This window comes from Mycolicibacterium agri (assembly GCF_002553505.1).
Classification (GTDB): domain Bacteria; phylum Actinomycetota; class Actinomycetes; order Mycobacteriales; family Mycobacteriaceae; genus Mycobacterium; species Mycobacterium agri.
The window spans coordinates 1-50,467 of sequence record NZ_PDCP01000044.1; the positions used below are offsets into that span (position 1 = coordinate 1).

Genomic DNA, 50,467 nt, shown 5'->3' on the forward strand with positions numbered 1-50,467 from the left:
GGAAAAAAGACGTGGCCAAAAAAACAACAAACAAAAACCACCAAACACACTATTGAGTTCTCAAACAACACACCCGTTCCGACCGCGCAACCAGCCCGCGGCTTATGCCGCGTACTAGCAGTGCGGACGGTCAGGAACCCACCGAAGTGGGGCTTCCCTCTGGGACGCCGTCGCGCTCTGCGGCGGACCGCGTCGCGACGACCTGAGACAAGTTACGTCAGGGAAAAGTCGGAGTCAAATGGCCTGATGGGCGGCGTGTTTCGAGTGGCTGCCCGTCGTGCGCGCGGCGGACATCACCGACGTGCGTCAACTCCGACGGATCATCCAACGCGCTGCACCCCGGCGATATTCCGTTTGCCGCGGCGCAGCACCAGCCACCGGCCGTGCAGGAAGTCCGACGGTCGCGGGGTCCAGTCGTCGCTCGCGACCCGGACGTTGTTGACGTAGGCCCCGCCCTCGGCGACCGTGCGCCGCGCGGCCCCCTTGCTCTCCACCAATCCGCTGGCGACCAACAGGTCGACGATGGCAATCGGGCCGTCGGGTGTGACTTCGGCCACCTGGTCGCCGCTGGCCTCCCGCAGCGCGGCCGCCAGCGTCTGCTCGTCCAACTCCGCGAGCTCGCCGCGCCCGAACAACGCCCGGCTGGCGTGCTCGACGGCCGAGCACTGCGCCTCTCCGTGGACGAGCGTGGTCAGCTCCTGCGCGAGGCGCCGCTGAGCAGCGCGTTCGTGTGCCCGCTCGGCCGTCGCCTGCTCGAGTTCGGCGACCTCGTCGGGCGAGAGGAACGTGAACCACTTGAGGTACCGCACCACGTCGGCGTCGGCGGTGTTGATGAAGTACTGGTACCAGGCATACGGGCTGGTCATCTCGGGGTCGAGCCACAGGTTTCCACCGCCCGTCGACTTCCCGAATTTGTTGCCCTCGGAGTCGGTGACCAGCGGCGTGGTGAGCGCGTGCACCGTCGCGCCGTGCTTCTGGCGCACCAACCGCACACCGGCGATGATGTTGCCCCACTGGTCGGAGCCGCCGATCTGCAGCGTGCAGCCATAGCGCTTGTGCAGCTCCGCGTAGTCGTTGGCCTGCAGCAGCATGTAGCTGAATTCGGTGTAGGAGATGCCTTCGCCCTCCAGCCGCCGCCGCACCGTGTCCCGGTCGAGCATGACGTTGACCGAGAAATGCTTGCCGATGTCGCGGAGGAACTCGATCGCCCGCATCTCCCCGGTCCAGGTCAAGTTGTTCTCGACCACAGCGCCGGTCGGCGAGTCGTCGAAGTCGACGAACCGCTCGAGTTGACCGCGGATCCGGTCGGTCCATTCGATGACCGTGGCGGTGTCGTTCAGCGTGCGTTCGCCGACGTCGCGGGGATCGCCGATCATTCCGGTCGCGCCGCCTGCCAGCACGATCGGCCGGTGACCGAATTGCTGGAAGCGGCGCAGCGTGAGCAGCGGGATGAGGTGGCCGGCATGCAGGCTCGGAGCCGTCGGGTCGAAACCGGAATAGACGGTGACGGGCCCGGCGGCGAGATGCTCGCTCAGGCTGTCGCGGTCGGTGGACTGCGCTACCAGCCCTCGCCACTCCAACTCGTCGAGGATGTTCGACGTTCCCATGACGTCGATCTTCCCGTACTAGTCGCTGAGACCGGGCGCCGGTGCCCGCGGACTACGGCGATACAGCGAGACTTCGGGGCGCCCCGCCAGCCAAAACCGCCACCGGCGGTCGGCCGCCTGGCTCACGCCGACACGGGGGCCATCTTCCGCCGGATGCTCCTCCCCCAACATGAGCTGCACCGGGCTGTTCGGGTCGAACAGATCAATCCCGTTGTCGTCCATGGTGATTCCCAGCGCCGAGCAGAGGTTGCCCGGGCCACGCGCCAGCGCGGCCGGTCGCACGCCCTCACCCCTGCGCGCCTGGGCCGCCTCGTGGCCCGCTTCGACGGCCGCTGCCCTCAGCAGAACGGCGGCGGCGACCCCGTCGGAGGCGCACACCACGTTCGCGCACACGTGAATGCCGTGGCTGCGGTAGGTGTAGAGCCGCCCCGGCGGGCCGAACATCACGGTGTTGCGGCCGCCCCGGCCCCGGTAGGAATGGGCCGCGGCGTCGGGCCACGGTCCGTCCGGCGGCCCTCCGTAGGCCTCGACCTCGACGATCATCGCGCTTACCCCGCGCCCGGTCAGCGCGGCGCCGAGCAGTCGCCGCGCCGCGGTCAGCGGGTCGACCGCGAGCAGGTCGACAGACGAATTCGGCGAGCGCGTTTCTCGGGCCACCGCCGCATCCTATGAAGCCTCTTGACTGGGCCATCGCAGCGGAGGATTATTCATCATATGATGACTTCATCGAGCGATGAATTAATGCGGCGCGGGGTCGAGCCGGTCATCGTCATCGAACATCTGCGAGTGGTCCGGGGTGGTCGACCGGCGATCCATGACCTGTCGGTCCAGATCGCCCGCGGCACGATCACCGGCTTGCTCGGGCCATCGGGGTGCGGCAAGACGACGCTGATGCGCAGCATCGTGGGCACCCAGATCCTCACCGGGGGCACCGTCACAGTGTTCGGCCACCCGGCCGGCAGTGCTCCCCTACGGCGGCGAGTCGGATACATGCCGCAGGACCCGACCATCTACGACGATCTGCACATCATCGACAATGTCCGCTACTTCGCCTCCCTTTACGGGATGGACGCCACCGCGGCCGATGAGGCGATATCAACCGTCGGCCTGGAGGATCATCGAACGGCGCTGTGCGGCAACCTGTCCGGCGGCCAACGCACCCGCGCGTCGTTGGCGTGCGCACTGGTGTCGGCGCCGGACCTCTTGGTGCTCGACGAACCCACGGTTGGGCTGGATCCCGTTCTGCGCGTGGATCTCTGGGATCGATTTCACCAATTAGCCAGGCGCGGAACGACATTGCTGGTGTCAAGCCACGTCATGGACGAGGCCGACCACTGCGCAGATCTGCTCTTGATGCGCGAGGGACACCTGCTCGCACACACCACTCCCCAAAAACTACGAGAGGACACCGGATGTCAGTCACTGGAGGAAGCATTTCTGTCCGTCATCCGGCACAGCACCGCAGCCGCAGCAAGCTGAGCCCGCAGGGCTATCTGGCCACCACCGGCCGGATCCTGCGCCAACTTGCCGGCGATCACCGCAGCGTGGCGATGATTCTTGTGGTACCGAGCCTCATCATCACGCTGATGTACTTCATGTTCCAGAACGCGCCGTACCCGCCGGGAGGCCAGCCCCCGTTCAACATGGCCTGTCTGATCATGCTCGGCGTGTTCCCACTGATCGTCATGTTCCTGATCACCTCGATAACCATGCAGCGCGAACGTGTTTCGGGAACGCTGGAACGGATCCTGACCACGCCGTTGCGCCGGCTTGACCTGCTGGCGGCCTACGGCACGGCGTTCTCCATTGCGGCGGCGGCGCAGGCCACGCTCGCCTGCATCGTGTCGTTCTGGTTGCTGGGTTTCGACACCGCGGGTAGCCCGGGTCTGGTCTTCGCCATCGCGATCATCAACGCGGTCCTCGGCGTCGGCCTTGGCCTGCTGTGTAGCGCATTCGCGCGGACCGAGTTTCAAGCGGTGCAGTTCATGCCGCTTGTCATCGCGCCGCAGCTGCTGCTGTGCGGCATCATCGTTCCCCGCCACGTGATGCCCGAATGGCTGCAATGGATCAGCAACGTGCTGCCGGCCAGCTACGCTCTAGAAGCGCTGCAACAGGTGGGCGCCCACCCGGACCTTACGGCGACCGCGGTGCGGGACATCATCGTGGTGATCGGCTTCGCGCTCGTCGCCCTGGGCCTGGCCGCCGCGACGCTACGACGGAGGACACCGTAACCGCTGTGACGACCAATACCGAGCGCAAACGGCCCGGCCGACCACCGGGACAGTCGGATACCCGCGACCGCATCCTTGCCAGTGCGCGAGAGCTGTTCGCCCGCAACGGGATCGACAAGACCTCGATCCGCGCCATCGCCGCCGACGCGGGCGTCGACCCAGCACTGGTGCACCATTACTTCGGCACCAAGACACAGCTGTTCGCCGCGGCGATCCACATCCCGATCGATCCGATGGACGTGATCGGGCCGCTGCGGGAAGTCCCCATCGAACAACTCGGCCACACGCTGCCGTCGATTCTGTTGTCGCTGTGGGATTCCGAGATGGGTAAGGGTCTCATCGCCACCATCAGGTCGATCCTGGCTGGCAACGACGTCTCGCTGCTGCGGTCGTTCCTGCAGGAGATCATCGCCGTCGAGGTCGGCTCGCGGGTCGACGATCCGCCGGGCAGCGGCCGCATCCGGATCCAGTTCGTGGCGTCGCAACTGGTCGGTGTCGTGATGGCCCGCTACATCCTGGAGTTGGATCCGTTCAAATCACTGCCAATCGAACACATTGCGGAAACGATCGCACCGAACCTGCAGCGCTATCTGACGGGGGATCTGCCGTTCGACATCGCCTAGGCGACAGGCGTCATCCTGTCGTTCTCGTGGGACGACGGTTGTCGACCGCGAACCCGTGGCCGCCTGGCCGGCAGCGCGATCATGTTGCCGGAGCGGACGACGCCAAGCGGTCCGGAACGCACGAAGCGAGCCACGCCCAGCGGCTGCAGCGTCGCGGCGGCTTTGGCCTGCCGGTAACCGATCCTGGTGCCGACGGCACCGAACAGCAGGAGTCCGAGGCTACCGGGCAACGCTATGGCGGCGAGCGCGAGCAGGGATGCCGCGACGAACACGGCGCCGACAGCGTGCTTCAACGTCGACGCACCGTCGGACTTGCCCGCGGCGACGGGGGTCGTGGGTACCGGTCCTGACACCGACAGCTCGTCGCTCGAGCCCGTGAAGAGCCCCCCACCCGGGGTCGGAGATGCGAGCAGGCCACCGCGCGACGCGGCCCCGCCGATCATCTGCGGAGACCGCGCGGGCGACTTCGGCAGAGTCGGAACCGTCAGGGTCTTCGCGGCTTTCGATGCGGCGACGCTATCGAGGCCGCGTCCAACCCCACCCGACCCGGATGTGCCCGTCAGTCCGGGACCGCGCCCGGGGACGCCGAGCATCGCGGTGAGCTCGGCAGGCATTCGCGCGAGCGTCGCAGTGACCGCGCTGACCGCACTGAGCAGATGCTGCAGCGCCGCGACGAAATCGTCGACGGGTGTCGGAGACGCCGGAAGCCTCGCGATCACGGCCGCGAACGACTGCGCCGCTTTTGCGGCGTCGGCGAGCGCCTTGGAGGCCGGGGCAACAGCCTCCGCCACGTCTGCGGCCGGAGCGGCGGCCGGCGCGCTTTGCGGCGGCGGTGCCTGCGAGACGGCCGAAGCGGGCGCACTGTCCTGTGAACTGGCAGCCGCAGCGCTCTGTTGCGGCTTGGCCTGCACGGGATCGGCTGCGGTTACCCCGGACACGTCGTTGTTTTTGACCTCCGCGGCGGTCGCGGGAGCCTTCGCACTCGTGGTCGTCGTTGTGGCGGCAACCGCCATCGGCCCCGATGGTGCGGCGGTGTCCACCTTGTTGGTCGGCGCCGGGCTGGCTGCCTCCGCCGTGGGTGGCACGGTCTCGCTCGTGGATCCGGTCGAAGCGCTGGAGGACTCGGTCGACGGTTTGGTTGGCGCCTCGGTCACTTGGCTGGTCGCCGCCTGCGTCGTCGCGATCTGGCCGGTCGCCGTCGCGCCGACCGCGGTCTGGGTATCGGCGGTGTCGGTCGATGTGGGCGCGTCGGTGTCAGAGTCGGCCGCGGCGACCGCTCCTCCAGCGCTGCTGACGAACAGCGCTGCCGATAGTAAGCAGCCACCGAATGTGGTACGCCAGTTCGTCATCCCCCCTGATCTCCTGCGCCAACCGAGCCGGTTCGATGTGGGTATCGTGCCACTCCGCGCTCCGCAACGATGTGAATTGGACGGACGCAAATCAGGAATTCGGGTCCTCGCTCTGGATTGACTTCGCGCGGCGGAGTAACCGTTCGTGTTCGGCATCATCGGAGACCGTGGTGGCCTCGTCGACCAGCAGGACCGGGATGCCGTCTTCGATTCGGTAGACGCGCCGCAACCTCGGATTGTAAAGGCACTCATCGTCGCCGATCAGCAGTAGCGGACCGCGGTCTTGCGGACATACCAGGATCCTGAGCAGTTTTTCGTCGAGCACAGCGACCGATCAACCGACCGGCATGGTCACCGACGAGCCACCGGGCCCGCCGATAATCACGCCGCCCGGGTCGAACGGCGCGGGCGACCCGCCGATGGCGAAGCCGGGTTGTGCCCCCTGCTGTTGCTGAGCCACCGCCTGCGCTTGAATTTTGCGCTGGTAGGCGATGGTGTTCTTGAGCGCCTCCACCAACGGTCCTTGGTTAGGCCGCTTGTCCAGCGCCGCCACAATGGCCTTCTTGTTCGCATTCGACGGTCGGAAGCCGAGATTGCGGAGAACCAGCACCTCGTGGACCAACTTCGACACCTGACCGCCGCCGGCGCCCGTGTCGTAGTCACGTTGAATGATGGCGAGCGCTTCCTCGCCGGTCATCTCCGGAGCCGAGGGAGCTTCGGTGTCAGTCGTGCCGTCGTCCCCCGGTGCGGCCAGCGCGGTGGGCGTGCCCACGACCAGGGCGCCGGCGATCGCGCCGCCGGCCACAGCGCCGACTACGCGACGCCACCCGTTCTGCGATGTCATCGATCCTCCGTTGCGATGGCTCCAGCCGGATCTATCCAGCGGGAGCCTAACAGTGTGTCCGGCCCCGGGCACGGCCTCAACGCTGCCCGCCGACCATTTCGGCGCGCACCGCGGCCGTCAGCCGCTTGTACCTATTCGTATCCACATCCAGGTGCCAGGCGTTACGGGAGGCCTTCGGTACGCCGGCCTCGCGCAAGGGAGTGACCATGGGCCGGTAGGAGGCGCTGAGCGTCATCTCCCCCACGACGTGCACGATGTCGGGTGGCGCCCCCACCGGGAGGTCGCTGAGTGCCTCCGACAGATCGCCGGCCGCGATGCTGCCGCCGGGCCGCAACGCGACGGCCGTCACGGCAATACGCCGCCCGCCCGCTTCGACCGCGTATGTGAGAGCGATGTCGACCGCGTCCACCCCGCCGAGTGCATCGCCGACGGTCTCTGCGTACACCGGGCCGCGCTCGGTGCGGATGACCAGGCTGCGGTTGTCGACCAACCAGTAGTCGCCGTCCTGGTCCCTGCGGAACAGGTACTCGGTGGACACCCAGGTGTCGGCCGGGGCGAACACGCCACGCTTGATCGACGCGGTCGGGTCGATCGGGCCGCGGGGGTGAGCCAGCAGGACGCCGACTTCGTTGGCGTCGGCCTTGCGCACGAATCCGCGCTCGTCTTCCAGGATGAGGTCGTCGTCGGGGTCGTAGGCGGCCAATTCGACCTGGCCGCCGCCGGGCAGCGGTCTGCCCTTGCTGCCGATCTTGGCGCCGGACACGTTGGCCAGCACAGCTTGTCCGTCGGTGGTGGCGAAGAACTCGACGACGTGCGCCGGCGCGAACACCTCGGTCACGCGTTTCCACAGCCCGGTCGGCATGCCGGAGCCGATGAACAACCGCACCGGGTGGGACCCGACCAGGACGAACGACGGATCGTCGATCACCTCGCGCAGCATCGCCCAGGTGTAGGACACCACCGTCACGCCGTACTGACGGAGCTCCTGGACGAACCGGTCCGGGCGCAGCCCTCTCGACAGCGCGATGCGTGACCCGCCCACGACCGCGCCGCCCAGACTCACCAGCAGCCCGGACTGGTGATGCAGCGGGGTCAGGCAGTACACCGTGTCGCCGCGGCCCAAATTGGCCGCCGATGCGGTGCCGAACGCGGACAACGCCCACCGGAAGTTGGTGATCTGCCGGGCCACCAACTGCCCGCCGACCGTGCTGAACGCGATGAACGCCAGGTCGCGGGCCAGCCCCGGGTTGGGGCGGTACCAGCCGGGCAGGTCGACCTCGTCGGGGTCGATCTTTTCCATGTCGATGACGTCGGCGTCGTCGGGCACGTGCAAGTCGCGCGCCTCGCCGCCGCCGAGCACCAGCACCCGCATCGACAGCTTGCGGGCCGCCTCCAGGTGGCTGGGGTCGGCGATGACCTCGCTGACCGCACCCAGCCGCGCCGCGGTCGGCAGGTCGACGTCCGGCGGCATCAGCACCGCGACCGCGCCGAGACGTGACAGCGCCGCGATCGCCACCAGCGCGCTGGGCCTGGTGTCCATCAGCACGCCGACGTGCGCCCCCTGCCGCACGCCCACCTCGATCAGCCCACGAACGACGTTGTTGATCCGCCGGTCGACCGCCTCGAAGGTGTGCACGCGACCGTCGAACAGCAGGCAGTCGCCTCCCGGCGCGTGGCGTGCCTGCTCGGACATGATGCGGCCCAACGAGATTCGGGTGTGATCGTTGATCTGGCCGAGGCGCGCCAGTCGCGGCAGCGTGCGGGCCGTCTCCACGGCCAGCGCCCGCGCGGACTTGTTGGCGGCGACGACGGCGTCGGCCGCCGAGCGCGCCAGGCTGAACGCCATCTCCCCGGCAGCGGTGGCTCCGTGCGCGACGCGTGAGGACAGCGCCACGCCGCTCTCGGTGGGCTCGGGGGGTTGCATCGCCATCGGCACGACACCCTCCGGCAGGTCGCCGTCGCCCTCGATCGAGCGCACCCACTTCGCGACCGTCGGCCAGGTCTGGCTGGCCGCCTTCGACCCGACGACGAGTCCGAAATGCCCTGCCCTGATCAGGTATTCGTACACGTCGGCTTGCGGGGCGGCACGCTTTATGCCGCGCACCGACGCGGGCTGGCCGATGTCGTCGACCTCGCCGACCACGGCCAGCACCGGGCATTTGATGTCGCTCAGTGTCACCAATTCGCCGTGAATGGAGAAGCCGCCGGTCATCATCCGGTTGTGCGCGATGAACTGCTTGAGCAGTTCCGAGATGGCCGGGCCGGACCAGGCGATCCAGCCTTCCGACGCGAGGAACCGGCGTTGCTGCTCGCGCGGGAGCAGCGCCTCACGGTCGTGCAGTTGCCGGAGGAATTCCAACCGGGACTGCGCGGATTTGATCGGGTCGAGCATCTGAAAACCGGTGCGCGCCAACCAACCCGGGATGTCGATGCGGCTGAACACGTGATCTGCCATGAAATCGGCGGCGGCGGCGCCCACCCCTGCGGGCAGGTTCAGCGGCAGGGCGGCGAGCGTGTCGACCGGTGCACCGAACGCGATGATGCTGGCCACGTCCTTGGACCGGCGGTACGCCGCGGTCTGGTAGCAGAACATGCCGCCCTGCGAGTAGCCGGCGAGGTGCACGTCGCGCCCCGTGGTCTCCTTGACGGTGTCGATCGCTTCGCTCAACGCGACGACGTGGTCGGCGAGATTGCGCTGCATGCCGCCCTCGACCTTGTCGGGCGAACCGAAGTCGATGACCCATGGATCGATGCCCGCCCTGTGCAGGATGCCGACCGCACCGTTCTCGCGGGTGACGTCCCACATGTCGGCCGACATCATCATCGGGTGCACCATCAGCACGGGCGGTCCCGGCGGCGGTGCCCCGGGACGGGTGTCGGGCGGGAAGTAGCGGCGCAGCCGATACATCGGCACGCTCTCCACGATCTGGAACGGCGACGGCACCGTGCCGGTCTCGAGGCCGCCGTAGCGCAGCACCTCCAAGCCGTTCTGCGCGGTGGCCACGAGGCGGCCGACCGGCCGCGTAATAGCCGAAAGGTCCACCACCAGCGGTTCCCCTTCCGTCACTCCTGCCACCCGATTGTCGAGGTCATCATGGCACAGAGCCGAAGGCGGCCTCGGTCAGATGTCCTACCTATCATCGGCGGCTGATGGCAAACCTGATCAACGTCGAACGCGTGACGGTCGGCTACGGCACCCGCACGCTGCTGGACGGCGTCAGCCTCGGCATGGACGAAGGCGATGCGATCGGCGTTGTCGGCCGCAACGGGGACGGCAAATCCACCCTGCTGCAGGTGCTCACCCGCACCCGCGAGCCCGACTCCGGCCGCGTCACTCACACCTCGGGTCTGTCGGTGGGTTATCTGCGGCAATCCGACGACTTCGCGGCGGGGTCCACCGTCCGGCAGGTGATCGTCGGCGGCAGGCCCGACCACATCTGGGCGGCCGAACCCGACACCCGCACCGTCGTCGAGCACCTGCTGTCAGAGGTGGATCTGGACACCGATGTCGCCGACCTGTCCGGTGGTGAGCGGCGCCGGGTGGCGCTGGCGGCGGTGCTGCTGGCCAAGCACGACGTGCTGGTGCTCGACGAGCCGACCAACCATCTCGACGTGGAGGTGATCGGCTGGCTGGCGCGCCACCTGGCCGGTCGACGCTCGCAGGCGCTCGTGGTGGTCAGCCACGACCGCTGGTTCCTCGACGCGGTCACCACCAGGACGTGGGAGGTGCACGACGGCACGATCGACGCCTACGACGGCGGCTACGCGGCCTATGTGCTGGCGCGGGCGGAACGGATGCGGCTGGCCGCCGGTGCCGAGGCGCGCCGCCAAAACCTGATGCGCAAGGAACTCGCGTGGCTGCGGCGCGGCCCGCCGGCGCGCACATCGAAGCCGAAGTTCCGTATCCAGGCCGCCAACGAACTGATCGCCAACGAGCCGCCGCCACGGGATTCGCTTGTGCTGCAACGCTTTGCGACGACACGGCTCGGCAAGGACGTCTTCGACCTGCACCGGCTGCGGCTCGAGGTCGGCGATCGCACCATCCTCGACAAGATCGACTGGTCGATCGGTCCCGGCGCCCGCATCGGCCTGGTCGGCGTCAACGGCACCGGCAAGACGTCTGTGCTGCGGCTACTGGCGGGCGAACTGCCGCCCGCAGCGGGCACGATCAAACGCGGCGCGACGCTGAAGATCGGGTACCTGAGCCAGGCGCTGGGCGAACTGTCCGGCGGGGATCGGGTGATCGACGCCGTGGAAAACCGCCGCCGGGTCAGCCATTTGGCCGGCGGCCGCGAGATCTCCGCCGACACCCTGCTGAAGGACTTCGGGTTCACAGGAGACAAGCTCACCGCCAGGATCGCCGACCTGTCCGGCGGCGAGCGGCGCCGACTGCAGTTCCTTCGCATCCTGCTCGACGAACCCAACGTGCTGCTGCTCGACGAGCCCACGAACGACCTCGACATCGACACGCTCACCGTCATCGAGGACTATCTGGACGACTGGCCGGGCACGCTGATCGTGGTCACACACGACCGGTACTTCCTCGAGCGGGTCACCGACGTCACCTATGCGCTCACCGGCAGCGGCCGCTGCGACCTGCTGCCCGGAGGCATCGAGCAGTATCTGGCCGAGCGCGTCGCGGCCGAAACCCCCTCCAGCACAACGCAACCGCAGCGCGGTGAGTCGGCGTCGGCCCGCGAGCGGCGCACCAGCAAAGAGCTGGCCAGGATCGAGAACCAGCTGGCCAAGCTGGAGGACCGCATCGCGGCGCTGCACCAGAAGATGGCGGAGGCCGCCGCCGATCACGTCCGGCTCGGGGAACTGAACACCGAACTGAATGAGCTGCTGGCGCGCAAGGAATCGCTCGAAGAGGCGTGGCTGGCCGCCGCCGACGACTGAGCTCGATACCTGAAGGAATTCTGGGTATGGAAAGTCGTGAACCCATCATCTGATAAATTCTTCAATTGATGGATTCGTGGCCGGATTGAGAGCGTGATGTCAGAGCCCCTGTACAAGCTGAAGGCGGAGTTCTTCAAGACCCTCGGCCACCCCGCCCGGATCCGGGTCCTGGAATTGCTCGTCGAGCGGGACCGCACGGTCGCCGAACTGCTGCCCGAGGTCGGGCTGGAGTCCTCCAACCTGTCGCAGCAACTCGGCGTGCTGCGGCGGGCCGGCGTCGTGGTGGCCACAAAGAGCGGCAACACGGTGGTCTACGCCATCGCATCACCGGCCATCGCCGAACTACTGGCGGTCGCGCGCAAGGTGCTGACCGGGATGCTCAACGATCAAGTGGCGATGCTCGCGGACCTGCGGGCCGACACTTCGCCGGATCGGCACTAGCCCGCCATGGGGTGGATCGGCAGAATCCTGCGGACCGGTCGCATCGTCGAACGGGCCGACGCGCGGCCGCCGTCCGCCGCGGAAAGCCCGGCCGGGGTCGCAGGGTCGCTTCAGGTGCGGCACGTCGACGCGGGTTCGTGCAACGGGTGTGAGATCGAGATATCGGGGGCCTTCGGCCCGGTCTACGACGCGGAACGGTTCGGCGCCCGGCTGGTGGCCTCGCCGCGGCACGCCGACGCTCTGCTCGTCACCGGCGTCGTCACCCAGAACATGGCCCAGCCGCTGCGCAACACCCTTGCCGCCACTCCGGCACCGCGAGTGGTCGTCGCCTGCGGCGACTGCGCGCTCAACCGCGGGATGTTCGCCGACGCCTATGGGGTCGTCGGCGCGGTCAGCGACGTCGTTCCCGTCGACGTCGAGGTGCCCGGTTGTCCCCCTCATCCGGCGCAGATCGTCGCCGCACTGCGCTCGGTGACGGGCCGGTGACCGCCACCCTCGCCACGCCGAACGTTGGCGTCCGAATCTCATTGCCCGACAGGGGTATCGGGCCGCACGTGAGCGGTAGCGTCACAGCGGCTCTCGGAGTCGCCGGGGTCGGCACCGGGCTGGCCGCGGTGTTCAGCGAGCTGCCCGCAATTCGCATCGGTTGGCTGGTGCCGCTGATCGGTGTGCAGTTGGAGTTCGCGCCGCTCGGCGGAGTGTTCATGGCGATAACGGGGGCGGTTGCCGTCGCGGTCGGTCTGTACACCCTTGGCTACGCGCGGCGGGAGCACTTCGGCGTCGTTCCGCTGACGGTGCTGCCGCTGTTCGTCGCCGCGATGCTGTTGGTCCCGGCGGCAGGGTCGATCACGACGTTTCTGCTGATGTGGGAGCTGATGGCGATCGGCTCACTGGTCTTGGTGCTGACCGAGCACCGGCGCCCTGCGGTGCGCTCGGCAGCCGCCTTCTACGCGGTGATGACCCAACTGGGTTTCGCCGCAATACTGCTGGGGCTCATGGTGCTTTCGGCCGCGGGCGGCGCGGACCGGTTCGCCGACCTGGCGCCGGTGCCCGAGGGCACCCGCGGGCTGGTGTTCGTGCTGACGCTTGCCGGATTCGGGTCGAAAGCGGGCCTGCTGCCGCTGCATTCGTGGTTGCCGCGGGCGCACCCCGAGGCGCCGAGCCCGGTTTCGGCGTTGATGAGCGCCGCCATGGTCAACCTAGGCGTGTACGGCATCATGCGCATCGACCTGCAGTTGCTCGGGCCCGGGCCACGCTGGTGGGGCGTCGTACTCCTGGTCGTTGGTGGCGGGTCGGCGGTATACGGCGTGTTGCAGGCGTCGGTGGCCACCGATCTCAAACGGCTGCTTGCCTATTCGACCACTGAGAACATGGGCCTGATCATCCTCGCTCTCGGTGCGGGCACATTGCTTTCGGCGTCAGGTGAAACGGCGCCCGCGGTTGTGGCGATGACGGCGGCGCTCGTGCACCTGATCGCGCACGCCGCGTTCAAGAGCCTCGGATTCCTCGCCGCAGGCTCCGTGCTCGTCGCGACCGGACTGCGTGATCTCGATCTGCTGGGCGGGCTGGCGCGTCGAATGCCGTCCACCACCGTGCTTTTCGGCGTGGCGGCACTGGGGGCCTGCGGGTTGCCGATCGGCGCGGGATTCGTCAGCGAGTGGCTTCTGGTGCAGTCGCTGATTCATGCTCGCGGTGAACACGACACCCTGGTCGCGCTGGCCGCGCCGCTGGCAGTGGGAGCGGTTGCCCTCACGGCCGGACTGGGTGTGGCGGCGATGGTGAAGGCGTTCGGCATCGGCTTCCTCGCGCGACCCCGATCCGAAGCGGCCGCACGGGCCCGCGAAGCCCCGCCGAGCATGGTCGCCGGAATGGTTTTCGCCGCACTCGGCTGTGTGGTGCTCGGCGTAGCACCGTTCGTCGTCGTTCCGGCGTTGCAGCGCGTGCTTGACGGACTGCCTGCCTATCGCGATGCGGATCTGTCGTCGCTCGGCGTGATCATGCATCTGCCGGGCCTTGATGGATCGATCGCGCCGGGGCTGCTCGCCGCGGCGCTGGCGGCGGCCGTACTGATCGCGGCGGGTCTCGGGCGGTGGGGGTCGCGTCGCCGCCCGGAACCGGCGGCGTTGCCTCTGTGGGCATGCGGCGCCGACGAACTCACGTCACGCATGCAGTACACGGCCACGTCGTTCGCGCAACCGCTGCAACAGGTTTTCGACGACGTGCTGCGGCCCGACACCGATATCGAAGTCACGCCTGCGGCCGATGCCGACTATCAGGTTAAAAAGATCGCATACCGCGCCAGGATCAACGACGCGCTGGAGGATCTGCTCTACACGCCGGTCGTGCGCTTTGTCGCCGGGTGCGCGGACCTGCTGCGGCGTGCCCACACCGGCAGCGTGCACCTGTATTTGGCCTACGGCGCGCTCGGGGTGCTGATTGTGTTGGTGGCGGCGCGATGAACGTGATGTCGTATCTGGCGGGCGCGACCCAGATCGCCGGCGTCGCCTTCGGGGCGCCCCTGGTCATCGGTCTGATGCGCCAAGTGCGGGCGCGCTCGGAAGGACGCTCGGGCGCAGGCATCCTGCAGCCGTGGCGTGACCTGCGCAAGCAACTCCGCAAGCAGCAGATCACACCGGACGGAACCACGGTGGTGTTCACCGCGGCACCGGTGATCGTCGCGGGCACCACACTGCTGATCGCCGCGGTGGTGCCGATCGTCGCGACCGGTTCACCGCTGGAATCCGTCGCCGACCTTTTCGCGGTCGTGGGCCTGTTGTTTCTCGGCACTGTGGCGCTCACGCTCGCCGGCATCGACACCGGAACGTCGTTCGGCGGCATGGGCGCAAGCCGAGAAATCACCATCGCCGCGTTGGTCGAGCCGACGATCCTGCTCGCCGTCTTCGCGTTGTCGCTGCCCGCCGGTTCGGCCAATCTCGGTGCGATCGTGGCGCACACGCTCGCCGACCCGGGACGGGCGGTGTCGCTGACCGGTGCGTTGGCCTTTGTCGCGCTGGTCGTCGTCATCATCGCCGAAACAGGCCGGCTCCCTGTGGACAACCCCGCGACTCACCTGGAACTGACCATGGTGCACGAGGCGATGGTGCTCGAGTACGCGGGACCGCGGCTGGCGGTCGTCGAATGGGCCAGCGCCATGCGACTCACGGTGCTGCTGGCGCTGCTGGCAAATCTGTTCCTGCCGTGGGGAATTGCGGGTGCTCACCCGAGCCTGGTCGACGTCGTCGTCGCCACCGCGGCGATCGCGGTCAAGGTGGTCGCGCTCGCCGGTGTGCTGGCGTGCGCGGAGGTCTTCATCGCCAAGCTGCGGTTGTTCCGTCTACCAGAGTTGTTGGCCGGTTCGTTCCTGTTGGCTCTGCTCGCCGTCGTGTCGGCCAACTTCTTCACCGGATAGGACGCGATGACCGAGATCCACTATGCAAGTGCGCTGGGACTGGCCGCAGGCGGACTGCTGCTGGCCTCCGTGCTGATCGTGTGGCGACGAGACCTGCCATCCATCGTGCGGCTGCTGTCGGCGCAAGGCCTTGCGCTTGCCTGCATTCCGCTTCTTCGCGGTGGCTACGACCAGGATTGGGCGTTGGTGGCGGTGGGCGTTGCAGTGCTGGCGCTGCGCGCCGTCGTCCTGCCGTGGCTGCTGGCCCGCGCCGTCAACGCCGAACCCGACGACCAGCGCGAGGCCACACCGTTGGTGAACACGAGCGCGTCGCTGCTGATCGCCGCGGGGCTGACGGTCGTCGCGTTCGCGGTCACCCGTCCCGTCGACGAGCTCGACCCCTCTCCCGCCACCGACGCGGTGCCCGCGGCGTTCGCGGTCATCTTGATCGCGCTGTTCGTCATGGTCACCCGCCGTCACGCGGTCTCGCAGGCCGCTGGATTTCTCATGCTGGACAACGGGATTGCCGCAACGGCGTTTCTGCTCACCGCTGGGGTGCCGCTGATCGTCGAACTCGGCGCATCGCTGGACGTGCTGTTCGCGCTGATCGTGATCGGCGTCCTGACGGGTCGACTGCGTCGCGCGTTCGGGGGCGCCGATCTGGATCGCCTGCAGGAGTTGCGGGACTGATGACTGCGCTGGCTCTGGCCCCGATCCTTGTCCCCGCCGTCGCGGCCGCCATCGCGACGGCCTGTGGTTGGCGTCGATGGACGGCGACCCTGACGGTGCTCTCTGCGCTCGTGGTGCTGCTGTCCGGTGCGGTGATGGCCCTGCGCGTCGGCGGCGGTGAACAACTGCTGCTCGGCGGACTACTGCGCACGGATGCCTTGTCCGCGACGATGCTGATCGTCATCGGCGTCGTCGGCACGCTGAGCACGTGGGCAGGCATCGGATACATCGACTCCGAACTCGCGCACGGCCACACCGACGAATCCGGCGCCCGCCTCTATGGCGCGTTGACACCGGCCTTCCTGGCGGCGATGGCGCTTGCGGTGTCGGCCAACAACATCGGCGTTATCTGGGTGGCGGTCGAGGCCACCACGGTGATCACCGCGTTCCTGGTCGGTCACCGACGCACCCGCAACGCGCTCGAGGCGACGTGGAAGTACGTCGTGATTTGTTCGGTCGGCATCGCGATCGCTCTGCTCGGCACCGTGCTGCTCTACTTTGCCGCGCGCCACGCGGGTGCGGGCCTCGAGGAGGCGCTGAACCTCGACGTGCTGCTCGCCCATGCCGCCCAACTCGATCCGGCGGTCACCCGACTGGCCGGAGCGCTGCTTGTGATCGGTTACGGGGCGAAGGCCGGTCTGGTGCCGTTCCACACCTGGCTGGCGGACGCGCACAGTCAGGCACCGGCGCCGGTGTCTGCGTTGATGAGTGGGGTGCTGCTCGCGGTCGCTCTTTCGGTCATCCTGCGCCTGCGGCCCATCGTCGACGCGGCAACCGGTCCAGACTATCTGCGCGTGGGGCTTTCGGCGGTCGGCTTGGCGACGGTGCTCGTCGCCGCGCTGTTGCTCACCGTCACAACGGATGTCAAACGCATGCTCGCGTACTCGTCGATGGAGAACATGGGCATCATCGCCGTCGCGGCGGCCGCGGGTACACGGCTGGCGATCGCCGCGCTGCTGTTGCACGTGCTCGCACACGGCGTCGGCAAGACGGTGCTGTTCCTTGCCGGCGGGCAGTTACAGAGCGCTCACAACTCGACGGCGATCAGCGACCTGGTCGGCGTGATGGGCCGATCACGTTTGGTCGGCGCGTCATTCGCCGTCGGGATCGTGGCGCTGCTCGGGCTTCCGCCGTTCGCGATGTTCGCCAGTGAGATATCGATCGCCAGATCGCTGACCGACGCGAAGCTCGGGTTGGTGCTGGCCGCCGTGCTGGTGCTGATCGCCGTGGCGTTCGCCGCGCTGACCAGAAACACCGCGCGGTTGTTGTTCGGCAATGCGCGCAGCGGCGCGCCGTCCATCACCGTACCCGCGACCATCGCCTGCGCACTCGTGGTCGGCATCGTCGTTTCGGTCGGGCTGGGTGTGACGGCGGGGCCGCTCAGCGAGTTGTTCCACGCCGCCGCCGACCATCTCGGGGCACCCTGATGCGCGACAATCGACTGCGTCGCACGGTGACCCGCGCCGAGCTCGCCGATGCCGCGACCGAACTGCTCGACGCTGGCTTCCGGCTCGCCCTCGCCGCCGCGCACGATGACGGTGCCGACGGGCTGCGCGTCGTGTACCTGTTTCTCGCGGGGCGGCCGGACCGACGCACCGAACTGGAACTGCCGTTGGCCGACGACGCGTCTGTCCCATCGCTGGCCCATCTGTCGTTTCCGGCAGGGCGTTTCGAGCGGGAGATGATGGACCTGTTCGGCATCACGCCGGTCGGCCACCCGCAGCCGCGCAGGCTGGTCCGGCACGCGCACTGGCCCGACGACTGGCACCCGATGCGCCATGATGCGGGGCCGGCACCGGACTTCTCGACCACGGGCCGTTTCCCGTTCCTCACCGTAGACGGGCACGGTGTCTACGAAATCCCCGTCGGCCCTGTGCATGCGGGTCTGATCGAGCCCGGGCACTTCCGTTTCTCGGTCGTGGGCGAATCGGTACTGAAGCTCAAGGCGCGGCTGTGGTTCGTGCACCGCGGTGTCGAGAGGCTCTTCGAGGGTAAGCCGGTCACCGAAACCACCGCGCTGGCCGAACGGATCAGCGGCGACACCTCGGCGGGCCATGCGCTCGCCCACTGCTTGGCCGTCGAGGACGCGCTCGGTGTCGACGTGCCCGACGACGTGCACCGGATGCGGGCTCTCGTCATCGAACTGGAGCGCCTCTACAACCACGCCACCGACCTCGGCGCTCTGGCCAACGACGTCGGTTTCGCCCTGGCCAACGCCCATGCCCAGCACGTCAGGGAGCGGCTGCTGCGCATCAACGCGCGGGTGACCGGCCACCGACTGCTGCGCGGCGCCATCCACCCGGGTGGTGCTGTGCTGCAAGCATTTCCCGACCCGGTTGAACTGCGCGGCCTGGCTGACGACGTCGCGGAGATCGCCGAGTTGACGTTGAAGAATTCGGTGATCTACGACCGGTTCAGCGACACCGCGAGCCTGCATGTCGAGGACGCGCGCGCATTGGGTTGTCTGGGCTATGTGGCGCGGGCCAGCGGGATGGCCACCGACGCCCGTCTCGACCACCCGACGATCACCCTGCCGGTCCGGGAGGTGGCCGCGACCGCGGGTGACGTGCTGGCGCGCTACACCGTCCGCCGCGACGAGTTCGCCGCGTCGGTGCAACTGGCCTGCGACCTGATCGAAGACCTCGGCGGCGCAACACAATTCGCCGCAGCACTGCCGGACGCCGGCAGGGGGTGCAGCGGGGTCGGCGTCGTCGAAGGCTGGCGCGGCACCATCGTGCACCGCGTCGAGCTGAACGCGGGCGGCGCGATCACCCGCTCGAAGATCGTCGACCCGTCGTGGTTCAACTGGCCGGCGTTGCCGGTCGCTATGGCGGACACGATCGTCCCGGACTTCCCGCTGGCCAACAAGAGCTTCAATCTCTCCTACGCCGGCAACGACCTGTAGCGACCTACGGCGCCCCGCCTTATACGATGTGGCAGTGCGCTACCTGTTGCGGCCGTTTGCTCTGTGGTGCCGCTACCTGCCGCAACTGGTCGCGTTGTATCTGCTGGGCTGGCTGGGACGCAAGGGCGCCATCGAGTTGGCCGCCTTCGTCGGCTGGGACAACGACGTCTGGGCCGCACTGATCATGCCGTTTGCGGGTCTGGCCAGGCTCGGCTCGTATGTGGCGATGTTCCTGGTCCTGCGGCAGGCGATTCCGGTCCTGGCGGCCCTGCCGCGACGCTCGGCGCGAAGCGTTGACGTCTTCGCCAATATCATCGTGCCGTTCTTCGCGATCTATCTGGCGTGGAAACTGTTCGCCGAGGACTGGATCGACTTCGAGACGGCGGCACTGGACTATCGGGTGGGCGCCGCTATGACGGCCGCCTTGGAGACCGGTCAGGTCAGCGAGTTGCACCCGGATCAGCTGCCGATCAGCGGCGTCACCTGGGCCATCATAGTCACCGCGCTCGTCCTGCGTTATGTGCTGGGCAAGTTCAAGGAGAGTCTGCCGGGTTGGATGCTCGCGGTGCGCGTGTATGTCGACGCCTTGTGGGTCTTCCTCACCCTGTCCTTTGCCGCCAGCCAGGGCGTCGGCATCCTCATCAACCCGACAGGGTGGATCTCTCAACGTCGAATCGTCGTCTGGTTCAACGACACCCGTGCCGAGTTGTTCTCCCACTTCCAACCGCTGGAGAACGTGTGGGACGCCGCGATGGCGGTGCTGCGCACGGCGTTCGGTGGTGCCACCATCCCGCTGCTGTGGCTCGCGGTGGCCGGGATCATCTACGGCATCACGATGCCGGACTGGCGACGTGCGGCGCGGCGAGTGGTCGGCCGCCGCGCCGATATCGTGATCGACCGCGCGACCGAACGCCGCAGGCGACTCAGCGAGCGCGGGTGGCGGGTCCATGAGACGGCGGGCGAGCGTCTTCTGGCATGGGTGCGGTCGAAACTGGGCAACTACAACACGATCGTCGACTCGGCGCGGCTGGTGCTGCACGGCGGCCTATTGGGCCTGGGCCTGTACGTTTTCGGCTATCTCGGGTTGGCCTGGCTGGACATGTCGGGCGCCTTCTACCGCCCCGAAATCACGATCGGATACCTATTCCGTTTTGTCGCTTGGATTCTCGGGCCGCATCCGCTGCCGTTCTGGAACGGTTTCGCCGACACCATCGCCTTGGTGTCGCACATGATCATCGAACCGTTGCGGGTGTGTCTGATCGCGTCAACCATCGCGTATTGCCTCGAGCAGGCCCAGGCCGACGATGCCGAGAAGGCGGAGAAGGCTAGAGAAGCAGCCGCACAATGATCCGGCCGTCGAATTGCACGATGTCCATCGCGGTCGGAACCACATCCTGCGGGTGCAGGAACGTGTACCGGAGTTTCCCAGGGGCGCTGCACATGCCGGTCACCCCGTCGGTGTCCGGCACGCTGTAGCCGCCGATGCCTTCACTGGACCACCGCCGCTCCCCGTCGGTGAGCACGCCCTTGCAGATCACGTCGGTGTACGGCTCTCCGGAGCGGTCGACGGTGATGACGGTCAGCACCGTGCCCTCGGGCAGCGGTGGTCCGAACCGCGACGGGTTGCGATTGAGGTGGCGGATCGAGTCGATCTTCCACGTCCGCCCGTCGGCCTCACCACTTGTGCCGACGGGCACGACCGCGCCGGGAACGACCGTCTGCCGATACTCCGCCCACGACTTGCCCAGATCCGTCGCGATGATCACACCGAGAGCGGCCAGCGTGACCACCGCACCGATCACGTTGCGCACCCACAACTTCGACAGCAGGGCCCTCATGGCGATGCGCTCACTTCCGGCTTGTCCAGCGTGACGGCGTCGACCCTGCTGAACCGCGAACCCTCCATCGGCAGTCGGATGGACAGCCGTGAGTCCATCCGGCCGTCACCCACCCAGATGTTCAGCGTCATCGGGGCCGTTGCACCGGGCTCAACCAAGTCCCGCGCCACGTCGAAGACCAACGAGCCGCGCTGCGTGATTCCGGGGCTGACCTCACCCAAAAGCAAGTCGAGGGTGAACGCCTCGGACGGCGAGTAGGTGTTGGGACCGACGATCAGGGCGCTGTGTGGCAGCTCGGTGGTGTGCGTGCCCTCGAACGCGGCGTCGACAACGACCCAGACCCCGGCGGGCGCAACGCCGTTCACCGTCGAGGCGATGCGGACACCGTCCACGGTGGCCGACACGCCGCGACCGGTGACCGTTTCCCCCGCGTCGCCGTGCACATCGAACGGGCCGAGCACATCGGTCGGGGTCGGAAGGTTCTGCCACACCAGGGCGGCCGCCGCGATGGTCAGGACGGCCGCAGCGGCGGCGAGCGCCGGCCGCATACCCGTGTTGGGCGCCTTCACGCGGCGTCCTTGACGGGAACGACAACCTGGCCGTAGGTGTCGGTGTCGATCCACTCCTTGCCGCCGTACGTGACCATCAGCTGCGTGTATTTCTTCTTCCACACGCGCAGCGTCACCGAATCAAGCGACCGCGCGACGTCGTCGGGCACCAGCCACGCGAACACCAACTGCTCGGTCAGGCTGGGGCCGAGCGTCTGGACCGCCGAGCCGTCGCGCAGCCGGAAGACGCCGAAGAATTCCTTGCCCTCCACGTCGCGCAGGTCGAGTTGATTGCGCAGACGCCCCGGCACCGTGCCGTCGTTGCGAAGGGTGGCCACGACGCCGAGGTACATCTTGCCGGGTTTGGGCGTGCCGTAGGTGCCCTTCAGTTCGTCGACGAGCCTGGCGCGTTCGATGGTGACGGTGTACTGGCCGTCGTTGAACTCTTCGCCGGTATTGAACGGGGTGACTTGCTTGTTCACCGTGTCCAAGCCGCCGAACGCGGCGGTGGCGACGAGCACGATGAGCAGGGCCGCACGCCGCGTCTTCTGCGAACCCAGTCGCTCGAACCAGTGCAGCCACCCATCGGATCGCGCGGCGGGCTGGGGCGCCTCGGGTGGTCGACCCTCCATGGTGCGCAATGCTATCGGCTATCGGCGCAGGCGAGCTCGGAGAGTGTCGGCGGTGTCGCGAACGACGCCGAGTTGCCTGGCGACCTGGGTGGAGGCCGTACCACCGCGTGCGTCACGGGAATTGACGCTGCCGTCGACCGTAAGAATGTCGCGCACGTCGGGCGTCAGCTCGGGATGGATGGCGGCGAGTTCGGCGTCCGCGAGCTCCTCAAGCCCGACTCCCCTCTCCTCGGCCGCGCGTACCGCCGCGCCTGCCGCCTCGTGCGCCACCCGGAACGGCACTCCCCGCTTCACCAGCCATTCGGCCAGATCGGTGGCCAATGTGTAGCCCAGCGGCGCGAGTTCGGCCATCCGGTCGACGTTGAAGCGCAGCGTGCCGACCAGGCCGGCCATCGCGGGCAGCAACAGCTCGAGCTGGGCCACCGAGTCGAATACTGGCTCCTTGTCTTCCTGCAGGTCGCGGTTGTACGCCAACGGCTGGGCCTTGAGCATCGCCAACAACCCGGTGAGATTGCCGATCAGCCGCCCCGATTTCCCGCGAGCCAACTCGGCGATGTCGGGATTCTTCTTCTGCGGCATGATCGAGCTGCCGGTCGACCAGGAGTCGTGGAGTGTGACGTAGCCGAATTCCGTTGTGCTCCAGAGGATGATGTCCTCAGCGAGGCGTGAAAGGTCGACGGCGATCATGGTGAATACGAATGCCGCCTCGGCCGCGAAGTCCCGCGCCGCGGTGGCGTCCACGGAATTGTCTGCCGCGCTGGTGAATCCGAGTTCGGCGGCGATCGCGTCGGGATCGAGCCCCAACGACGAACCCGCCAACGCGCCTGCCCCGTACGGCGACACCGCAGCGCGCGCGTCGAAGTCGATCAAGCGGTCGACGTCGCGCAGCAGCGGGTGGGCGTGCGCCAGCAGATGGTGTGCGAGCAGGATCGGCTGCGCCGACTGCAGATGCGTCTTGCCGGGCATGATCGCTGTCGGATGCGCCGCCGCCTGAGTGGCCAGCGCCGACACCACATCCAGTGCGCCGTCGGCGACGCGTCTGGTCGCATCGCGCAGCCACATCCGAAACAGCGTGGCCACCTGGTCGTTTCGCGACCGGCCCGCGCGCAGCCGGCCGCCGAGTTCGGCGCCGACCCGGTCGATCAGGCCGCGTTCGAGCGCACCATGCACGTCCTCGTCGGTGGGCAGCGGGACGAAGCTGCCGTCGGCGACGTCCTCGGCAAGGCTGTCCAGCCCCGCCAGCAGGCCGTCGCGCTGCTCTTCGGTCAGCAGGCCCGCCTGATACAGCACGCGGGTGTGGGCCTTCGACGCGGTGATGTCATACGGCGCGAGCACCCAGTCGAAATGCGTGGACTTGCTCAGCGCCGCCAACGCATCCGACGGCCCGTCGGCGAACCGGCCGCCCCACAGCGACCCCTCGTTGGTGCTCACGAGGCTCCCCGACCCCCGCCGAGATCGACCTTTTGGCGGATTTTATTCGCACTTTCGCTCCCAAATGTCGGTTTGGGCGTCATTTGAGGTCCCGGCGGGCGGCGATCTTCGAGGACAGGCCGTGCACGTGCACGAAGCCCTTGGCCGCGGACTGGTCGAACGTGTCGCCCTCGTCGTAGGTGGCCAGGTTGAAGTCGTAGAGCGACTCGGGGCTGCGGCGGCCGTTGACGGCGATATGCCCGCCGTGCAGCACCATTCGGATCTCCCCGCTGACGTGCTCCTGGGTGTCGGCGACGAAGGCCTCCAGCGCCCGCTTGAGCGGCGAGAACCACAGCCCGTCATACACCAGCTCGCCCCAGCGTTGATCGGTATGCCGCTTGAAGCGGCCCAGCTCGCGCTCCAGCGTGACGTGCTCCAGTTCGGTGTGCGCGGTGATCAGCACCATCGCGCCCGGCGCCTCATAGATTTCGCGGCTCTTGATGCCCACCAGCCGGTCCTCCACCACGTCGAGCCGGCCCACACCCTGCTCGCCCGCGCGGCGGTTGAGCTCTTCGATGGCCTGCAAAACCGTCACCCGCCTGCCGTCGATCGACACCGGAACACCCTTCTCGAATCCGACGATCACCTCGTCGGGCGTGCTCCAGTTGACGGTCGGGTCCTCGGTGTAGTCGTAGACGTCCTTCGTCGGGGCGTTCCACAGGTGCTCGAGGAACCCGGTCTCCACCGCGCGGCCCCACACGTTCTGATCGATCGAGAACGGCGAGCGCTTGGTGACGTTGATCGGGATCGCGTTCTCCTCGGCGAACGCGATGGCCTTCTCTCGCGTCCACGCATAGTCGCGCACCGGCGCCAGCACCTCCAAATCCGGTGCCAGCGAACCGAATCCGACCTCGAAGCGGACCTGATCGTTGCCCTTGCCTGTGCAGCCGTGAGCGACGATGCCACCGCCGTACTGGCGCGCCGCCTCGACCAGGTGCTTGACGATCAGCGGCCGGCTCAGCGCCGACACCAGCGGATAGCGATCCATGTAGAGCGCATTGTTCTGGATGGCGGGCAGGCAGTATTCGTTGGCGAACTCGTCGCGCGCGTCGATCACGACGGCTTCGACCGCGCCGCAGTCCAGCGCCCGCTGCCGCACCACCTCCATATCCTCGCCGCCCTGGCCGAGGTCGATCGCCACGGCGACGACCCCGCGGCCGGTCTCCTTGCCGATCCAACTGATCGCCACGGACGTGTCCAGGCCGCCGGAATACGCCAGGATGACGCGTTCGGACATATAAACCAATCTCCTTGTGTAACAGCTCTATTTCAGGTTCTCGATGTGGGTGGCGAGTTCCGCGCCGGTCATCGGCTCGCGGGCGACCACGAAAAGGGTGTCGTCGCCGGCGATGGTGCCGACGACATATGGCAGCGACGCGCGGTCGATCGCGCTGGCCAGATACTGCGCCGCGCCCGGCGGGGTGCGCAGCACCGCGAGGTTGCCGCTGGCGTCGATCGACGTCAGCAGGTCGCCGAGCAGCCGCGACAGTCGTTCCGTGCCACCGGAAACGCCGCGCACCGGGCTGCCGTCCTCGGGCACCACGTACACGCCGACGCCGCCGTCGGCGCCGCGCAGCTTGACCGCACCCAACTCCTCCAGATCGCGCGAAAGCGTGGCTTGGGTGACCTCGATGCCCTCGGCGGCCAGCATCGCGGCGAGTTCGCTTTGGCTGCGCACCTGTTTCGATGACAGCAGGGCGACGATGCGGGCCTGCCTGCCCGCGCGGGTGCCGCTGACTTCAGGGGCTTTGCCTGACGTCATGATCGCTCCAGCAGCCAGGCCAGCAGCGCCTTCTGCGCGTGCAGCCGGTTCTCCGCCTCGTCCCACACCCCGCTCTGCGGGCCGTCCATCACCTCGTCGGTGATCTCGTGGCCGCGGTGTGCGGGAAGACAGTGCAGCACAACGGCTTCCGAGTCCGCCCGCGCCAACAGCTCGGCGTTGACCTGGTACGGCCGAAACGGTGCGACGCGATCCAGCCCGTCGTCCTCCTGCCCCATCGACGTCCAGGTGTCGGTGACCAACACGTCGGCGCCCGCGGCGGCTTCGGCGGGGTCGGTAGTGAGGTACACCCGTGCGCCGGTGCGCTTGCCGCGTTCCTCGGCCGCGGCGACGATGTCGGGTCGCGGTTCGAACCCGGCAGGCGCGGCGATCGTGACGTCGACGCCAGCGGTCACACCGCCCAGCATCAGCGAGTGCGCCATGTTGTTGGCCCCGTCACCGAAGTAGGACAGCCGCAGACCTTCCAACCCGCCCTTGCGTTCGGCGAGCGTCTGCAGATCGGCCAGCACCTGGCAGGGATGGAACTCGTCGGAGAGCGCGTTGACGACGGGCACGGTTGCGTTCGCGGCGATCGACGTGAGCCGGTTCTGGCCGAAGGTCCGCCAAACGATCGCTTCGACATAGCGGGACAACACTTTTCCGGTGTCTTCCAGCGTTTCGTCGCGGCCGAGTTGGGTGCTGCGGCCGTCGACGACGACAGCATGGCCACCGAGCTGGGCGATGCCGACCTCAAACGAGAACCTGGTGCGGGTCGAGTTTTTGTCGAACATGACCGCCACCGCACGGGGACCCTCGAGCGGCCGACGGTGAAAGGGGTGCTGCTTCATCTCGGCGGCCAACGCCAGCACCTCGGCCTGCTCTTCGGGCGACAGGTCGTCGTCGCGCAGGAAGTTGCGGACCGTCATGACGCGGCCGCCTTGTCCAGCACACCGGGCAGCGCGCCGAGGAATTCGGCGATCTGCGCCTCGGTGATCACCAACGGCGGCGCCAGCCGGACCAGGTCCGGCGCGGCGGCGTTGACCAGGAATCCGGCGTCGCGGGCGGCGCTTTCGACGGCCTTGCCCTGCGGTGCGGTCAGCGCGATGCCTCGCAGCAGCCCGCGACCGCGGACGTGATCGACGAGCGGATGACCCAGCGACTCGATGCCGTGGTGCAGCGTTTTGCCCAGCACGTCGGCACGCGAGACCAGGTCCTCATCGGCCAGCACCCGCAACACCGCAAGGGCCGCGGCCGCGCAGATCGGATTGCCGCCGAAGGTGCTGCCGTGCAGCCCCGGCGTCAGCAGGTCGCCGACCGAGCCGACGGCCAGGCAGGCCCCGATCGGCAGCCCACCGCCGAGCCCCTTGGCCAGCGTGACGATGTCGGGCGTGATGCCGTCGTGCTGGTGCGCGAAAAACGTTCCGGTACGGCCCATTCCGGTCTGCACCTCGTCGATCACCAGCAGCGCGCCACGCGTTGCGGTGAGCTCGCGGGCGGCAACCAGATAGCCGTCCGGGGGCACCACGACGCCGCCTTCGCCCATGATCGGCTCCAGGAACACCGCGGCCGTCGCCTCGTCGACCGCCTCGGCGAGTGCGGCCACATCGCCGTACGGCACATGCACGACATCGCCGGGCAGCGGCGCGAATGGCTCCTGCTTGGCGGGCTGGCCGGTCAACGCCAGGGCACCCATTGTGCGGCCGTGGAAAGCCCCGTGGGCGGCAACGACTTTCTTGCGGCCGGTCAGCCGGGTGATCTTGAACGCGACCTCGTTGGCCTCGGCTCCGGAGTTGCAGAAGAACACCCGCGCATCGGCGCCCAACAAGCCGACCAGCGCTTCGGCCAGCGCCACGCCGGGTTCGGTGATGTAGAGGTTCGACGTGTGTCCCAGCGTGTTCATCTGCGCGGTCACGGCCTCGATCACGGCGGGATGCCGGTGCCCGAGCACGTTGACCGCGATGCCGCCGAGCAGGTCGATATAGGACTTGCCGTCCGCGTCGGTGACCACGGCCCCGTCGCCGCTGACCAACGTCAGTGGCGGGGTGCCGTAGTTCTTCATCATCACACTTTCCCAGCGCTGTATCAGCGTCATGCCGCAACCACCTTGGTGCCCGTCCCCTCATCGGTGAACAACTCGACCAGTACGCAGTGCTCGACGCGGCCGTCGATGACGTGGGCGCTGGGCACCCCGCCCGACACGGCCCGCAGACACGCCTCGATCTTCGGCACCATCCCCGACTGCAGCGTGGGCAGCAGTTGGGTCAGTGCGGCCGTGTCGATCTCACTGACCAGCGAGTCCCGGTCGGGCCAGCTGGTGTACAAGCCCTCGACATCGGTGAGCATCAGCAGCTTCTCGGCGCCCAGCGCCTCGGCCAGCGCCGCCGCCGCGGTGTCGGCGTTGATGTTGTAGACCACCCCGTCGGTGTCGGGCGCGATCGTCGACACCACCGGAATACGGCCCGCCGCAATCAAATCCCGCACCGCCGCCGTGTTCACCTGGTCCACGTCGCCGACCAGGCCGATGTCAGTGGCCACGCCGTCGACGGTGACGCTGCGTCGCACCGCGGTGAACAGGTGCGCGTCCTCCCCGGTGATGCCGACGGCGTACGGGCCGTGCTTGTTGATCAGGTTCACCAGTTCGCGGCCGACCTGACCGAACAGCACCATCCGCGCGACGTCGAGCACCTCGGGTGTGGTGACCCGGAAGCCGCCCTTGAAATCGCCCTCGATGCCAAGCCGTTTGAGCATCGAGCTGATCTGCGGCCCGCCGCCATGCACGACAACGGGATGGATCCCGCAGTTGCGCAGGAAGACCATGTCTGCGGCGAACGCCCCGCGCAGCATGTCGTCAGTCATGGCGTTGCCGCCGTACTTGACCACGACGATCTTGTCGTGCAGTTGCTTGAGCCACGGCAGCGCGGCGGCCAGCACGTCGGCTTTGGTCTGGGTTGATGCCGTCATGAGCTGTAGGCCGAGTTCTCTTCGACGTAGGCGTGTGACAGGTCGGTGGTGCGGATCGAGGCCCGCTCGCTGCCGACACCGAGGTCGATGGTCACGTCGATGTCGGCGCCGGACAAGTCGACCTCGCGGGCGCCGGGGGCTCCCACGCCGTCGACGCAGACCGGAGAGCCGTTGAAAGACACCGAGATCCGATCCGGTTCGAGCTGCACCGGGGCCATGCCGACGGCGGCCAGCACGCGTCCCCAGTTGGGGTCGGAGCCGAACAGCGCGGTCTTGACCAGGCTGTCGCGGGCCACCACCCGGGCCGCCGTCAGCGCATCGGATTCGGTGGCTGCGCCGGTCACCGTGACGACCACACGCTTGGTGACGCCTTCGGCATCGGCCTGCAGTTGCGCGCACAGGTCGTCGCACACCCGCAATACGGCCTCGTCGAGTTCGTCCTGGCTGGGCGTGATTTCACTCGCGCCCGAGGCCAGCAGCAGCACGGTGTCGTTGGTCGAGCAGCTGCCGTCGACATCGAGCCGGTCGAATGTCAGGGCGCTGGCCCGCCGCAACGCCCGGTCCAGCGCGGCGGCGTCGGCGACGGCGTCGGTGGTGAGCACACACAGCATCGTGGCCAGCGACGGGGCCAGCATGCCCGCGCCCTTCGCCATGCCGCCGACGGTCCAGTTGCCCGCATGATGCAGCGCGACCTGTTTGGGCACCGTGTCGGTGGTCATGATGGCGCGCGCGGCCTCCTCGCCGCCGGTGAGCCCGCCCGCCATTTCGTGCACGATCTCGGTGACACCCGCGAGCACCTTGTCCATCGGCAGCCGGTCGCCGATCAAACCCGTTGAGCAGACGGCGACTTCGATGGCTCCGGTCTCGCTGCCCCAGTCCGACAGGGCGGCGGCGACGGCCTCGGCGGTGGCGTGGGCGTCCTGGAATCCGCCCGGTCCCGTGCAGGCGTTGGCGCCGCCGGAGTTGAGTATCACCGCGCGCAGCCTGCCCGTCGTCAGCACCTGCTGGGTCCACAACACCGGCGCGGCCTTGACCTTGTTGCGGGTGAAGACACCGGCCGCGGCGTAGTCGGGTCCCTCGTTGAACACCAGCGCCAGATCCAGTGCGCCGGATGCCTTGATGCCCGCGGCGATGCCGGTGGCCTTGAATCCTGCCGGCGCGGTAACTCCTTGGGTGCGAATCAGTTTCGTGGTTCCCGCCGAGGTGTCCGTCACGGCGCCACCCCCACGATCGACAGGCCCTCAGTCTCCGGCCAGCCCAGCGCGAGGTTCATCGACTGAACGGCCGCGCCGCCGGTGCCCTTGACAAGGTTGTCGATCGCCGCGATCGCGACGAACGTGCTGGCGTCCTCGTCGACGGCGACGGCGATCTGTGCGGCGTTGCTGCCGATCACCGCGCCCGTCTTTGGCAGTTGTCCGTCGGGCAGCAGATGGACGAAAGGTTCGCTGTCATAGGCCTTCTCGTATGCGGCGCGCAGTTGCGACAGCGGCGCCTCGGTGCGCGCGGTGCAGGTGGCCAGAATGCCGCGCGACGTCGGAATCAACACCGGGGTGAACGACACCGTCACGTCTTTGTCGGTGACAGCGCGCAAGCCCTGCGCAATCTCGGGTGTGTGGCGGTGCTTGCCGCCGATGTTGTAGGCGCGGGCCGACCCGATGACCTCCGACCCGAGCAGATCGGTTTTGGCGGCGCGGCCCGCACCGGAGGTTCCGCTGACCGCGACGACGGTCACCGCGGGTTCCACCAGGTCCTCGGCGATCGCGGGCAGCAGCGCGAGCAGCGCCGCGGTCGGATAACAGCCGGGGACGGCGATCCGCCTCGCGCCGCGCAGCCGGTCGCGCGCCCCGGGCAGTTCGGGCAGCCCGTAGGGCCAACTTCCGGCGTGCGTGGACCCGTAGAAGCGCTCCCAGGCGGCGGCGTCGGTGAGCCGGAAGTCGGCGCCGCAGTCGATGATCACCGTGTCGGGGTCCAATTGGTCGGCCAGCGCCGCGGAGTGCCCGTGCGGCAACGCGAGGAAGACGATGTCGTGGCCGGCCAGGACGTCGGCGTCGGTAGTCTCCAGCACGCGGCCGCTCAACGGCAGCAGGTGCGGGTGATGCTCACCCAATGTGGTGCCGGCACTGGCGGCGGCCGTCAAGGCGCCGATCGTCAGCCGGCCGTCGGCGTAAGCGGGATGACCGAGGAGCAGTCGCAGGATTTCTCCGCCGGCATATCCGCTGGCCCCGGCCACGGCCACAGATGTCATGCAGGAGATTCTGCATGGTTATGCAAACTGTTGCAAATCCATTAAACGTGCGGTCAGCCCAGCCGGATGTCGGGGACCAGGGCGTGCACGCCCTCTTCGGTCGCCCCGAGGGTGGTCGACAACTGCCAGGCCACCTCGCGAACCCGCTGGCCCATGTGTTCGGCCCGCTCCTCGGTCATCCTGACCTCCGGCACCGAGACGCCGATCGCGCCGATGACTTTCTGTGTGTGATTGAACACCGGCGAGGCGATCGCATAGATGCCGACCGTGCGCTGCCCCTTCGACGTCGCATAACCGCGCGCTCGCGCCTGGTCGAGTTCGCGCTCAACTTCGACCGGGTCGACGGTGGTGGCCTCGGTCTTCTTCTCGATCGGCTCGGCGAGATAACGCCGGCGCTCCTCTTGTGGTAGCGCGCTCCAGATCGCCTTGCCCGGGCCGCCGTGCGGAAGCTTGATCGGCACGCCGATGTCGGTGTAGGTGCGGCGCAACTCCTGGTGGCTTTCGACCTGCGCGGCCACGATGCGGTGACCCGCGCCGAGATATTCGTGCAGGCCGACCGTCTCGTCGAACTCGTCGCGCAGATCGGTCATGAACGGCAGCGCGGCCTCGCGGAACGTCCGCGGGATGGCGCCAGAGTTGGCCAGCTGCAACAGAAATGGGCCCAACCCGTAGCGCTTCGTGCCGGTTTGGCGCACCAGGTGGTTCTTCTGCATTGCCGCCAGGAGCCGGTGCACGGTGGTGGTCGACAGGCCGGTCTGCCTGGCCAACTCACTGATGCCCAGTTCGGGACTGCGCCCGTCGAAGCAGCGCAGGATCGCAACGGCCCGATCGATCGACTGCACGCCGGCACGTCTCTGCGGTCCGACGGACGAATCGTCGGCCGAGTCGTCGGTTTTACTCACGAATTCCTCTCTGTCCGTGACCCCACCATTTCAGCCCAGCGCCGGTTTGCGGTGTGACCCAGGCCGTAACAGAGCCTTGACGTGACGCCGCTCACCTTCATAAGCTTTCTGCATTGCGTAAAGACTATCCCACAATGCGGGAAGGATCAATGCGACCTCTTAACGGCTTCCGAGTCCTCGACCTGACGCGCTTCCTCTCCGGGCCCTACTGCACGATGGTGCTCAGCGAGCTCGGGGCCGACGTGATCAAGATCGAGCAGCCAGGCACCGGTGACGACTCGCGCCGGATGGCCCCCAAGATCAACGGCGAGAGCTATCCGTTCGCGATGCCCAACCGCAGCAAGCGCTCGGTGGCCATCGACCTGAAATCCGACCGCGGCCGCGAACTGTTCCTCGAACTGGCCGCCAGTGCCGACCTGGTGATCGAGAACTTCAGACCCGGCGTCGCGCGCAGGCTCGGCATCGACTACGACGCGGTGCGCAAAGTGCGCGACAACATCCTCTACTGCTCGATCAGCGGATTCGGCCAGACCGGGCCCTACCGTGACCGGCCCGGCTTCGACATCATGGCCCAGGGCATCGGCGGGTTCATGCGGATGACCGGTCATCCCGACGGCAAGCCGACGAAGGTGGGCATCGCCATCAACGACATCGCCGCAGGCGCCACCGCCATCTACTCGATCCTGGCCGCCGAACTTCACCGCAGGCAGACCGGCGCCGGCCAGTACATGGACATCTCGCTGGTCGATGCCGGACTGGCATGGACGGTGTGGGAATCCGGGGCCTACTTCGGCAACGGCGAAGCGCCCGCGCCGACGGGAACCCGGCATCGGCGCTCCACCCCCTATCAGGCCTACCGGACCGCCGACGGCTACGTGACGATCGGCGCCAACACCGACCGGCTGTGGTTGCGGCTGATCAACGACGTGCTCAAGCGCCCCGACTGGGCCGACGACCCGCGCTTCGTCGACCTGCCCGCACGGATGGCCAACATCGACGAACTCGAACGCGAAATCGAGTCCATCACAACGACATTGCCGACCAGCGCCTGGGTCGAACGGATGGACGCCGCTGGCGTGCCCGGCGGCCCGGTGCTCACCTACGAAGAGGCGCTCGCCGACCCCCACGTGCTGGCGCGCGGCATGATCGTCGAACTCGAGCATCCGGTGATCGGGCCGATGCGCACCATCGCGCCGCCCACCCGGTTCTCCGACATCGACTACAGCGTGCGCTCCCCCGCGCCGTGGCTCGGCCAGCACACCGTGTCGGTGCTGACCGAACTGGGAATCGACCGCGACGAACTCGAACGTCTGCTCGCCGAAGGAATCCTCTACGACGCCCACCCCGAACTACAGGAGCAAGTGCAATGAGTGACGAGATCCTCGTCGAGCGCGACGGCGCCGTGGCCACGGTCGTGCTCAACAAGCCCGACAGCCACAACGCCATCTCGCTGGCCATGTACCAGCGGATCCCCGACGAGTTCGCCGCGCTCGACGCCGATCCGGAGATCAAGGTCGTCGTCGTGCGAGGCGCCGGGACCAAGAGCTTCGCCTCAGGCGCCGACATCAGCGAGTTCGAGGAGGTGCGCGGAAACGCCACGGCGGCAAAGGCTTACAACGAGCACGTCGCCGCTGCCGAGCACGCCGTCGAAGGGCTGAGCAAGCCGACGATCGCGATGGTCCACGGCTACTGCATCGGGGGCGGCTGCGGCATCGCGCTGGCCTGCGACCTGCGGTTCGCCGATGAGCGATCCCGGTTCGGCATCACGCCGGCCAAGCTGGGCCTGGTCTACAGTCTGGAGTCGACCAAGCGTCTCGTCGACGTCGTCGGACCGTCGCGGTCGAAGTGGATCCTGTTCTCTGGCCAGCCCGTTTTCGCCGAGGACGCGCTGCGTCTCGGGCTGATCGACGAACTCATCCCCGCCGACGAGCTGGAGGACCGGACCTATGAGTTCGCCCGGCTGATCACCACGCGAGCGCAATACAGCGTGCGCTCCGCCAAGCGCATCGTGAACGTGATCCTGGCCGGCCAGACCGAGGACGACGACGTCACCACCGAGATCCGCAACTCCTCGTTCGACACCGAGGACTACGCGGAGGGAGTCCGGTCGTTCCTGGAGAAGCGCAGCCCGAGGTTCACCTGGTCATGACCACCACCGATCCCGGGATGTCCGCCGATCCCGTCGCCGCCGCGCGCCGCGCCGCCGAGGTCGCCGAACCGGAGTTCGGCCGCTACTTCCTCATCCACTTTCTCGGACTGTCGATCGCCTATGACGACGACGAGCAAAGCTGCACCGTCACACTGCCTTTCGCGCCGCACCTGTGCAACGCGGCGGGCGTGGTGCACGGCGGGGTGCTGTCCACCGTACTCGACATCTCGATGGGCCACGCCTGCCAGAAATATCTGTCCGCCGGATCCACGATCGACATGGAGATCCACTTCGCGCGGGCGGTCCGCACCGATGCTGTGTGCACCGGCCGCATCCTGCACGGCGGTCGGCGCATCGTGCACCTGGAGTCTCGTCTGTTCGATGACCGTGGCCGCCTCGCGGCATCCGCCACCGGTTCGTGGTTCCGACACGAGACCACTTAATCCCAACCAACACTCAACGAGGAGAACACGATGCGACTCAAGGCACTGCTCGCATTGGTGGCCACATTCGCCGTCTTCATCCTGACGGCATGCGGCGCAGGCAGCGGCTCCAGCGAATCCGCCGAGGACTATCCGTCCAAGCAGCTGGATTGGACGATCGCGTTCGGTCCCGGCGGCGGCAATGATTTGATGGCCCGCAAGCTGGTGCAGATCATCCAGGATCAAGGGCTCTACCCCGCCGATATCGCCGTCGAGAACCGCGAAGGTGGCAGCGGCGCCACCGGCTGGGGCTACCTGATGTCGAAAGCCGGTGACCCGTACAACATTTCGACCACCTCCGGGTCCTTTTTGACCACGCCGCTGCAGTCGGACCCCGGCTGGACCTATAAGGACTTCACCCACGTCGGCCTGATGGCCACCGACGACGCGCTGCTGGTCGTCGACGGCAAGAGCCCCATCAAGACCTACGAGGACTGGGTGCGCTTCGCCAAGGACAAGGGCAAGGTCGTCGTCGGCGGCATCGGCACCGTCAACGTGGACTTCATCCTGCAGTCGCTGATCGCGAAGAAAGAGGGATACGAGATCGAGTACGTGCCCTTCAACGAAGAGGGCCAGCTGCAGACCTCGCTGCTGTCGGGTGCTCTCGAAGGGATGGTGTCCAACCCCGGATCCATTCTGGGACAGGTGAAGTCCGGCGACATGAGGCCGCTGCTGTTCACCGGCAAGGAGCGGCTGCCCGCGCTGCCCGACGTGCCCACCGGCGAGGAGAAGGGCATCAAGGACCTCCCGTCGATGCCGCGCGGCCTGATCCTGCCGCCCGACGTGCCCGACTACGCGCGCGACTGGTGGATCAAGACCATGCAGCAGGTCGTCAAGTCCGAGGAGTGGCAGCAATTCCTGGACCAGAACTATCTGACCCGCGACGAACTCTGGGGTGACGACTTCACCGCCTACCTGGAGACGACCACCAATGATTTCGAGACGACGCTGAAGGAGCAAGGCGCACTGTGACGGCGACATCGCGTCCCACTGCACCTGCGGCCCGCGGCCGCCACGTCAACTGGTCCAAGCTGGCGTTCCTCGGTGTGCTGCTGCTCGCCTTCGCCTTCTACACCGAGATGGCGATGGGCATGGAGTGGCGCACCGCCGCGGGCCGCATCGGCCCGGGTTTCTTTCCTCGCATTCTCGGCGTGACGGCCATCGCGATCATCGTGATCGCGGTCGTGCGCGAAGTCGTCTCCGGCTCAAGCGAAGAGCAGACCGACCAGGTCCAGGCCGCCGAGGAGGCCGCCGAACCCGACCTCGGCAGGCACACGCCGGCGCTGATCGCGTTCATCGGCGCCGCGGCGCTGTTCGTCGCGCTGTTCGGCGTACTCGGCGCCGCGCTGGCCGGCGTGCTGTTCCTCGGCGTGACGCTGTGGTTCCTGGACCGTGAACACCACATCCGCGCGGTGATCATCGCCGTCGTGGTTCCGATCGCGTTGTATTTCGCCCTGCAGGTTGGTCTGAACGCCGGGCTGCCCGAGGGCATTCTCCCGCTCAGTTAAGGAGAACCATGTCCGACCTGATGACCGGCCTCGCCACGCTGTTGACGATGCAGAACCTGCTTCTGCTCGCCGGCGGCGTGTTGATCGGCATGATCGTCGGCGTCATCCCCGGTGTCGGCCCGTCAGCAGGGCTGGCGATCCTGCTGCCGGTGACATTCGGCCTCGACCCCACCGGCGCCATCGTCATGCTGGCCGCGGTGTATTACGGCGCGATGTACGGCGGCACCATCACGTCCGTGCTGATCAACACGCCGGGTGAATCCGCCACGGTGGCAAGCACATTCGACGGCTATCCGCTGGCCAAACAGGGGCGGGCGGGACCTGCCCTCGTGATGGCCGCGGTGGCCTCGTTCGTCGCAGGCACCATCGGCGCGCTGCTGATGAGCTTCGCCGCGCCGGCGACCGCCGCGTTCGCCAGGACGTTCGGCCCGCCCGAGTACTTCCTCATCGTGATGGCCGGACTGCTCACCGTCATCGTCATCCTGCGCGGCAACAAGCTGCTCGGCGCGCTGTCGGCGCTCATCGGGTTCGCCATCGGCACCGTCGGCGTCGACATCGGCGGCGGTGAGCGCCGCTACACCTTCGGTGCCGTCGAGCTCATCAACGGTGTCGACTTCATCCCGGTCGCCATCGGGCTCTTCGCCGTCGGTGAGGTGCTGCACACGCTGTGGCGCGGCGGACACCTCGAACGCCTCGACTTCTTCGGCGTGTCGGCGCGCAGCCGCGGATTCTGGCCCAACCGCAACGACATCCGCGAGTCGGTCGGACCGACGTTGCGCGGCTCGTTTCTGGGATTCGGTGTCGGGTTGACGCCAGGCGCGGGCGCGACGGTCGCGTCGCTGATGTAGTACAACGTCGAGAAGTCCGTGTCGCGCACACCGGAGAAGTTCGGCAAGGGCGCGATGGCCGGCCTCGTCGGCCCGGAATCGGCGAACAACGCCGCGTCCTCCGGCGCCATGGTTCCGCTGCTGACACTGGGCATCCCGGGTGGCGGCGCAACGGCCGTGCTGCTCGGCGGGTTCCTGATGTGGGGCCTGCAGCCCGGTCCGCTGCTGATGCAGGAGAACCCGGAATTCGCGTGGGGGTTGATCGCCAGCATGTACCTCGGCAACGCGATGCTGCTGGCCGTCAACGTGTTCTGCATCCCCGCGTTCGCCAGCATCGCCCGCGTGCCGTTCAAGATCCTCGGCCCGATCGTGGTTTTGCTGTGCACGCTAGGCACTTTCGCGGTCAACAAGAGCCTGCTCGACGTGCAGATCATGCTGGCGTGCGGTGTGCTCGGCTTCTTCATGCGCCGCTACGGCCTGTCCACCGCCGCGTTGGTCATCGCGCTGGTGCTGGGACCGCTCGCCGAGGAGTCGCTGCGGCAGACGATGCAGATCTCCGGCGGCGCGCTCAACGTGTTCGTCGAGCGCCCGACGTCGGTCGGCATCCTGGTGTTCATCGTCTTCCTGCTCCTGCTGCCGCTGTTGCGGGCTCCGGCTGCCCGCGCGAGCAAGGCTGCGCTGCAACGGATCTCGGGCGGCCGCCGCGGCGGCCCGACACCCGAGCGGCCTGACGAGACGCTGGAACCGGGCACCGACGTCCGCCCCAACGACGAACGGGAACACGTCGGATGAACGTCGGCAGCCTGCTGCTCACCGCTGCGGCGGCGCTGTTGGGCGCGACGATCGCCACCCTGCTGCACCTGCCTGCGGCACCGCTGCTCGGGGCGATGGTCGGGGTCGCTGTGGTCAACATCGCGACCTCCTCGGCGTTCCCGATCGCGCCTGCGGGTCGCTGGATCGTGTACGTCTGCATGGGCTGGCTGCTGGGCATGAGCGTGAACGCCGACACGCTCAAGCAACTGCGCGACGCGTTCGTGCCGATCGCGGTGACCGTCGTCGCCTTCCTGGTCTTCGGGTTGGTCGCGGCGTGGTTGCTGTGGCGGTTCACATCGATCGACTCGCTGACCGCGCTGCTGGCCACCGCCCCGGGCGGCATCGCCCAGATGGGCGCGTTCTCGGCCGGCGCGGGGGCCAATGTTCCGATCGTGCTGACCGTGCACGTGCTGCGCATCACCTCGGTGATCGTGTTGATGTCGGTCGGCCTGAGATTGATGGGAGACGCGGTTGAGCGCGAAGCGACCGCTCGATGACATCCGCGTGGTCGATTTGAGCCGCGCACTCGCCGGCCCGTACGCGACGATGATGATGGCCGACGCCGGTGCCGACGTGGTCAAGGTGGAACCGCCTGGCGGCGACGACAGCCGCGGCTGGCTGCCCTACATCGACCGCAACGGCCACCGCGAGTCGGCCTACTACGTGTCCGCGAACCGCAACAAGCGCTCCGTCGTGCTCGACCTCAAGCGCGCCGAGGACGCCGACCGGTTGCGCTGGCTGGCCAGCCGCGCCGACGTCCTCGTCGAGAACTACCGCCCTGGAGTGCTGGAGAAACTTGGCCTCGGGCTCGACGAGCTGCGCGCGCTCAACCCGCGGCTGATCACGCTGTCCATCACCGGCTTCGGACGCGGCGGCCCGAGCGGAAAACGCCCCGGCTTCGACCAGATCGTGCAGGCCGAGGCGGGGCTGATGTCGTTGACCGGGCAGCCGGGCGGCACGCCGCAGCGGGTCGGACTGCCGATGGCAGACATCCTCGCCGGCCTGTTCGGCGCTTTCGGGGTGATGAACGCGCTGCGCGCGCGGGAGCGCACCGGCCGCGGCCAGCACGTCGAAACCTCGCTGCTGGCAGCGGTCGTCGGCGTGCACGTGTTCCACGGCGTCGGCTGGCTGTCCGCGGGTGTCGAGCCGGTGCTGACCGGCAACCGGCACCCGTCGATCGCCCCGTACGGCGTGTTCAGCTGCGCTGACGCCGACATCGTCATCGGCGTCGGGTCAGAGGCGCTGTGGCGCAGGTTCGCACCGATCGTCGGCCTCGACCCCGGCCGTGTTGACATCGCCACCAACACCGAGCGGGTGGCCAGGGCCGAGTCCCTGCAGAAGGAGATCGACGCGCTGCTGGCCGACCGGACCGCCGGCGACGTCCTGACCGCGCTGGATGCGGCGGGCGTACCCGCTGGCCGGATACGTACCATCCCGGAGGTATATGACTGGGAGCAGGTTCGGGACACAATGGTGTTGACCCTGCCCCACCCCACGCTGGGAGACCTGAACGTGCCCGCTTCACCGCTTGCGCTGTCGGAGGGTGGGGCGCCGCGCGCCGACGCGCCGCCCGCGCTGGGCGCGGACCAGGACGAAGTCTTCGCCGAGTACGCCGCCCGGGGTGGCCGATGACCGACCGAGTCGCTGTCGTCGGTGGTGGCATCCTCGGCGTCGCGGTCGCCCGCGAGTACCTCAAACGCCACCCCGACGGCGATGTGACGCTGTTCGAGAAGGAGGACCGGCTGGCGTCGCACCAGACCGGACGCAACAGCGGCGTGGTGCACGCAGGCCTCTACTACGAGCCCGGATCGAACAAGGCAGTGCTGTGCCGCCGCGGCGTCGGGCTGCTCGAAGAGTTCTGTGAGCAACGCGGCATTCGTCGGATCGCGTGCGGCAAGGTTCTGGTCGCGCTCGACGACGTCGAACGGGCCCGGCTGGACAACATCAAGGAACGGGCGATCGCCAACGGGGTGCCCGGCGTTCGCATCATCGGCCCCGACGAACTGCGCGAGCTGGAACCGCATGTGCGCGGCGTCGCCGCTCTGCACTCGCCGTCGACGTCGATCGTCGACTTCGCCGAGGTGACACAGGCGCTGGCCGCCGACGCGACCGGCGACGGCGCGAAGATCTGTCTCGGCCACGAGGTCGTCGCGGTGCGAAACACCGGCACCGAGGTGGTGGTGACGGCCAGGAATGCAAGCGGTTCCGCGCAGTCCGCGTTCGACCGGATCATCGTCTGCGGGGGGCTGCACAGCGATCGGCTCGCCGAAATGGTCGGCGACGCAGCCGATCCGGTGATCATGCCGTTTCGCGGCGAGTACTACAAGCTCAAACCCGAACGGCGCAACCTCGTCAACGGTCTGGTCTACCCGGTTCCCGACCCGCGCTACCCGTTCCTCGGCGTACACGTCACGCCGCGCGTCGACGGCGAGGTCCTCATCGGCCCCAACGCCGTGCTCGCGCTGGCCCGCGAGGGCTACACCTGGGGCAAGGTGTCGGTCTCCGATCTCGCCGAAGTGGCTCGCACACCGGCGTTTTGGCGGTTCGCGCGGCAGCACTGGCGCACCGGGATCACCGAGATGTACGGGTCGCTGAGCAAGCGGCGATTCGTCGCGGCCGCGCGGGCTTACGTGCCAGAACTCGACGTCGACGACGTCGTGCCGGGCGTGGCGGGCATCCGCGCTCAAGCGCTCGACCCCGACGGCGGCCTCGTCGACGACTTCCGCATCAGCATCCGCGACCGCGTCGTACTGCTGCGCAACGCGCCGTCGCCGGCTGCGACCTCGTCGCTGGCCATCGCCGAGCACATCCTGACGACCATCGAGACCGAAAGGTGAACAGATGACCCAACCGCTGTCCCAAGGACTTTGGGGTGTCCTCGCGACGCCTTTCGACGAACGTCTCGATGTCGACCTCGACTCGCTGCGCAACGAGGTCAACTCGTTCGTCGCCGACGGGTGCGGCGGCCTTGTCGCGCTCGGCGTGTTCGGGGAGGCGGCGTCACTGAACCCTGACGAAGCCGACAGCGTGGCCCGCACCGTCGCCTCGTCCACCGACCTGCCGTACGTGCTTGGCCTTTCGGAACGCGAACCCGACGCGGTCATCGCCCAGGCCGGCCGGCTGCTCGAGGCCGTGCCGCGCCCTCCGGTCGCGCTGATGGCCCAAATCGCCGACACTGATCCGGCCGTCGCCGCCGCGTCGCTGAAACGCCTGCACGACGCCACCGGAATCGGCATCCTCATCCAGGACTACCCGGTGATCTCCGGGGTCCACGTCACCGATGAGCAGGTCGTCGAGATCGTGTCGGGCTGCCCGTTCGCGGTCGGAGTGAAATCCGAGACCCCACCGACATCCGTCGCGGTGGCCCACCTCGTGCCGAGGGTCGACGTGCCGGTGTTCGGCGGGCTGGGCGGCGTGGGTCTGCTCGACGAACTGGCCGCAGGCTCTGCGGGCGCGATGACCGGCTTCAGCCATCCGGCCGCGCTGGCCGCGGTGTTGCGCGCGCACAGCGACGGCGGATTCGAAGCGGCCAGGGCCGCATGGGCGCCATGGCTTCCGTTGGCCAACTTCGAAGGACAACTCCGGGTGGGTTTGTCGATTCGCAAAGAGCTGCTGCGGCGGCGTGGCGTGATCAGCACCGGCCGAGTGCGGCCACCGGCGATGCCGCTACCGGACTCGCTGGTGCCGCTGCTCGAGCAGCATCTCGCCACCCTGCCCGCCACCGCCACGCGCTAAGAGGAGCCAACCGAATGGATTTGGGAATCACCGGACGTACCGCGCTGGTGCTCGGCGCCAGCGGCGGCCTCGGCGGCGCCATCGCGGTGCGACTCGCCGAAGAAGGCGCCAACGTCGCCGCCGCCGGACGCTCGGCCGACAAGCTGGCCGACACCGTCAAGCGGATCGAAGCCGCGGGTGCGAAGGCGCTGCCGTTGGTCTGGGATCTGAGCGACCTCGACCAGGTCGATGCCCGCATCACCGAGATCGAAAACGCTTTGGGCCCAGTGGACATCCTCGTCAACAACACCGGCGGCCCGCCGCCGACACCCGTCACCGGCCAGGACCCCGACGTGTGGCGGTCGAGCTTCGAGCAGATGATCCTCTCTGTCATCGTCATCACCGACCGTGTGCTGCCCAGGATGCGGGAGCGCGGCTGGGGTCGCATCCTGACATCCACGTCGGGCGGTGCGCTCAGCCCGATCCCGAACCTCGCGATATCGAACACGTTGCGCGCCAGCCTGCACACCTGGTCGAAGACGCTCTCCGACGAGGTGGGCCGCGACGGTGTCACCTCCAACATCATCGTGCCCGGCCGGATCGCCACCGCCAGAACCGAATTCCTCGACACACGGCGCGCCGAGCGAGAAGGCCGCAGCGTCGAGGACGTGATGGCAGACAGCGCGTCGGCTATGGCGCTGGGCCGCTACGGCAAGCCCGACGAATACGCCGACGTGGCGGCGTTTCTGTGCAGCGAACGCGCGTCCTACGTCACCGGATCGGTCATCCGCGTCGACGGCGGACAACTCAAGAGCGCGAACTGATCTGACCCTGAGCCGAAAGGGACGTTGATGCGACTGCGCACCGTGCGGCTCGACGAGACGACCGCCGCCTGCGTCGCCCTGCCCGACGGCAGACTGGCCCGCGTCGAGAAGATCGTCGACGGCGCGCCGAGTGATCTGTTGGCGCTGCTGGAGACCGAGGCGCTCGACGCGCTCGCCGAGGCCGTCGCCGCGGGTGTCGACGACACCGCCTGTGTCGACCCGCACTCACCCGTCGCGGCGCCGTGGCTGCGGCCCCGCAAGATCCTCGGCATCGGCCTGAACTACGGTGCGCACGCGGGCGACCTCGGCGAGAGTGCGCCGCGCACGTCGCCGGCGTCGTTCCTCAAGGGCGACCACACGATCGTCGGGCCAGGCGAGCCGATCGTCGTGCCGCCGGGCATCGGCAAGGTCACCGCGGAAGCCGAACTGGGCCTGGTGATCGGGCGGACCTGCTATCAGGTCAGCGTCGACGACGCGATGTCCTATGTGGCGGGCGTGGTTCCGGTCCTCGACCAGACCGCGGAGGCGATTCTGCTGGAGAATCCCCGCTACCTGACGCGGGTGAAGAACTACCCGACGTTCTTCTCCTTCGGGCCCGACCTGATCACGCTCGACGAGGTGTTGTCGCACGGGCCGCTTTCGGGCCTGCGGGTGGCCACCGTGCACAACGGCGCGGTGCACCGCAAGGACACCGTCGCGGGGATGACATTCTCACCGGCCGAGCTGCTGAGCTTCCACAGCCAGGTGATGCCGTTCTACCCGGGCGACATTCTGTCCACCGGCACGCCGGGAGCGGTGCCGATCGTGCCCGGCGACGTCGTGACGTGCGAACTCGGCGACGGCCTTGCGTCTTTGACGAACCCGGTTCAGTAGCGTCAGCGGCGCTGCTGCGCCCCGACGCGCTCGGCGGCCATCGCCACCGCGGCCTCGCGGGCGGCGCTGGCCTCGTCCTCGGTCAATGTCCGGTCCGCCGCGCGGAACCGCAGCGCCAACGCCAGCGACTTGCGGCCCTCGCCGATCTGCGGGCCGGTGTAGACGTCGAACAACCGGACGTCTTCGAGCAATTCGCCTGCGCCCTCGCGAACCGCATCCACGACGCTCTGGGCGGCGACGTGCTCGTCGACGACGAGCGCGACGTCCTGGAACACCGCGGGGAACGGCGACACCCTCGGCGCGGGCAGTCTCTCGATGATCGGCACGGCGTCGAGGTTCAACTCGACCGCGCAGGTGCCCTTCGGCAGCCCGCAGCGTTCGATCACCCCGGGGTGCAGTTGGCCGGCATGCCCGACGACGGTGTCGCCGACCAGAACCTCGGCGCAGCGGCCGGGATGCCACGGAAGATATTGCGCCTGACGCAATGTCACATCGACGCCCGCCGCGCGGCCGATGATGCGGACCGCTTCGAACGCGTCGCTGGCCTCGGCGGGTCGCCCGGGCCCCCACGGGCCCGGAAGCTCGCGGCGGCCGGTGAGCACCACACCCACATGCTCGGGCTGACGCGGCAGCGACGCGTCGAGCATCGCGATCTCTTCGTCGGTGGGCCTGCGATCGGTCGGGATCCGCTCCACGGCACGGGTTTCCGACGTCGGCTCGACCACCTGCTCGATGGAGAACAGAGCCGCATCGACCACGCCGCGGGACACGTTGCGCGCCAACGCCTCCAACAGCCCCGGTAGCAGCGTGGTGGCCAATTCCGGGCGGTCGGCCTCCAGCGGGTTGAGCACATGAGTGGTCGACCGGCGTGGGTCGTCGGCGGGCAGGCCCCACAGGTCGAACACCTTCGCAGGCAGAAAGGGTGTCGGCAGAATCTCGACATACCCGCTGAGCGCCAAGGACTTTCCGATCGCCCGGCGTCGCTTCTGCACCGGTGTCAAACCCCTGCCCGCGGGCGCCTGCGGCAGCACAGACGGGATGATGTCCAGTCCTTGCAGCCGCAGCACTTCCTCGACGAGGTCGGCCGGCTGCTTGAGGTCGGGCCGCCAACTCGGCGGAATCACGGTCACGCGGTCGCCGTCGGCGGTGACGGCGGCGCCGATCTGGATCAGCCGCCGCTGCGTGGTGCCCTGCGGGTACTCGAGGCCTGCGGTTCGGTCCGGCAGGTCGGCAGGCATGCTCACCGCAGGTTGTGACCAGTCGTCGCGCGGCGGATCACCACGCCAATCGGTCAACACGGACTGCACTGTGCCACCAGCGATTTCGGCGAGCAGCGCGGCGCAGCGGTCCAACGCGGCGACCGAAACGGCCGGGTCGACGGCACGTTCGTAGCGGCGGCCGGCCTCGCTATAGAGGTGCAGCCTGCGCTGGGTGCGCGACACCGCGGCCGGATCCCACACCGCGGCCTCCAGCAGCACGTCGGTGGTGGTGTCGCGGACCTCGGTGGTGCCTGCGCCCATCACCCCGCCGATGGCGGCGGTGGCGACGTCGTCGACGATCAGCACGTCGCCGGTGTCGAGCTTGCGCTCGATGTCGTCGAGGGTCACCACCGTCTCCCCCGGCTTGGCGAACCGGACCCGAAAGCCGCCGGTGATCAGGCTGCGGTCGTGGGCGTGCATCGGGTGACCGAGCTCGAGCATCACATAGTTGGTCACGTCGACGGCGGGTGAGATCGCCCGGATGCCGCTGAGCAGCAGCCGTCGCTGCAGCCACCACGGCGACACGGCGACCGGGTCGATACCGGTGACGGGGCGCAGGCTGAACCGCTGTACGCCGGTGCCCGCATCGATTGTCACCGGCAGCGCCTCGCCGTCGGCGGGCAGCGCGGCGACGTTGGCGGGATCGACGAAGTCGAGGTCATAGGCGTTGGCGATCTCGCGGGCCATGCCGCGCACGGAAAGGCAGTAGCCGCGGTCCGGGGTGATCGCCAGGTGGAACACGGTGTCGTCGAGGCCGAGCACGTCGGCGGCCGCTGTCCCCGGCTCGGCCGTGCCCGGCGGCAGCACGAGGATGCCGGAATGGTCGGTGCCCAGGTTGAGCTCGGCCGTCGAGCAGATCATCCCGTCGGAGATGCGGCCGTAGGTCTTGCGCGAGGTGATGGTGAAGTCGCCGGGCAGCGTGGTTCCGGGCAGCGCCACCACGACGAGATCGCCCACCGCGAAGTTCGTTGCGCCGCATACGATGTCGCGTGGCTCAGGTTCGCCGACGTCGACTTTGACCGCACGGATCGGCTTCTTGAACTCGGTGAGCTCTTCGATTTCGAGAACCCTGCCGACCGTCAGCGGGCCGCTGACCGGCCCGACCGGGATGACCTCTTCGACCTCGTGGCCGATGCGGATCAGGGTCTGCTCGAGCTCGTCGGCGGGCACGTCCCAGCCGGGTGCACCGGCTTGCACGGCCTCCCGCAGCCAGCTGTAGGGAAGTCGCATCAGGCGCCAACTCCGAACGGCAGCGAGAACCGCACGTCGCCCTCGACCATGTCACGCATGTCGGGGATGCCGTTGCGGAACTGCAGGGTGCGCTCCAACCCCATGCCGAACGCGAAGCCGGAGTACACCTCGGGATCGATTCCGCAGGCGCGCAACACATTCGGATTCACCATCCCGCAGCCGCCCCACTCCACATAGCCGGGCCCGCCCTTCTTGTTCTCGAACCACACGTCGACTTCGGCCGACGGCTCGGTGAACGGGAAGAAGTGTGGCCGGAACCGGGTGCGGCCCTGCGGACCGAACTCCGCGCGCGCGAACGCGTCGAGCGTGCCGCGCAGGTGAGCCATCGTCAGCCCCTTGTCCACGGCGAGCCCCTCGACCTGGTGGAAGACAGGGGTGTGGGTGGCGTCGAGTTCGTCGGTGCGGAACGTGCGGCCGATCGAGATGATGTAGACCGGCAGGTCGCGTTCCAGCAGCGCGCGGATCTGCACCGGCGAGGTGTGCGTGCGCAGCACCTGCCGCGAGCCCTCCGGGGCGATATAGAACGTGTCCTGCTCGCTGCGGGCGGGGTGGTCGGGCGGGAAGTTCAACGCGTCGAAGTTGAACTGCTCGGTTTCGACCTCGGGGCCCTCCGCCAGTTCCCAACCCATCGCCACGAACGTGTCCGCGACGTGCTCGGCGAGGATCGTGATCGGATGGCGGGCACCCAGCGGCTGACGCGTCGACGGCAGCGTCACGTCGATGGTCTCGGCGACCAGCACCGCCGCGTCGCGCTCGGCCCGCAGCACGGCGAGGCGCTCGTCGTAGCTGCGCTGCGCCTCGGCGCGCGCCACGTTCACCCGCCGGCCCGCGTCGGCGCGGTCGGCCTTCGGCAGCGAACCCAGCGCCTGGCGGGCCAGGGCCAGCGGCGAGCGGTCACCGAGGTGCTCGGTCTTGGCGCGGGCCAGCGCGTCGAGATCACCGGCCAAATCGAACGCGTGCTTGGCCGCACTGACCAGCTTGGCCAGCGCTTCCTCCGACAAATCTATGGGCTGATCAGCCACTCGGCGATCATAGGCGATGGCGCGATGAGAGCCTCATCACGCAACCCCGGGCTCGAGCGCTCCGTCTGGCGGTGCGGTGGCTGACCGGCGGCGCAGCCGGGAGCGCGCTCGTTCGCCGACCAGCGCGCCTGCGATGCCGGAAACCGTCGCCGCCAGCAGCGACAGCCCAGTGTTGGCCAGCATCAGGTAGCCGAAGGCCACGCCCACGCCTGCCAGCACGCAGCGCAGCACCGTCCATGCCGTGGGGTGACGGAACCGGGTCGACAGGGCCATGCCGAGCAGCAGCGCCACGGCGTGGCCCGTGTCGGTGAAGTCCCTGCCCACGGCCACGACGGCGACGGCGACGCCGACCCACCACCCCGTCCACGCCGACCGCCACCAGCGCGGGATCGCCGACGTCAGCGCGCCAAGCACGGCCGAAGCGCCGTAGCTCATCCCGACGTCGGTCGCCCTGGTCACGTCGGCCGATATCCAGCCGAACGTGACGGCCGCGGTGAGGCCGATGGCGACCAGCACCGTCGCGCCGACGTGGCCGACCGCGAACGCGATGAGCAGCCGAGCACTGCGCCACAGCAGTTCGGCGGTCGCGAGCAGGCACACCAGGCCGGGCAGCCAGACAAAGATCGGGCCCGCGTCGATCACGAACGCGCTGACCAGCAGGGTGCCGACGTGTCCGCGGCTGAGGTTGTGCAGATTGGTGCTGGCATGGCTGATCACCCTGTCGTGTATCCGGGGCTCGGCCGTTCCCAGCGCGGTCGTCACCACGGCCAGGGTCGCGGCGTAGCCGAACGTGATGCGGATCCGGGTCAGCGCCCGCAGCAGGCCGAACAACATCACCGACCACTATGCTTCGGCGATGTCGTCGTTCTCCTCGTCCTGGCCTGGCAACTGTCTGCGAGTTTTCACCCGATACATCGCGAGGTCGGTCGGCACCCCGTCCTGCTTGGGCAGGAAGAGCGGCCGTCGAATTCGCTTGGCGGACAGCCCAAGAACCTCGAACTCGTCGGCGGGTATGCGGTCCATCGTGGTCTGCGAGACGATCAGCCCGCCCCGCGTCGCGCGCTCCATCACCCTGGCGGCGATGTTGACGTCGACGCCGAGCCAGTCCGAGCCGATCCGCTGCGGTCGCCCGGTGTGCACACCGGCGCGCATGCGGGGCGTATAGCCGTCCACGTCAACGGTTTTCACCGCATCGAGGCTGGTGCGCACCGCCTGGACCGCGGTGGCGGGTTCGGTGAACACGGCCATCGTGCCGTCACCCATGCGTTTGACGATGCGTCCGCCGGCCTCCAGCAGCGGTGGTTCGATCACCTGCGCGACCCGCCGCAGCAGCCGCAGCGTGGCGTCGTCACCGGCCTTCAACGCCCACGACGAGAATCCGACGAGATCTGTAAAGACAAGTGTCACCTCGCGATTGACCGGTTTGCCCGACACCCGCTCGGTCAACGCCTGCCACACCTGCAACCCGGCCAGGCTCACCTCGCGGGAGGCCGCGTGGCGCTCCAGCAACCGGTCGGCCGCGCGGGCGGCGACACTGGGCCCGCCAAGTCCGCTCGCGGACAACGGATCACCGAATTCCGGGTCGCCAGGAAGGGCGCGGCGAGCGCGCCGGACGAACGCGACGAGGTTCGGGTTGTGATTTGTGTTGCGGATCCAGGTCGACGGCTTTGCCGGTCGCCGTGAGGACGGCGCGCGATCCGATGCCTTGTTCGTTTCTCCGGTACCGCCGGATCGTTCGTCGAACGATTCGACACCCATTGCGCAAGATTAGATGGCCGTTATTTGCCGGAGCAAACGGGCCGGTTGAGGTGGTTCGGCGGGTTTGCTCGCGAACCGGAAACCCGCTGCACAGGCGACCGCGGCGCGCCGCGAAATCATGGACAACGCACGTTGTCACTATTATCGTTGAGGTGTGACGGCGAGCACACCGAAGAGGGGGGCCAAGCGAGCCGATCCGCTCGGTCCGGACTCACTGACCTGGAAATACTTCGGCGATCTGCGCACCGGAATGATGGGCGTCTGGATCGGTGCGCTGCAGAACATGTACCCCGAACTCGGTGCCGGTGTCGAAGAGCATTCGATCCTGTTGCGTGAGCCGCTGCAGCGCGTTGCCCGGTCGGTGTACCCGATCATGGGCGTCGTCTACGACGGGGACCGCGCCCCCGAAACCGGCGCGCAGATCAAGGGCTTCCACACGACGATCAAAGGCGTCGACTCCGAGGGGCGGCGCTATCACGCGCTCAACCCGGAGACGTTCTACTGGGCGCACGCCACGTTCTTCATGCTGGTGATCAAGGTCGCCGAGTACTTCTGCGGTGGACTGACCGAAGCCGAGAAACGCCAACTGTTCGACGAACACGTCCGCTGGTACGCGCAATACGGTATGAGCATGCGGCCGGTGCCGAAATCATGGGAGGAGTTCTGCGAGTACTGGGACCGGGTCTGCCGGGAACAGTTGGAGATCAACCAGGCCACCCGCGACATCTTCGACATCCGCGTTCCGAAACCGTGGTTCGTCTTGATGCCGACCCCGATCTGGGATCAGATCTTCAAGCCGATGGTGGCCGGACAGCGCTGGATCGCTGCGGGAATGTTCGACCCGGTGGTGCGCGAGAAGGCCGGAATGCGGTGGACGCCCGGCGACGAGATCCTGCTGCGGCTGTTCGGCAAGCTCGTCGAATTGGCATTCGTCGCTGTGCCCGACGAGATTCGGCTGCATCCGCGGGCCGTGGCCGCGTACCGCCGCGCAGCAGGCCGAATCCCCGAGGACGCACCGCTGGTGGAGGCGCCGTCGTTCGTCGCGCCGCCGCGCGATCGCCGCGACTTGCCGATGCACTACGTGCCGAAGCGCAGGAGCCTCCTCGACCGCGCGGGCTCGCTGGTGCACACCACGTTCTCGCTCGCCGGTCTGCGCCCGGCCCGTGGCCGCAGCACCGCGGCCTAGCGTCCGCGCCTAGCCCGCGTCCGCCTAGCCTCGGATTGCTCCTCGCGTCCGCCTAAGCTGGCGCTCATGCTCGAATGGTCTGATGTCGACCTCGCCGTACGCGACGCGGTCCGCGACTTCGTCGACAAGGAGGTCCGCCCGCACGTCGACGCGCTGGAAAGCGGTGAGATGGCGCCCTACCCCATCATCCGCAAGCTGTTCACGACGTTCGGCATCGACAAGATGGCCCTCGAGTCGCTGGAGAAGCGCCTGGCGCGGATGCGAGAGGGCGGCGAGAAACCGGCAGGCGGCGGTTCGGGCGGCATGTTCGGCGGCGACGCCGCCCAGGCGAGCATGGGCTTCGTCGTGGTCAGCGAACTGTGCCGGGTGTGCATGGGCGTGGTCACCGGGATGGGCGTCAGCCTCGGCCTGACGGTGCCGACCATCGCCAGCCGCGGCACGCTCGCGCAGCAGGAACGGTGGCTGCCGGGGCTGGTCACCTACGAGAAGGTCGGCGCGTGGGCGATCACCGAACCGGACTCCGGCTCCGATGCTTTCGGCGGCATGAAGTCATACGTCGTGCGCGACGGCGACGACTACATCCTCAACGGGCAGAAGACGTTCATCACCAACGGGCCGGACGCCGACGTCGTCGTCGTGTACGCCAAGCTCGACGAGGGCGACGACACTCCCAAGCGCGACCGCAAGGTGCTGACGTTCGTGCTCGATCGCGGCATGGAGGGTTTCGTCCAGTCAAAGCCGTTCCGCAAGATGGGGATTCACAGTTCCCGCACCGGCGAGCTGTTCTTCAACAATGTCAGGCTCGGCCGAGACCGACTGCTCGGCGAAACCGAGGACAGTGCGGCGGGCGACGGGCGCGAATCGGCGCGGTCGAACTTCTCGACCGAGCGCATCGGGGTAGCGGCGATGGCGCTCGGCGTGATCGAGGAATGCCTCAAGCTCAGCGTCGACTATGCGAAGAACCGCAAGCTGTGGGGCCAGGAGATCGCCCAATTTCAATTGATTCAGCTCAAGCTGGCCAACATGGAAGTGGCCCGAATGAACGTGCGCAACATGCTGTTCCGCGTCATCGAGGCCGCGCAGACGGGCACCCCGATCTCATTGGCCGAGGCGTCGGCGATCAAGTGGTACTGCTCGCAGGCGGCCACCGATGTCGCGATGGATGCCGTGCAGTTGTTCGGCGGCAACGGCTACATGACCGAATACCGTGTCGAGCAGTTGGCCCGCGACGCCAAATCGCTGATGATCTATGCCGGCAGCAACGAGGTGCAGATCACCCACGTGGCCAAGGGCCTCTTGAGCTGACGACTCACTTTTTCAGCGTGAGCAGACGCAAAAGTCCGCCCTGTCCTGGGGCGATTTCTGGGGGTGATTGCAACAGCCACCTTGTTGGAGGTTGTTGTGTATCTGAAGGCTTATCCCTGGATTAT

The 50,467-nt window shown here is 68.0% G+C and carries 47 protein-coding genes and 1 pseudogene; 26 read left to right on the forward strand and 22 right to left on the reverse strand.

Features of this window, described 5'->3' with window-relative positions; translation table 11 throughout:
* Positions 1–320 precede the first annotated feature (320 nt).
* The gene (tyrS, locus tag CQY20_RS21515; RefSeq protein WP_163700256.1) at positions 321–1,607 is read right to left on the reverse strand and encodes a tyrosine--tRNA ligase; all 1,287 of its coding nucleotides are present in this window, start codon (positions 1,605–1,607) and stop codon (positions 321–323) included.
* A gap of 18 nt (positions 1,608–1,625) precedes the next feature.
* Positions 1,626–2,225 carry a DNA-3-methyladenine glycosylase gene (locus CQY20_RS21520; protein ID WP_371871076.1) on the reverse strand — a complete coding sequence of 200 codons (600 nt, stop codon included), beginning with the start codon at positions 2,223–2,225 and terminating at the stop codon, positions 1,626–1,628.
* A gap of 96 nt (positions 2,226–2,321) precedes the next feature.
* On the opposite strand from CQY20_RS21520, the gene CQY20_RS21525 reads away from it, so the two are divergent.
* From CQY20_RS21525 to CQY20_RS21535, 3 genes are read left to right on the forward strand one after another with little or no spacing between them, the layout of a single operon-like run.
* Positions 2,322–3,086 carry an ABC transporter ATP-binding protein gene (locus CQY20_RS21525; RefSeq protein ID WP_097942119.1) on the forward strand — a complete coding sequence of 255 codons (765 nt, stop codon included), beginning with the start codon at positions 2,322–2,324 and terminating at the stop codon, positions 3,084–3,086.
* On the forward strand, positions 3,020–3,838 hold the full coding sequence (locus tag CQY20_RS21530; RefSeq protein ID WP_097942120.1) for an ABC transporter permease: 819 nt from the start codon (positions 3,020–3,022) through the stop codon (positions 3,836–3,838). The genes CQY20_RS21525 and CQY20_RS21530 overlap by 67 nt, the downstream gene beginning before the upstream one ends.
* A 5-nt stretch (positions 3,839–3,843) precedes the next feature.
* Positions 3,844–4,461 (forward strand): TetR/AcrR family transcriptional regulator, encoded by a 618-nt coding sequence (locus CQY20_RS21535; RefSeq protein WP_097942121.1) that lies wholly within the window; start codon positions 3,844–3,846, stop codon positions 4,459–4,461.
* Here the strand turns inward: CQY20_RS21535 and CQY20_RS21540 are convergent.
* The 4 genes from CQY20_RS21540 to CQY20_RS21555 form a co-directional block, all read right to left on the reverse strand.
* A complete protein-coding gene (locus tag CQY20_RS21540) occupies positions 4,458–5,810 on the reverse strand; it encodes a hypothetical protein (protein ID WP_097942122.1) in 1,353 nt (450 codons plus the stop codon). The two genes, CQY20_RS21535 and CQY20_RS21540, sit on opposite strands and share 4 nt — an antisense overlap.
* Positions 5,811–5,901: 91 nt before the next feature.
* Positions 5,902–6,135, reverse strand: a complete 234-nt coding sequence (locus CQY20_RS21545; protein ID WP_097942123.1) for a Trm112 family protein — start codon at positions 6,133–6,135, stop codon at positions 5,902–5,904.
* 9 nt (positions 6,136–6,144) lie between these two features.
* Positions 6,145–6,654: a hypothetical protein gene (locus tag CQY20_RS21550; RefSeq protein WP_097942124.1), complete on the reverse strand. Its 510-nt coding sequence runs from the start codon at positions 6,652–6,654 to the stop codon at positions 6,145–6,147.
* Positions 6,655–6,730: 76 nt separating this feature from the next.
* Positions 6,731–9,697, reverse strand: a complete 2,967-nt coding sequence (locus tag CQY20_RS21555) for an acyl-CoA synthetase (RefSeq protein WP_097942159.1) — start codon at positions 9,695–9,697, stop codon at positions 6,731–6,733.
* Between the two features lie 107 nt (positions 9,698–9,804).
* Here CQY20_RS21555 and CQY20_RS21560 point away from each other — a divergent pair, with 107 nt between their 5' ends.
* The 9 genes from CQY20_RS21560 to CQY20_RS21600 all read left to right on the forward strand — a co-directional run bounded on the left by CQY20_RS21560 (position 9,805) and on the right by CQY20_RS21600 (position 20,364).
* Positions 9,805–11,553: an ABC-F family ATP-binding cassette domain-containing protein gene (locus CQY20_RS21560; protein ID WP_097942125.1), complete on the forward strand. Its 1,749-nt coding sequence runs from the start codon at positions 9,805–9,807 to the stop codon at positions 11,551–11,553.
* A gap of 93 nt (positions 11,554–11,646) precedes the next feature.
* Positions 11,647–11,994, forward strand: coding sequence for an ArsR/SmtB family transcription factor (locus CQY20_RS21565; protein ID WP_097942126.1), 348 nt, complete (start codon positions 11,647–11,649; stop codon positions 11,992–11,994).
* A gap of 6 nt (positions 11,995–12,000) precedes the next feature.
* Positions 12,001–12,480: an NADH-quinone oxidoreductase subunit B family protein gene (locus tag CQY20_RS21570; RefSeq protein WP_097942127.1), complete on the forward strand. Its 480-nt coding sequence runs from the start codon at positions 12,001–12,003 to the stop codon at positions 12,478–12,480.
* 41 nt (positions 12,481–12,521) lie between these two features.
* On the forward strand, positions 12,522–14,453 hold the full coding sequence (locus tag CQY20_RS21575) for a proton-conducting transporter transmembrane domain-containing protein (RefSeq protein ID WP_420093244.1): 1,932 nt from the start codon (positions 12,522–12,524) through the stop codon (positions 14,451–14,453).
* Between the two features lie 5 nt (positions 14,454–14,458).
* Complete coding sequence (locus tag CQY20_RS21580; protein WP_097942160.1) at positions 14,459–15,403, forward strand: respiratory chain complex I subunit 1 family protein; 945 nt, start codon at positions 14,459–14,461, stop codon at positions 15,401–15,403.
* 6 nt (positions 15,404–15,409) lie between these two features.
* The gene (locus CQY20_RS21585; RefSeq protein ID WP_097942129.1) at positions 15,410–16,072 is read left to right on the forward strand and encodes a hypothetical protein; all 663 of its coding nucleotides are present in this window, start codon (positions 15,410–15,412) and stop codon (positions 16,070–16,072) included.
* Positions 16,072–17,538, forward strand: a complete 1,467-nt coding sequence (locus CQY20_RS21590; protein WP_097942130.1) for a proton-conducting transporter transmembrane domain-containing protein — start codon at positions 16,072–16,074, stop codon at positions 17,536–17,538. The genes CQY20_RS21585 and CQY20_RS21590 overlap by 1 nt, the downstream gene beginning before the upstream one ends.
* Positions 17,538–19,016 carry a hydrogenase large subunit gene (locus tag CQY20_RS21595; protein WP_097942131.1) on the forward strand — a complete coding sequence of 493 codons (1,479 nt, stop codon included), beginning with the start codon at positions 17,538–17,540 and terminating at the stop codon, positions 19,014–19,016. Before CQY20_RS21590 ends, CQY20_RS21595 begins: the two co-directional genes overlap by 1 nt.
* 34 nt (positions 19,017–19,050) lie before the next feature.
* A complete protein-coding gene (locus tag CQY20_RS21600) occupies positions 19,051–20,364 on the forward strand; it encodes a hypothetical protein (RefSeq protein WP_097942132.1) in 1,314 nt (437 codons plus the stop codon).
* Here CQY20_RS21600 and CQY20_RS21605 read toward each other — a convergent pair.
* The 12 genes from CQY20_RS21605 to CQY20_RS21660 form a co-directional block, all read right to left on the reverse strand.
* The gene (locus CQY20_RS21605; RefSeq protein WP_234816344.1) at positions 20,342–20,854 is read right to left on the reverse strand and encodes a hypothetical protein; all 513 of its coding nucleotides are present in this window, start codon (positions 20,852–20,854) and stop codon (positions 20,342–20,344) included. The two genes, CQY20_RS21600 and CQY20_RS21605, sit on opposite strands and share 23 nt — an antisense overlap.
* Positions 20,851–21,423, reverse strand: coding sequence for a hypothetical protein (locus tag CQY20_RS21610; RefSeq protein ID WP_234816345.1), 573 nt, complete (start codon positions 21,421–21,423; stop codon positions 20,851–20,853). Before CQY20_RS21610 ends, CQY20_RS21605 begins: the two co-directional genes overlap by 4 nt.
* Positions 21,420–22,034, reverse strand: a complete 615-nt coding sequence (locus CQY20_RS21615; RefSeq protein ID WP_234816346.1) for a hypothetical protein — start codon at positions 22,032–22,034, stop codon at positions 21,420–21,422. The genes CQY20_RS21610 and CQY20_RS21615 overlap by 4 nt, the downstream gene beginning before the upstream one ends.
* A gap of 18 nt (positions 22,035–22,052) precedes the next feature.
* Positions 22,053–23,465 (reverse strand): argininosuccinate lyase, encoded by a 1,413-nt coding sequence (argH, locus tag CQY20_RS21620; protein ID WP_097942133.1) that lies wholly within the window; start codon positions 23,463–23,465, stop codon positions 22,053–22,055.
* A 79-nt stretch (positions 23,466–23,544) separates the two neighbouring features.
* Positions 23,545–24,741 (reverse strand): argininosuccinate synthase, encoded by a 1,197-nt coding sequence (locus CQY20_RS21625; RefSeq protein ID WP_097942134.1) that lies wholly within the window; start codon positions 24,739–24,741, stop codon positions 23,545–23,547.
* 27 nt (positions 24,742–24,768) lie between these two features.
* Complete coding sequence (locus CQY20_RS21630; RefSeq protein WP_097942135.1) at positions 24,769–25,266, reverse strand: arginine repressor; 498 nt, start codon at positions 25,264–25,266, stop codon at positions 24,769–24,771.
* A complete protein-coding gene (argF, locus tag CQY20_RS21635; RefSeq protein ID WP_097942136.1) occupies positions 25,263–26,189 on the reverse strand; it encodes an ornithine carbamoyltransferase in 927 nt (308 codons plus the stop codon). The genes CQY20_RS21630 and argF overlap by 4 nt, the downstream gene beginning before the upstream one ends.
* A complete protein-coding gene (locus CQY20_RS21640) occupies positions 26,186–27,355 on the reverse strand; it encodes an acetylornithine transaminase (RefSeq protein ID WP_097942137.1) in 1,170 nt (389 codons plus the stop codon). Before CQY20_RS21640 ends, argF begins: the two co-directional genes overlap by 4 nt.
* Positions 27,352–28,224, reverse strand: a complete 873-nt coding sequence (gene argB, locus CQY20_RS21645) for an acetylglutamate kinase (protein WP_097942138.1) — start codon at positions 28,222–28,224, stop codon at positions 27,352–27,354. The genes CQY20_RS21640 and argB overlap by 4 nt, the downstream gene beginning before the upstream one ends.
* Complete coding sequence (argJ, locus tag CQY20_RS21650) at positions 28,221–29,438, reverse strand: bifunctional glutamate N-acetyltransferase/amino-acid acetyltransferase ArgJ (RefSeq protein WP_097942139.1); 1,218 nt, start codon at positions 29,436–29,438, stop codon at positions 28,221–28,223. The genes argB and argJ overlap by 4 nt, the downstream gene beginning before the upstream one ends.
* Positions 29,435–30,469, reverse strand: a complete 1,035-nt coding sequence (argC, locus tag CQY20_RS21655) for an N-acetyl-gamma-glutamyl-phosphate reductase (RefSeq protein ID WP_097942140.1) — start codon at positions 30,467–30,469, stop codon at positions 29,435–29,437. Before argC ends, argJ begins: the two co-directional genes overlap by 4 nt.
* Positions 30,470–30,522: 53 nt before the next feature.
* Complete coding sequence (locus tag CQY20_RS21660) at positions 30,523–31,371, reverse strand: IclR family transcriptional regulator (RefSeq protein ID WP_097942141.1); 849 nt, start codon at positions 31,369–31,371, stop codon at positions 30,523–30,525.
* Positions 31,372–31,520: 149 nt separating this feature from the next.
* Between CQY20_RS21660 and CQY20_RS21665 the strand changes: the two genes are divergently transcribed.
* From CQY20_RS21665 to CQY20_RS21720, 12 genes and pseudogenes are all read left to right on the forward strand, one after another.
* Positions 31,521–32,741 (forward strand): CaiB/BaiF CoA transferase family protein, encoded by a 1,221-nt coding sequence (locus tag CQY20_RS21665; RefSeq protein WP_097942142.1) that lies wholly within the window; start codon positions 31,521–31,523, stop codon positions 32,739–32,741.
* A complete protein-coding gene (locus CQY20_RS21670) occupies positions 32,738–33,520 on the forward strand; it encodes an enoyl-CoA hydratase-related protein (RefSeq protein ID WP_097942143.1) in 783 nt (260 codons plus the stop codon). Before CQY20_RS21665 ends, CQY20_RS21670 begins: the two co-directional genes overlap by 4 nt.
* Positions 33,517–33,963: a PaaI family thioesterase gene (locus CQY20_RS21675; protein WP_097942144.1), complete on the forward strand. Its 447-nt coding sequence runs from the start codon at positions 33,517–33,519 to the stop codon at positions 33,961–33,963. Before CQY20_RS21670 ends, CQY20_RS21675 begins: the two co-directional genes overlap by 4 nt.
* Before the next feature lie 30 nt (positions 33,964–33,993).
* The gene (locus CQY20_RS21680) at positions 33,994–34,974 is read left to right on the forward strand and encodes a Bug family tripartite tricarboxylate transporter substrate binding protein (protein WP_097942145.1); all 981 of its coding nucleotides are present in this window, start codon (positions 33,994–33,996) and stop codon (positions 34,972–34,974) included.
* Complete coding sequence (locus CQY20_RS21685) at positions 34,971–35,510, forward strand: tripartite tricarboxylate transporter TctB family protein (protein WP_097942146.1); 540 nt, start codon at positions 34,971–34,973, stop codon at positions 35,508–35,510. The genes CQY20_RS21680 and CQY20_RS21685 overlap by 4 nt, the downstream gene beginning before the upstream one ends.
* A 47-nt stretch (positions 35,511–35,557) precedes the next feature.
* Positions 35,558–37,129, forward strand: a pseudogene (locus tag CQY20_RS35580) (tripartite tricarboxylate transporter permease).
* Entirely contained in the window at positions 37,126–37,647 is a 522-nt protein-coding gene (locus CQY20_RS21695; RefSeq protein ID WP_097942147.1) for an AbrB family transcriptional regulator, read from the forward strand. Before CQY20_RS35580 ends, CQY20_RS21695 begins: the two are co-directional and overlap by 4 nt.
* Positions 37,622–38,782, forward strand: coding sequence for a CaiB/BaiF CoA transferase family protein (locus tag CQY20_RS21700; protein WP_097942148.1), 1,161 nt, complete (start codon positions 37,622–37,624; stop codon positions 38,780–38,782). The genes CQY20_RS21695 and CQY20_RS21700 overlap by 26 nt, the downstream gene beginning before the upstream one ends.
* Entirely contained in the window at positions 38,779–39,987 is a 1,209-nt protein-coding gene (gene lhgO / locus CQY20_RS21705; protein WP_097942149.1) for an L-2-hydroxyglutarate dehydrogenase, read from the forward strand. Before CQY20_RS21700 ends, lhgO begins: the two co-directional genes overlap by 4 nt.
* Positions 39,988–39,991: 4 nt before the next feature.
* Entirely contained in the window at positions 39,992–40,885 is an 894-nt protein-coding gene (locus CQY20_RS21710; protein WP_097942150.1) for a dihydrodipicolinate synthase family protein, read from the forward strand.
* 14 nt (positions 40,886–40,899) lie between these two features.
* Positions 40,900–41,688, forward strand: coding sequence for an SDR family oxidoreductase (locus tag CQY20_RS21715; RefSeq protein WP_097942151.1), 789 nt, complete (start codon positions 40,900–40,902; stop codon positions 41,686–41,688).
* Between the two features lie 27 nt (positions 41,689–41,715).
* Complete coding sequence (locus CQY20_RS21720; RefSeq protein ID WP_097942152.1) at positions 41,716–42,561, forward strand: fumarylacetoacetate hydrolase family protein; 846 nt, start codon at positions 41,716–41,718, stop codon at positions 42,559–42,561.
* Between the two features lie 2 nt (positions 42,562–42,563).
* Here CQY20_RS21720 and pheT read toward each other — a convergent pair whose 3' ends face one another.
* From pheT to CQY20_RS21740, 4 genes are read right to left on the reverse strand one after another with little or no spacing between them, the layout of a single operon-like run.
* Positions 42,564–45,050, reverse strand: a complete 2,487-nt coding sequence (pheT, locus tag CQY20_RS21725) for a phenylalanine--tRNA ligase subunit beta (RefSeq protein WP_097942153.1) — start codon at positions 45,048–45,050, stop codon at positions 42,564–42,566.
* Positions 45,050–46,093 carry a phenylalanine--tRNA ligase subunit alpha gene (gene pheS / locus CQY20_RS21730; protein ID WP_097942154.1) on the reverse strand — a complete coding sequence of 348 codons (1,044 nt, stop codon included), beginning with the start codon at positions 46,091–46,093 and terminating at the stop codon, positions 45,050–45,052. The genes pheT and pheS overlap by 1 nt, the downstream gene beginning before the upstream one ends.
* A gap of 36 nt (positions 46,094–46,129) precedes the next feature.
* The gene (locus CQY20_RS21735; protein ID WP_097942155.1) at positions 46,130–46,927 is read right to left on the reverse strand and encodes a rhomboid-like protein; all 798 of its coding nucleotides are present in this window, start codon (positions 46,925–46,927) and stop codon (positions 46,130–46,132) included.
* Positions 46,928–46,936: 9 nt separating this feature from the next.
* Positions 46,937–47,851 carry an adenylate/guanylate cyclase domain-containing protein gene (locus CQY20_RS21740; protein WP_097942156.1) on the reverse strand — a complete coding sequence of 305 codons (915 nt, stop codon included), beginning with the start codon at positions 47,849–47,851 and terminating at the stop codon, positions 46,937–46,939.
* Positions 47,852–48,005: 154 nt separating this feature from the next.
* On the opposite strand from CQY20_RS21740, the gene CQY20_RS21745 reads away from it, so the two are divergent.
* Together CQY20_RS21745 and CQY20_RS21750 are read left to right on the forward strand one after the other, a co-directional pair.
* Positions 48,006–49,037, forward strand: a complete 1,032-nt coding sequence (locus CQY20_RS21745) for an oxygenase MpaB family protein (protein ID WP_097942157.1) — start codon at positions 48,006–48,008, stop codon at positions 49,035–49,037.
* A 66-nt stretch (positions 49,038–49,103) separates the two neighbouring features.
* Positions 49,104–50,342 carry an acyl-CoA dehydrogenase family protein gene (locus tag CQY20_RS21750; RefSeq protein WP_097942158.1) on the forward strand — a complete coding sequence of 413 codons (1,239 nt, stop codon included), beginning with the start codon at positions 49,104–49,106 and terminating at the stop codon, positions 50,340–50,342.
* Positions 50,343–50,467 lie beyond the last annotated feature (125 nt).

Excerpts from the sequence above, each read along its gene's own strand:
- argF (WP_097942136.1), bottom strand. The coding sequence starts at position 26,189 with ATGACGGTCCGCAACTTCCTGCGCGACGACGACCTGTCGCCCGAAGAG.
- pheT (WP_097942153.1), bottom strand. The coding sequence starts at position 45,050 with ATGCGACTTCCCTACAGCTGGCTGCGGGAGGCCGTGCAAGCCGGTGCA.
- CQY20_RS21605 (WP_234816344.1), bottom strand. The coding sequence starts at position 20,854 with ATGAGGGCCCTGCTGTCGAAGTTGTGGGTGCGCAACGTGATCGGTGCG.
- CQY20_RS21665 (WP_097942142.1), top strand. The coding sequence starts at position 31,521 with ATGCGACCTCTTAACGGCTTCCGAGTCCTCGACCTGACGCGCTTCCTC.
- CQY20_RS21530 (WP_097942120.1), top strand. The coding sequence starts at position 3,020 with ATGTCAGTCACTGGAGGAAGCATTTCTGTCCGTCATCCGGCACAGCAC.
- CQY20_RS21710 (WP_097942150.1), top strand. The coding sequence starts at position 39,992 with ATGACCCAACCGCTGTCCCAAGGACTTTGGGGTGTCCTCGCGACGCCT.
- CQY20_RS21625 (WP_097942134.1), bottom strand. The coding sequence starts at position 24,741 with ATGTCCGAACGCGTCATCCTGGCGTATTCCGGCGGCCTGGACACGTCC.
- CQY20_RS21675 (WP_097942144.1), top strand. The coding sequence starts at position 33,517 with ATGACCACCACCGATCCCGGGATGTCCGCCGATCCCGTCGCCGCCGCG.
- CQY20_RS21540 (WP_097942122.1), bottom strand. The coding sequence starts at position 5,810 with ATGACGAACTGGCGTACCACATTCGGTGGCTGCTTACTATCGGCAGCG.
- CQY20_RS21550 (WP_097942124.1), bottom strand. The coding sequence starts at position 6,654 with ATGACATCGCAGAACGGGTGGCGTCGCGTAGTCGGCGCTGTGGCCGGC.
- CQY20_RS21740 (WP_097942156.1), bottom strand. The coding sequence starts at position 47,851 with ATGGGTGTCGAATCGTTCGACGAACGATCCGGCGGTACCGGAGAAACG.
- CQY20_RS21735 (WP_097942155.1), bottom strand. The coding sequence starts at position 46,927 with ATGTTGTTCGGCCTGCTGCGGGCGCTGACCCGGATCCGCATCACGTTC.
- argB (WP_097942138.1), bottom strand. The coding sequence starts at position 28,224 with ATGACGGCATCAACCCAGACCAAAGCCGACGTGCTGGCCGCCGCGCTG.
- CQY20_RS21695 (WP_097942147.1), top strand. The coding sequence starts at position 37,126 with ATGAACGTCGGCAGCCTGCTGCTCACCGCTGCGGCGGCGCTGTTGGGC.
- CQY20_RS21720 (WP_097942152.1), top strand. The coding sequence starts at position 41,716 with ATGCGACTGCGCACCGTGCGGCTCGACGAGACGACCGCCGCCTGCGTC.
- CQY20_RS21570 (WP_097942127.1), top strand. The coding sequence starts at position 12,001 with ATGGGGTGGATCGGCAGAATCCTGCGGACCGGTCGCATCGTCGAACGG.
- CQY20_RS21715 (WP_097942151.1), top strand. The coding sequence starts at position 40,900 with ATGGATTTGGGAATCACCGGACGTACCGCGCTGGTGCTCGGCGCCAGC.
- lhgO (WP_097942149.1), top strand. The coding sequence starts at position 38,779 with ATGACCGACCGAGTCGCTGTCGTCGGTGGTGGCATCCTCGGCGTCGCG.
- CQY20_RS21580 (WP_097942160.1), top strand. The coding sequence starts at position 14,459 with ATGTCGTATCTGGCGGGCGCGACCCAGATCGCCGGCGTCGCCTTCGGG.
- CQY20_RS21670 (WP_097942143.1), top strand. The coding sequence starts at position 32,738 with ATGAGTGACGAGATCCTCGTCGAGCGCGACGGCGCCGTGGCCACGGTC.
- CQY20_RS21595 (WP_097942131.1), top strand. The coding sequence starts at position 17,538 with ATGCGCGACAATCGACTGCGTCGCACGGTGACCCGCGCCGAGCTCGCC.
- CQY20_RS21750 (WP_097942158.1), top strand. The coding sequence starts at position 49,104 with ATGCTCGAATGGTCTGATGTCGACCTCGCCGTACGCGACGCGGTCCGC.
- CQY20_RS21680 (WP_097942145.1), top strand. The coding sequence starts at position 33,994 with ATGCGACTCAAGGCACTGCTCGCATTGGTGGCCACATTCGCCGTCTTC.
- CQY20_RS21560 (WP_097942125.1), top strand. The coding sequence starts at position 9,805 with ATGGCAAACCTGATCAACGTCGAACGCGTGACGGTCGGCTACGGCACC.
- CQY20_RS21640 (WP_097942137.1), bottom strand. The coding sequence starts at position 27,355 with ATGACGCTGATACAGCGCTGGGAAAGTGTGATGATGAAGAACTACGGC.
- CQY20_RS21590 (WP_097942130.1), top strand. The coding sequence starts at position 16,072 with ATGACTGCGCTGGCTCTGGCCCCGATCCTTGTCCCCGCCGTCGCGGCC.
- tyrS (WP_163700256.1), bottom strand. The coding sequence starts at position 1,607 with ATGGGAACGTCGAACATCCTCGACGAGTTGGAGTGGCGAGGGCTGGTA.
- CQY20_RS21525 (WP_097942119.1), top strand. The coding sequence starts at position 2,322 with ATGATGACTTCATCGAGCGATGAATTAATGCGGCGCGGGGTCGAGCCG.
- CQY20_RS21630 (WP_097942135.1), bottom strand. The coding sequence starts at position 25,266 with ATGACGTCAGGCAAAGCCCCTGAAGTCAGCGGCACCCGCGCGGGCAGG.
- CQY20_RS21585 (WP_097942129.1), top strand. The coding sequence starts at position 15,410 with ATGACCGAGATCCACTATGCAAGTGCGCTGGGACTGGCCGCAGGCGGA.
- argC (WP_097942140.1), bottom strand. The coding sequence starts at position 30,469 with ATGACATCTGTGGCCGTGGCCGGGGCCAGCGGATATGCCGGCGGAGAA.
- CQY20_RS21615 (WP_234816346.1), bottom strand. The coding sequence starts at position 22,034 with ATGGAGGGTCGACCACCCGAGGCGCCCCAGCCCGCCGCGCGATCCGAT.